45 protein-coding genes, 7 tRNA genes and 1 pseudogene (1 of these 53 cut by a window edge) are annotated in these 57671 nt (G+C 22.9%); 21 read left to right on the top strand and 32 right to left on the bottom strand.

What is annotated here, in order from left to right:
- The first annotated feature begins 217 nt into the window (after nt 1–217).
- The gene (locus tag MCAN360_RS02885; RefSeq protein ID WP_045434329.1) at nt 218–1765 is read left to right on the top strand and encodes a variable surface lipoprotein; all 1548 of its coding nucleotides are present in this window, start codon (nt 218–220) and stop codon (nt 1763–1765) included.
- 519 nt (nt 1766–2284) lie between these two features.
- Here the strand turns inward: MCAN360_RS02885 and MCAN360_RS05800 are convergent.
- From MCAN360_RS05800 to MCAN360_RS05785, 6 genes and pseudogenes are all read right to left on the bottom strand, one after another.
- Nucleotides 2285–3293 (bottom strand): annotated as a pseudogene (locus tag MCAN360_RS05800) (IS30 family transposase).
- A gap of 179 nt (nt 3294–3472) precedes the next feature.
- The gene (locus MCAN360_RS02875) at nt 3473–3778 is read right to left on the bottom strand and encodes a hypothetical protein (protein ID WP_045434326.1); all 306 of its coding nucleotides are present in this window, start codon (nt 3776–3778) and stop codon (nt 3473–3475) included.
- Nucleotides 3771–5468, bottom strand: a complete 1698-nt coding sequence (locus MCAN360_RS05795; protein ID WP_045434323.1) for a hypothetical protein — start codon at nt 5466–5468, stop codon at nt 3771–3773. The genes MCAN360_RS02875 and MCAN360_RS05795 overlap by 8 nt, the downstream gene beginning before the upstream one ends.
- Nucleotides 5446–6174 carry a PHP domain-containing protein gene (locus tag MCAN360_RS02865; protein WP_045434320.1) on the bottom strand — a complete coding sequence of 243 codons (729 nt, stop codon included), beginning with the start codon at nt 6172–6174 and terminating at the stop codon, nt 5446–5448. Before MCAN360_RS02865 ends, MCAN360_RS05795 begins: the two co-directional genes overlap by 23 nt.
- Nucleotides 6175–6225: 51 nt before the next feature.
- Nucleotides 6226–7236, bottom strand: a complete 1011-nt coding sequence (locus tag MCAN360_RS05790; protein ID WP_045434318.1) for an HxHSH motif-containing lipoprotein — start codon at nt 7234–7236, stop codon at nt 6226–6228.
- Between the two features lie 17 nt (nt 7237–7253).
- Nucleotides 7254–9113, bottom strand: a complete 1860-nt coding sequence (locus MCAN360_RS05785; protein WP_045434315.1) for an MAG3240 family lipoprotein — start codon at nt 9111–9113, stop codon at nt 7254–7256.
- Nucleotides 9114–9232: 119 nt separating this feature from the next.
- Between MCAN360_RS05785 and MCAN360_RS05780 the strand changes: the two genes are divergently transcribed.
- The 4 genes from MCAN360_RS05780 to MCAN360_RS02835 all read left to right on the top strand — a co-directional run bounded on the left by MCAN360_RS05780 (nt 9233) and on the right by MCAN360_RS02835 (nt 13691).
- Complete coding sequence (locus MCAN360_RS05780) at nt 9233–10180, top strand: ZIP family metal transporter (protein ID WP_045434311.1); 948 nt, start codon at nt 9233–9235, stop codon at nt 10178–10180.
- Between the two features lie 23 nt (nt 10181–10203).
- On the top strand, nt 10204–12540 hold the full coding sequence (locus MCAN360_RS05775) for an OppA family ABC transporter substrate-binding lipoprotein (RefSeq protein ID WP_045434308.1): 2337 nt from the start codon (nt 10204–10206) through the stop codon (nt 12538–12540).
- Nucleotides 12527–13003 carry a hypothetical protein gene (locus tag MCAN360_RS05770; protein WP_045434305.1) on the top strand — a complete coding sequence of 159 codons (477 nt, stop codon included), beginning with the start codon at nt 12527–12529 and terminating at the stop codon, nt 13001–13003. Before MCAN360_RS05775 ends, MCAN360_RS05770 begins: the two co-directional genes overlap by 14 nt.
- Before the next feature lie 100 nt (nt 13004–13103).
- The gene (locus MCAN360_RS02835) at nt 13104–13691 is read left to right on the top strand and encodes a hypothetical protein (RefSeq protein WP_045434302.1); all 588 of its coding nucleotides are present in this window, start codon (nt 13104–13106) and stop codon (nt 13689–13691) included.
- Between the two features lie 61 nt (nt 13692–13752).
- Here MCAN360_RS02835 and MCAN360_RS05765 read toward each other — a convergent pair whose 3' ends face one another.
- Both MCAN360_RS05765 and MCAN360_RS02825 read right to left on the bottom strand, forming a co-directional pair.
- Entirely contained in the window at nt 13753–14802 is a 1050-nt protein-coding gene (locus tag MCAN360_RS05765; RefSeq protein WP_045434301.1) for a helix-turn-helix domain-containing protein, read from the bottom strand.
- A 19-nt stretch (nt 14803–14821) separates the two neighbouring features.
- A complete protein-coding gene (locus tag MCAN360_RS02825) occupies nt 14822–15223 on the bottom strand; it encodes a cytidine deaminase (protein WP_045434299.1) in 402 nt (133 codons plus the stop codon).
- A 189-nt stretch (nt 15224–15412) separates the two neighbouring features.
- Between MCAN360_RS02825 and rpsP the strand changes: the two genes are divergently transcribed.
- The 3 genes from rpsP to rplS are packed head-to-tail and all read left to right on the top strand — an operon-like array spanning nt 15413 to nt 16699.
- Nucleotides 15413–15673, top strand: a complete 261-nt coding sequence (gene rpsP / locus MCAN360_RS02820) for a 30S ribosomal protein S16 (RefSeq protein ID WP_045434297.1) — start codon at nt 15413–15415, stop codon at nt 15671–15673.
- Nucleotides 15674–15675: 2 nt separating this feature from the next.
- On the top strand, nt 15676–16356 hold the full coding sequence (gene trmD, locus MCAN360_RS02815) for a tRNA (guanosine(37)-N1)-methyltransferase TrmD (RefSeq protein WP_045434294.1): 681 nt from the start codon (nt 15676–15678) through the stop codon (nt 16354–16356).
- Nucleotides 16346–16699: a 50S ribosomal protein L19 gene (gene rplS / locus MCAN360_RS02810; protein WP_045434290.1), complete on the top strand. Its 354-nt coding sequence runs from the start codon at nt 16346–16348 to the stop codon at nt 16697–16699. Before trmD ends, rplS begins: the two co-directional genes overlap by 11 nt.
- Before the next feature lie 53 nt (nt 16700–16752).
- On the opposite strand, the gene MCAN360_RS02805 is transcribed toward rplS, so the two are convergent.
- Together MCAN360_RS02805 and tyrS are read right to left on the bottom strand one after the other, a co-directional pair.
- Nucleotides 16753–17820 carry an alanine/ornithine racemase family PLP-dependent enzyme gene (locus tag MCAN360_RS02805; protein WP_045434287.1) on the bottom strand — a complete coding sequence of 356 codons (1068 nt, stop codon included), beginning with the start codon at nt 17818–17820 and terminating at the stop codon, nt 16753–16755.
- Between the two features lie 34 nt (nt 17821–17854).
- Nucleotides 17855–19111 carry a tyrosine--tRNA ligase gene (tyrS, locus tag MCAN360_RS02800; protein WP_045434286.1) on the bottom strand — a complete coding sequence of 419 codons (1257 nt, stop codon included), beginning with the start codon at nt 19109–19111 and terminating at the stop codon, nt 17855–17857.
- Between the two features lie 224 nt (nt 19112–19335).
- On the opposite strand from tyrS, the gene MCAN360_RS02795 reads away from it, so the two are divergent.
- The 8 genes from MCAN360_RS02795 (at nt 19336) to MCAN360_RS05740 (ending at nt 30870) form a co-directional block, all read left to right on the top strand.
- A complete protein-coding gene (locus MCAN360_RS02795; protein ID WP_045434284.1) occupies nt 19336–20217 on the top strand; it encodes a DegV family protein in 882 nt (293 codons plus the stop codon).
- Between the two features lie 166 nt (nt 20218–20383).
- Complete coding sequence (locus MCAN360_RS02790; RefSeq protein ID WP_045434282.1) at nt 20384–22594, top strand: putative immunoglobulin-blocking virulence protein; 2211 nt, start codon at nt 20384–20386, stop codon at nt 22592–22594.
- A gap of 20 nt (nt 22595–22614) precedes the next feature.
- Nucleotides 22615–25434, top strand: coding sequence for an Ig-specific serine endopeptidase MIP (mip, locus tag MCAN360_RS05760; protein WP_045434280.1), 2820 nt, complete (start codon nt 22615–22617; stop codon nt 25432–25434).
- Nucleotides 25434–26900 carry an MSC_0624 family F1-like ATPase-associated membrane protein gene (locus MCAN360_RS05755; RefSeq protein ID WP_045434277.1) on the top strand — a complete coding sequence of 489 codons (1467 nt, stop codon included), beginning with the start codon at nt 25434–25436 and terminating at the stop codon, nt 26898–26900. The genes mip and MCAN360_RS05755 overlap by 1 nt, the downstream gene beginning before the upstream one ends.
- Nucleotides 26900–27409, top strand: coding sequence for an MSC_0623 family F1-like ATPase-associated protein (locus MCAN360_RS05750; protein WP_045434274.1), 510 nt, complete (start codon nt 26900–26902; stop codon nt 27407–27409). Before MCAN360_RS05755 ends, MCAN360_RS05750 begins: the two co-directional genes overlap by 1 nt.
- Before the next feature lie 2 nt (nt 27410–27411).
- Nucleotides 27412–28305, top strand: a complete 894-nt coding sequence (locus MCAN360_RS05745) for an MSC_0622 family F1-like ATPase gamma subunit (protein ID WP_045434272.1) — start codon at nt 27412–27414, stop codon at nt 28303–28305.
- Nucleotides 28305–28784 carry an MSC_0621 family F1-like ATPase epsilon subunit gene (locus MCAN360_RS02765; RefSeq protein WP_045434269.1) on the top strand — a complete coding sequence of 160 codons (480 nt, stop codon included), beginning with the start codon at nt 28305–28307 and terminating at the stop codon, nt 28782–28784. The genes MCAN360_RS05745 and MCAN360_RS02765 overlap by 1 nt, the downstream gene beginning before the upstream one ends.
- Nucleotides 28768–30870, top strand: coding sequence for an MSC_0620 family F1-like ATPase-associated subunit (locus MCAN360_RS05740; protein ID WP_045434267.1), 2103 nt, complete (start codon nt 28768–28770; stop codon nt 30868–30870). The genes MCAN360_RS02765 and MCAN360_RS05740 overlap by 17 nt, the downstream gene beginning before the upstream one ends.
- Before the next feature lie 908 nt (nt 30871–31778).
- Here the strand turns inward: MCAN360_RS05740 and MCAN360_RS02755 are convergent.
- From MCAN360_RS02755 to MCAN360_RS05725, 5 genes are read right to left on the bottom strand one after another with little or no spacing between them, the layout of a single operon-like run.
- Nucleotides 31779–33875 (bottom strand): transglutaminase domain-containing protein, encoded by a 2097-nt coding sequence (locus MCAN360_RS02755; RefSeq protein WP_045434265.1) that lies wholly within the window; start codon nt 33873–33875, stop codon nt 31779–31781.
- A gap of 23 nt (nt 33876–33898) precedes the next feature.
- Nucleotides 33899–34744, bottom strand: a complete 846-nt coding sequence (locus MCAN360_RS02750) for a deoxyribonuclease IV (RefSeq protein ID WP_045434262.1) — start codon at nt 34742–34744, stop codon at nt 33899–33901.
- A 23-nt stretch (nt 34745–34767) separates the two neighbouring features.
- A complete protein-coding gene (locus MCAN360_RS05735) occupies nt 34768–36291 on the bottom strand; it encodes an RNA polymerase sigma factor (RefSeq protein ID WP_173402252.1) in 1524 nt (507 codons plus the stop codon).
- Between the two features lie 3 nt (nt 36292–36294).
- On the bottom strand, nt 36295–38214 hold the full coding sequence (dnaG, locus tag MCAN360_RS05730; protein ID WP_045434257.1) for a DNA primase: 1920 nt from the start codon (nt 38212–38214) through the stop codon (nt 36295–36297).
- A gap of 15 nt (nt 38215–38229) precedes the next feature.
- Nucleotides 38230–39603: a glycine--tRNA ligase gene (locus MCAN360_RS05725; RefSeq protein WP_045434255.1), complete on the bottom strand. Its 1374-nt coding sequence runs from the start codon at nt 39601–39603 to the stop codon at nt 38230–38232.
- Nucleotides 39604–39955: 352 nt separating this feature from the next.
- Here MCAN360_RS05725 and ffh point away from each other — a divergent pair, with 352 nt between their 5' ends.
- Nucleotides 39956–41281 carry a signal recognition particle protein gene (gene ffh, locus MCAN360_RS02730; RefSeq protein ID WP_045434253.1) on the top strand — a complete coding sequence of 442 codons (1326 nt, stop codon included), beginning with the start codon at nt 39956–39958 and terminating at the stop codon, nt 41279–41281.
- Nucleotides 41282–41309: 28 nt separating this feature from the next.
- On the opposite strand, the gene MCAN360_RS05720 is transcribed toward ffh, so the two are convergent.
- From MCAN360_RS05720 to MCAN360_RS02670, 12 genes are all read right to left on the bottom strand, one after another.
- Nucleotides 41310–43457, bottom strand: a complete 2148-nt coding sequence (locus MCAN360_RS05720) for an SGNH/GDSL hydrolase family protein (RefSeq protein WP_045434251.1) — start codon at nt 43455–43457, stop codon at nt 41310–41312.
- Nucleotides 43458–43461: 4 nt separating this feature from the next.
- Entirely contained in the window at nt 43462–44280 is an 819-nt protein-coding gene (gene ylqF / locus MCAN360_RS05715; protein ID WP_245391246.1) for a ribosome biogenesis GTPase YlqF, read from the bottom strand.
- 28 nt (nt 44281–44308) lie between these two features.
- A complete protein-coding gene (locus MCAN360_RS05710; RefSeq protein WP_045434247.1) occupies nt 44309–44839 on the bottom strand; it encodes a tRNA (cytidine(34)-2'-O)-methyltransferase in 531 nt (176 codons plus the stop codon).
- A gap of 119 nt (nt 44840–44958) precedes the next feature.
- Nucleotides 44959–45225 carry a 30S ribosomal protein S15 gene (gene rpsO, locus MCAN360_RS02710; RefSeq protein ID WP_045434245.1) on the bottom strand — a complete coding sequence of 89 codons (267 nt, stop codon included), beginning with the start codon at nt 45223–45225 and terminating at the stop codon, nt 44959–44961.
- A gap of 144 nt (nt 45226–45369) precedes the next feature.
- Nucleotides 45370–45446: transfer RNA gene (locus tag MCAN360_RS02705), tRNA-Ile, on the bottom strand.
- A 46-nt stretch (nt 45447–45492) separates the two neighbouring features.
- Complete coding sequence (gene rpsI, locus MCAN360_RS02700; protein WP_045434242.1) at nt 45493–45891, bottom strand: 30S ribosomal protein S9; 399 nt, start codon at nt 45889–45891, stop codon at nt 45493–45495.
- The gene (gene rplM / locus MCAN360_RS02695; protein ID WP_045434239.1) at nt 45891–46325 is read right to left on the bottom strand and encodes a 50S ribosomal protein L13; all 435 of its coding nucleotides are present in this window, start codon (nt 46323–46325) and stop codon (nt 45891–45893) included. Before rplM ends, rpsI begins: the two co-directional genes overlap by 1 nt.
- Nucleotides 46326–46444: 119 nt before the next feature.
- Nucleotides 46445–47107, bottom strand: a complete 663-nt coding sequence (locus tag MCAN360_RS02690) for a 16S rRNA (uracil(1498)-N(3))-methyltransferase (RefSeq protein WP_045434236.1) — start codon at nt 47105–47107, stop codon at nt 46445–46447.
- 95 nt (nt 47108–47202) lie between these two features.
- Nucleotides 47203–48342 (bottom strand): cell division protein FtsZ, encoded by a 1140-nt coding sequence (ftsZ, locus tag MCAN360_RS02685; protein ID WP_045434431.1) that lies wholly within the window; start codon nt 48340–48342, stop codon nt 47203–47205.
- Between the two features lie 22 nt (nt 48343–48364).
- On the bottom strand, nt 48365–49435 hold the full coding sequence (locus MCAN360_RS05705; RefSeq protein ID WP_045434233.1) for a hypothetical protein: 1071 nt from the start codon (nt 49433–49435) through the stop codon (nt 48365–48367).
- A 6-nt stretch (nt 49436–49441) separates the two neighbouring features.
- Nucleotides 49442–50356 (bottom strand): 16S rRNA (cytosine(1402)-N(4))-methyltransferase RsmH, encoded by a 915-nt coding sequence (gene rsmH, locus MCAN360_RS05700; RefSeq protein ID WP_045434230.1) that lies wholly within the window; start codon nt 50354–50356, stop codon nt 49442–49444.
- Nucleotides 50350–50790 (bottom strand): division/cell wall cluster transcriptional repressor MraZ, encoded by a 441-nt coding sequence (locus MCAN360_RS02670; protein WP_045434227.1) that lies wholly within the window; start codon nt 50788–50790, stop codon nt 50350–50352. The genes rsmH and MCAN360_RS02670 overlap by 7 nt, the downstream gene beginning before the upstream one ends.
- 146 nt (nt 50791–50936) lie before the next feature.
- On the opposite strand from MCAN360_RS02670, the gene MCAN360_RS02665 reads away from it, so the two are divergent.
- The 4 genes from MCAN360_RS02665 (at nt 50937) to MCAN360_RS02650 (ending at nt 51357) form a co-directional block, all read left to right on the top strand.
- Nucleotides 50937–51012, top strand: a tRNA-Thr gene (locus MCAN360_RS02665).
- 112 nt (nt 51013–51124) lie between these two features.
- Nucleotides 51125–51199, top strand: a tRNA-Asn gene (locus MCAN360_RS02660).
- Nucleotides 51200–51203: 4 nt separating this feature from the next.
- Nucleotides 51204–51279, top strand: a tRNA-Glu gene (locus tag MCAN360_RS02655).
- 2 nt (nt 51280–51281) lie between these two features.
- Nucleotides 51282–51357, top strand: a tRNA-Val gene (locus MCAN360_RS02650).
- 246 nt (nt 51358–51603) lie between these two features.
- Here the strand turns inward: MCAN360_RS02650 and MCAN360_RS02645 are convergent.
- The 5 genes from MCAN360_RS02645 to MCAN360_RS05690 form a co-directional block, all read right to left on the bottom strand.
- Nucleotides 51604–51688 (bottom strand) — tRNA-Leu (locus tag MCAN360_RS02645).
- 3 nt (nt 51689–51691) lie between these two features.
- Nucleotides 51692–51767 (bottom strand) — tRNA-Thr (locus MCAN360_RS02640).
- A gap of 141 nt (nt 51768–51908) precedes the next feature.
- On the bottom strand, nt 51909–52928 hold the full coding sequence (locus tag MCAN360_RS02635) for an ABC transporter ATP-binding protein (protein WP_045434224.1): 1020 nt from the start codon (nt 52926–52928) through the stop codon (nt 51909–51911).
- Between the two features lie 2 nt (nt 52929–52930).
- A complete protein-coding gene (locus MCAN360_RS05695) occupies nt 52931–54946 on the bottom strand; it encodes an ABC transporter permease (protein WP_148310078.1) in 2016 nt (671 codons plus the stop codon).
- A 375-nt stretch (nt 54947–55321) separates the two neighbouring features.
- Nucleotides 55322–57671 carry the 3' portion of a hypothetical protein gene (locus MCAN360_RS05690; RefSeq protein WP_045434218.1) on the bottom strand. It continues 7220 nt past the right edge of the window, so 2350 of the gene's 9570 nt are visible here — the last part of the coding sequence; its start codon lies beyond the right edge, outside the window; its stop codon occupies nt 55322–55324.

Genomic DNA, 57671 nt, shown 5'->3' with positions numbered 1-57671 from the left:
TTTTTAGAATTTTTTTAACTATTTAGCTTTATATTTATGAGTTTAAAAGATAACTTTTTTTCTACTTTTAGAGAAATAAAAAAATGTAATTATTTTGAATTTTGACACTAGTTTTTGCCAATTTGCTAAATTCAAAAAAAAAAAAAAAAAGAATAAAATTATTTTATAAAAAATAAAAATTTGAAAATTAAATAAATTAGTAGAAGAAGGAAAAAAGATGAAAAAACTTAAAAAAATTTTATTAACTTTTGGTTTTTTAGCTCCTTTAACCACATTGCCAATAATATCAGCGGCTTGTGATAATAAAAAAGAAGAAAATTCAAAAGATATAAATGAAGAAATTAACAAAATAAAAAAAGAATATGAAGATTTACAGAAAAAAACTAATTCATTAATTTCTTCAACATCAGAAAAAGAAAAAAAGAAAAAAGATTTACAAAAACTTTTAGATGAAGCTTCTAAAAAAATTACAGATTTAGAAAAAGAAATAAATAATAAAAAACTAGAAGAATTAAAGAAACTTAATAATCAATACTTAGGTTTAGCAGATGCTCTTAAAGATGGTTTTGCTGAATATCCAGAACTAGGTGAAGATAAAGAAGATGGTTCATTTAATGACTTTGAAGAAAATTTTGAAGAAATTTCTGATGATAACGAGTTTGAAAGATTAGAAGAAGAAATTTCAGATTTAGAAAAAAAATATCAAGATTATATTAATGTTTTAAAAAAATTCAATGATGACGCATATATAAAAATTGAACAAAAATATGAAAATCTAGATGTTAATAAAATTACAATTAAAAAGTTCCATAGTGAATTAACTAAAATTTTAATTGAATTAGAAAAAATTAAAAAAGAAAAAATAAATAAATTAAATAGCAAAGTTGAAGCTGATATTCAAAGACAAGATAAAGAAAAGGAAGCTAAGGAACAAGCAAAAAAAGCCGGTGAAGCTAAAAAAAGAGAAGATATTATTTTAGCTGATCAAGCACAAAAAGATGAATTTAATGAAGCGAAAAAAATTGCTGCTAAAATAAAAAAAGAAAATGAATACAATAAAACTCTAGAAGAAACTAAAAATTACTTAAAAAATATTGAAAAAAAATATACAACTATAAAAGAAAATTTAAATTCTAAAATTATAGAAGCTGAAGGTAAAATAAAAACTGAAGAATCAAAAAATGAAGAAAATTACACAGTAGCTAAACAAATATTAGAAGATGCTATAAAAGAAGCTGAAAATCAAAAAAATATTCAAATACAAAAAGAAAAAGATGAAAAAGCAAGACGATTACAAGAACAAATTAATAAAAGTGAAGAAGAATTAAAAAGAAAACAAGATGCTAAAGAAGCACAAGAACAAGCTAAAAAAGACGCTGAAGCTAAAGAAAAAGAAGAATTAAAAAATATTCAAAAGCAAACTCAAAATGAAGTAGAAAATCTAAAGAATAATACAAAATATAAAGCCTTAAAAGAAGAAGTATCTGAATTTATAAAAACATTAGAAGAAAAATCAGAATTTTCTCATATTAAAACTGAATTAGAAAGAGTTATTAATACAGAAAACAATGATTTAAAACAAAAAATTAAAGAAATTGAAGAAAAAATTCATGAAGCCAAAATAGAGGTAAAACTTCCTGAAACAATTCAAAATTTTTCAGTTAAAGAATTTAGATGGGATCCCGGTGATCAAATTTATTTAAACATTACAGGAGATACTGAAATTCACAAATTTCTTGAAAATAAAAAAATAAAGCAGGAATAATTTTTATTGATTCAAAAAAAAGTAAAGAATTTATTAGAGAAAATTTAAATAATCATAAAGGATTTTACCTAGAAAAAGAAAATGGTAACAATAAAAATCAATTAGAAATATTTATCCTTCTTAATATGTTAGGAAAAAATAGAAGTGATTATAGAGATTACAAAATTGACACTATTAAAATTTTCAATGGGGATAAAGAATATAATGTAAATTTAAATGGTAAAACATTAGTTATATAATTTTAATAATTAAAAGTAGGTCATTTAAACTAAGAAATAAAAGTTAACATCATATAATGTTAACTCCTAAAAAGTAAATCCAAGTGCAACACTAGTTGCTTGGCTTTTTTTATTTTATTATTTTTTTCTAAAATTATTTATATTTTATTTTGAAAGCCCCTTTTGAAAGGGGTTTGGGGTTAGAAGTCCTCTTGATAAGAGGGTTCGGTAGTAGAAATTTAACATATAACAAAACTAAAATACCTCTTTGCAAAAGAGGTTAAAATTTTGTTCACTTTAATTATCAAACAAAACCATAATAGTTAGCATTTATAAATAATTCGTTTGCTGATTTTCAATTTAAAATTTCACGAGGCATATTATTTATTTTTTTAGTAATTTCATCTAACATTTCTTGTGTTATTTGATTAAAATCAAATCCTTTTTTATATTCTCTTCTAATAAGACCATTTCAATGCTCATTAGACCCTCGTTGAAATGATGCATATGGCTCGGCTTTATATATTTTTGTATTAAGTCATTTTCCCAATATTCCTATTTTTTCAAACTCAATACCATTATCAACAGTTATTGATTTTACAATCAATTCATTATCTTCAATAAGTTTTTTTATTGTAGCATTTACTTTCATTGAATTTTTGCTTTGTATTAAAATAGCAAAACCAACTCTTGTTTTTCTTTCAGTAAAAGTTAAAATATTGTTATAACCCGTAGCTCTTTTACCAATAATTAGATCAGCTTCTCAATGTCCGAATTCTTCACGGCGGTCAATTGACTTGGGTCTTGTTCAAATAGGGAAAACAAAATCTGCTGATTTAACAAGTCTTTTTATAACACTTCCTGTTCTTTTACCACCTTTTTTATAGTATGAACGTAATAAATTAGATCTTTTAATATTTCATTTATTGCTTTTTATTCAATTGAATATAGTTTTTAAACAAGGAATTTTAATTTTAAAATTATCTTTTATATATTTATGAGTTAGTTTTACTCCATAAAATTTTTTATCAAATTTTTTTTGAAATATTTCACAAAATTTACTGTATTTACTATTCAAAAATTTAAAATAGTATTTATGATAATGACGCCGTTGAGCTTTAATATTTGCATAAATATGGCGAATAATTACCATATTTATCTAAATTTCGTTTAATTTCTCTACTTATTGTTGAAGGGCTCTTTTGTAATATTTCTGCAATCTTTCTTAAAGACAAATTTATCTCTAAATAATTTGAAATTGCTTCTCTATCACTTTTTGTTATGTGCGTATATTTTTTAGTATAATTCATATGAAGTTCCTGACCGTTATGGAGCTTTTTTCTTTTTTAAAAATAAAAAATAATAATTAAAAAAGTTCAAGCTGCACACAACTAAATTTTACTTTATTTGTGTTGCACTTGAACTTACAATGTAGCAAAGTTAACATCATATAATGTTAACTTTTTTTGTTCGTGTTTATTGTGCTTTTTTATTTAGTCTGATTATATTTGCTAACAAAGGTATTAAATAGTTCAATAATAAATGAAATGGTTTTACCTGTATTTTCATTTTTTTGTATTTCTTTTTTAGCATTTTCGCTAACTATAACTGGGTCTAAATTTTCATCTGAATCTTTGACTAAATTAATTAAAAACTTATTAATCGATTCTTTATTCCATCCTTCAGGATTTTCAAAATCAATATTAATTTGATTTTCTTTTCTTCCTTTTTTTGATCCGTCATATATAATAATTTGTTTGCCATCTTTAGTTTCTTCAAAATCTATATTAATCATTTGCTTTTCCTTTTAATTCATTAATTTTTTTTGTATATATTTTATCTCTTTTATGTAATGCTTCTAGACCACCTTCTAAAAATTGAGATTGCGGTATTTCTTTGCCATCGATAAGAGTATTGATTGAAAATTTCTTATTGATATCATCGTTAAAAATATCAGATATAATTGCATTCCCTTCTAATAAAGTCCCTATATTAGCGTTATGAGTAACAATAAATATTTGAGCTCCTTTTTTAACATGTTCTTGAATTTTTGGAAGTAAAATTTTATAAATTGTCATATTATCTAAATTATCTTCAATTTGGTCTAGTAATAAATAATTTGATTTTTCTTTATCACTTAATGTCTCTAATGCATGCGTAATTCCAAATAATGTTTTTTGTCCGGTTGAAAGCGTTTTATATTCTTTTTCACCTGCATAAATTTTAATTTTTTCCTTAATTAAACTTTTAATAACTTTTCTAAATTCAGAATCTACATCTTTTCCGCTATCTTTATAATTAATTAAAAAATCTGAAATATTAGTAGATTTATTTGATGAACCTAAAAATTTATTAAATATCATTTTTTTCTCTTCTTCATCAAGTTTAAAATTTTCTAGGCGATAACTTATAGAGCTATTTTTAAGATCGAGCGAGATTTGATCTCCTCAATTAATATTAATATCATTAACTAAAATGCTTTGATGAATATTTTTTATTTTTTTGATTATTTCAGCAAATTCTATAAAATAATCTTTCATTTTTTTAAATTGTTGAGCATCATTTTTTATTGAATTTAGTTTTTGTGTATACGATTGCTTATTCTCTGTAAATGCTAAATAAAAACAGGAAATAGTATTTTTTATTTTTTTTAAATCTTCTTTTTTAATATCTTTTAATATTGAAAGAAATTCATTATTTTTATTCTTAATATGATTAATAATTTCATGAACATTTTCAATCTTTTTATTAGAAATTTGAAATAAATCATTATCTAAAATTAAATTTTCATATAAGCTTTCAAGTTCTATATTATCTTGACTAATTTTGCTTTCTATATTTTCAATCTTAGTAATAATTCTCTCTATTTTTCTATTTTCTTCTTTAGAGTCGTATTTAATATCAAAAATATCTAGGTCTTTTTTTTCTAAAATACCAAAAAAATTATTTTTAAAAATTACTTGTCAAGATATTGGAGTATGTACAACTGATAAGTATTTATTATATTTTTCATATAAATCGAAAAAAACTTTAAATTCATTTTTTTTATTAATAGTTTTATCAATAATATTAGTAAAATTATCAATATTTTTTTCTTTTTGTTTTTCAACATACTCTGAAGAATCTAACGAATTTTTACGTTTATCATTTTGACTTATAAAACTTGGAAAATCATTTTGAATTATTTCATAAGCTTTTTCTAATGTATTTTCTTTAGTTTCTTTATCAAAAATTGAACCAAAATCATCATATTTATATTCTGTGCCGTCAATAGTTACCGAATCAATCAAAATCTTTTCGCTGTCTTTTAATCAATTAAACCCGTCTTTAAACATTTTTTTATTTAATATAGCTTCAGCGATAATTCTTAAAAGTGTACTTTTACCTTTACCTTTTTCACCAACTATTATATTTACTTTATTTGATAAATCTAAAATAAAAGTTTTTTGATTAAGGTAATTTTTAAATTTTATTGAATTTATCATTTTTTCTCCTTGAGTAAATTTCTTTAATTTCAACTAAATTATTTTTAATATTTTGTTTAATTTCTTCATATGTTAAACAATTAGCGTCCTTTATTTGCAAATAAGTTCAAAACTTTGAATGTTCTGGATATTTTTTTCATGTATGGGTATCACTAAAAAAAAGTTTAGGTAAATTAGGTAAATATTTAAGAATTTTTTTATTGTTAGAACTATTAGGATTAGTTGTATCAAGACCATCTATTTGGCTTTCTTTAATATCTTCATATGCCATATTATCTTGAGCTTTTCCTGAATGAGGAAAAACCATAAAATCAAAATTATTTTTTTCAAAAATTTCGACTGCTTCTGAATATGTATATTTTTTATTCGAAAACCAAAAATATTTTTTTGTTATATTTTCTAACAAGAGAAGATCATTATTAGGATTAAAAACAAATATAGCTTGACCTTTTTTATTATCAAATCGCTTTAAATTTACTTCAATTCCTGGCAAAATTAAAATATTCATTTCATATTTTTTGATAATTTCAATTCTTTTTAAATACGAAGCATAATAAAAACAATCATGATCAACAAATGATGTAACTCTTACTTTATTTTCTTTTAATTTTACGAGCATTTCATCATCGCTATTTTTACTAATATTGCTTCCGGTTTTAGAAGAATCAATAGAATGCACATGTAAATCTATCTTAATATATTCCATTTTTTCCTTTTATTTTTTTTTAAATTAAAGCACATTTTTTTATAAATGATGTTATTTAAGATTGATATTGTTTTCAATTCCTTCAGATTTAGAAATTTCTAAAAGTATTTTTTTAATCTCATCTAAATATAATTTTGATTGAATTTGGAAATCTTTATTTAATAAATTATTTTTTTCATTAAATTCCATTTTATTTTCAAAAATATTAATAATAAAATCAAAATCTGCTTCGTAATTTTTTTGTCCAATATTATCAATCACATTTTCTTTCATGATTAAAAAATCATGTTTAAATTCATTTAATTTATCTTTTTGTAAAACAATATTTTTTAAAAGTGTATGTCATAGACCCATTTCAAACATCAAATTAACAATTGCGTGAGAATGACTGTGAGAATTTTTATCACTTTCAATATTTATTTTATTTAAATTTTCAATTTTAGAGATATTTTCTTCGCTGTATAAATTATTTTTTAAAAATCCTCAAGAATCTAAAATTGCTTTTTGCAACATGCCAATATTTATATCAATACCGCTCAATCTTTTATCAATTATTTCGATAAATTTAATAAATTGTTGATTATCAAAAACTAAATTAACATCATTTAAGACTGCGTCTGCATCTTGAAATATCAGTTTATATTTATCAAGTAATAATGATAATTCAGGTCTTTTATTCGAATCTTCATTTAATCATTTATCAAAAAAATGTTTTATTTGTTCAGAATTTTCCTTTTTACCCTGATCAATTATTAAAGATTGAACTTTTTCCCTAAATGAGTCTATTTTTCTTATTATTCAATAATAATCCTTACGGAAATTACGGTAAGTTTCTTTAATTGAAATAAAAAGTTTTAATATTTTGTTCAAATAAATATCTTTAATCTTTTTAGTTTGATCGTTTTTTAAATTTATTTCAATATCTTTTTTAATGTTTAAATTACTTTCAGTAAATGATAAATTTTCGTTATCATTTGGATAATTAACACATGAAATAACAATTAAGGGATTAAAAATACTGACAGAAGGTAAAATAAACTTTAATAAATTATTTTTTTTCATTATTTTTTACTCCTTGTTTAGTTTCTTTTAAATTCAATTAAAGTAAAATTATTTTTATCTAGATTTTTATCATAACCCTTAAAATAATTTCAATATAATTTAGCAGTTGCTACATTTTTTTCATTACTTGATTTGAAATTAAAATCAAGAGGATTTTCGAAACCTATAAAATTAAGTTCAAAATATAATCTGCCTAATTTATTTTTTTCAGAATTTAAATTTATGTCAATTCTTTTTATTCCACTTAAAGTTATTCCTTTTTTATTTTCTAAAGCATAAGCTAATAAATAATTGTTAATATATGAATTTAAAACTTTTATTTGGTATGAATCATTATTCAAATATGAAGGATCAAATTTTTGTCTACTATCATTATTTCAATAATTAAATAATGAATTCATCTTATTAGAAGCATTATTTAATCCTTGCATAAATGCGGAATTTATATCATTAGTTACAAAATCTTCTAGTTTTATCCCTTCTGGAATTCCTTTATTAGCTAATTTAAAAGAATAAATATCATTAAAATCAAGATTTTTAGGTGCTTTATTTTTAAAAATTAAACCCTTTAAACGATGTCCGTGGTCATCAAAATTAGAACTTAATCATACATAATCTTTAGTAGTTTTATCTTTCTTAAATACTCTTACAATTGCTTTAAATACTTGATTTGTGTCAAAATAATCGGTAAATTCAAAATCAATTATTCTATATTCTAAATCTTCATTTTTTTTATAATCAGGAATATTAATTGTAAATATTTCGTTTTTAAAAGTATTAAATAAATACATTAAACCTTTAGCATTTCAATAATCCACAGATAATGACGATTTTACAAAATGATTTATATTATCTATAATTGTTAAATAATGTTTGCCATCCATTCTTAAAAGTGGATTTTCAATATAATCTGTAAAAAGTGGATATTTTTCTTTCAAACCTTGAAGACCAACACCGAATTTACCATTTGTTGCGTAATTTCTAAATCCATTTAAATAATAAGTTTTATTCTTATTTTTTTCATTTAATATATCTTTATCATTTCAATTTTTAATACTCTTTATTTTAAATTTAATATATTCATCTTTTAAACTATATGACCGTTTAATTTCAGTATTTTGCCAATCTATTTCAATTGATTTAACATTAACATTAAATTTATTTAAATAAAGTTTTAAAATTGACTCAAAGATTTTTCTTTGTTTTTTATGTTCTGGTGATAAAAATGATTTTGCTTGAATATATTGTGGTTGAATTCAATCTGAAAATAAGGTTCTTTTTTTATTGCTATTAACTAAATAGGTTCTTTTCATAATTGAATAATTATTTTCAATATCTTGATTTAAACGAAAAATAATTGTTTGCAAATCTTCAAAATATGGATCCTTTATACGACTAAAATCCTTATTATAAATAGTTGAAAGAATTGTAAATCATTGATCATTAAAAGTACCAGCAGAATCTACATCATCGAATGAATATTGATTTAAAAAATTATTTATATCACTACTTTCTTTTGAATCAAAAATCCGGATATTGGCATTATCCGTATAAAATTGTTTTCAATTGTTTCTTACAGGAAAATCAGGCTGATACTCAATTCATTGATCTTTTTTAAGTAAAAATAATTTACTATTTTCTATTTTTACTGAATCAAAATTATGTTTTTTGTTGTTTTCGAAATAATAAAAAATTTTAAAATCATTTTCAATTGAAGCTATTTGGCTTAAAGTTAATCTATTTAAAAATATTCTCGATATTTTTTCTATATCCAAATAAACATCTTTTTTATTTTGATTAAAACAACTAACTGTAATTGCTGGGAGACCAATAATTGAAGCTGAAAATAAAATCCCAAATAATTGCTTTTTACTCATATATAATAAGATTTTATCATTTTTTTTTAAATTATAGTTATAAAATTATTGTATAATTAGTGAGTTTTAAAGCGTAACTAGGAATTTTATTAATGAATTAATAGGAAGGTATTAAAGATATGATAATTAATGATGAAATTATAAGTAATATTTACCTTAACTTGTTTGTTAACACGATTTTTTATACTTTAATATTAATGATATTCCCTGTTATTCTTTTAGCAATATTATCATTAATTAAAATAAAAAAAGAAACAAATAATAATAACTCATTAATTTATATGTATTCATTTTCCACAGGAATGTTTTTAATGATTGGTGCTTTTGGATTTTTAAGAGAAGGATATAATATAGCACAAATTTTCACGCACGACCCAAGTACTGGAATTTCAAAAGAAATATATAGAATGCTTGTAATTGTCGGCATCGTTGGAATTAGTTCATTAGTTGGCTTTAGTTTAGTAATAGGTGGTAAATATTTATTTATTAAAAAATCCAAAATTGATTTACATAGTGAGCACCATAACCACGATCATTCAGATCATTTAGTTTCTTTTAAGGATATTGATAATCCAAAAGCTGCATGACTAGCAATATTAATGCTTTTAAGTCATAGAATTATTGATGGTCTTTTTATAGGTTATTCAATAAGTAGAATAATTTTAACAAAAAATACATTTTCAAGTTCTTTAATTTTATTAATAACATTTACAATTCACATGATTTTTGAAATGATTATTGTTTATTTTAGACAAATTCAGTATGGAGAAAAAAAGAAAAAAGCTATTCTATATAATTTTCTTACTTTTCTTTTAATAATTCCATTTATATTAATTGGAGCATTTACAGGTGTTGCCTTAAGTCAAAATTCACTTCAATGAATTCAATCTGGTCTTTTAATAATGGGGGGATCAATTATTATTTTTACAGCGGTATTTGAATTAATACCTGAGTTTATTCATATAAAAAACAAGGATACTAAAACTCTATATAAAACATTAATTATTTTTAGTTTATCAATAGTTTTAACAATTATGATTTTAAGTTTTCACACTCATATTCGTTAAAATTCAATAAAGGAGGTTAAAAAGTGAAAAAAAAGTTATTGTTTTTAAGTCAAGCAATCTTATTTACTCCATTGTTTGCTATATCATGTTCGAAAAACAACTTTAACACTGATAAATTTCATTTTATTGAAAAAAATAATTTTGCCAATGATTATGGTGATTTTTCCTATTTAAAAGATAATCATATTTCAAAAAATATTAATAAAATAAATCTGGCAACCTCAGCTAAACTAATAAGGGTTCAAGCGAGTCAACAGCCTTTAATAGATTTCAGAGATAATATAGTTTTAAATCCTTCTGAACTATCATATAAATTCGAATGAGCGAATAAAATAACTGTTGAAAATAAGGATAAAACATTTATTTTTACAAATGATAACACCGATTTTGTTAACTATAATGAAAAAAAAGAAAATAATAAAAATCAATTTTTTCCAAAAAAAGATAAAGGTAATGGTTTTGATAATCCTTATTTATTTGTTCCTTCAAGTAATGAAAATTCAATTAATCACAAAGACTTTCAAAAAAGTTTATTAGTAGCAAAATCAATCACTTTTTCTATGAATGAGCAAAAAAATGTTTGAATTGATTATTACGGAAATCTAACTAATAAAAATAATTTAATAAATATAAAATCATTTAAGCTGGGCTTATTAGCAAAAATGCTTAGAAATAAAAATTTTAGAGAAGAATTTGCCAAAAAAAATAATATAAGTTTGGATAAATATAGAGAAATTCATTTAAAAATAGATGGTTTTGATTTATATAATTACCTAAAGAATTTAAAAATAGATGTTGAAAAATTACTTGATTTTAACTCAGACAATTTAGTATTAAAGACGGTTGATAATTCATATACAGACTTAAACTTAATTTTTCAAAATTTATTTATTATTAAAAATTATTTCGATGCAATACCATACGAAATTATAAAAAACCAATTTGATATAATTAATAAGAATTTAAATTGGTTTTTTAACTACGGTAAAGATTATAAAAATAGATTTTTTGCTTCATCATACTACATACAAAATTTAAATAATAAAAAAACTGTTCTTAAATTAAACCCTTTTTATAAAAAAAACAATGAACAAAATTTAAGGCAAATTACTATTGAATATAATCTTCTTCCTATTTCTTATAATACTTTTTCTCTTCAATCTGTAAATGCATTTAAACAAAATATAATTTCTAAAATTAATTATGAAAATCTTAATATTAATGAAAAAGAGCATATATTAAAAGAATTTAATAAATATAATTTTTCATACCAAAAAAATTACAACAGATTTAAATTAAGAAATAATTTAATAATAAATACAAACCCTAAATTAAACAGTCCATATATGAACTTAAATTTCTTAAAGATTTTTTATGGACTAAATAAAAAGAATGAATTTAAACTTACAAAAAACAACTTAATTTTTCAATCACTTTTTAATAATTTAATTAATCAATATTCAATAATAAATGATAGTGAGGATGTTTGATTATCACAAGCACCTGAAAATCTAGTAATAAAAGCAAAAAATGACGTTTTAAACATTAATGAATTAAAGGATTCTTTTAATCAAATATCTAAACCTATAATTTTGGATATAAATAATAAAAAATTTAATAATACCTTTCAATTTCAAAATCAAAATAAATTATTGAATCCAAAAATTATTTCTAATGAAGAAAAAATTAAATCTTTTTGATTTAAAAAAATAAAAGAAAATTTAGTAAAATTGATTGATGAATTTTATTTAAATCAAAATAATTCAGAAGATATTTTTGTTAATATTCCTATTTTTAATACATTTAATAACCAGTTTATTAACGAAAAAATAAATTTAATTAAACAAACCTTAAATTCAATTCACAATAAACTAAAAATCCAAATAACACTGATTGATAATTACGAAAAGTACAACGATTTTTTTAAATTAAATAAATCTATATACAAAGAAATTAAATTTAATTTATTTGAAGGAAATACAATTGAATATCTTAAGAATCAAATATTAAATAAAGATATTAATCTAGATTTTTATAGCAAATTTATATTTTTAAATAAAAATTTTTATAAAAATATTTATCCACAACTTATTAAAATTCAAGAATTTAATCATATAAATAAGTTAAATTTAGTTAATTTAGAATTATTTTTATCTAATTTAACAGTAGAAGATCAACTTAGCTTAATAAATGAAATTAACAATTTAATTAGTTATACAATTTCATTCAATAATTCAGTAAATATTAGTAGTTTTTCAAAAATTGTCTTTCAAAAACATTTTATTAAACCTTTATCATGAAATAACCTAAATTATTTTCAAGATATTAAAGTAATAGGAGGAGAAAATGAAAATCAATAAATTTAAAAAAGTATTATTCTTTTCATCTTTATTTTTATCTCCAGCAATACCATTAGTTTCTATTTCTTGTTCATTTGGTCAACAAGAAGATTATAAACAAAAAAAATATCAGGTTCAACTTCTTAGTTCAAATCAAATTCAATTTATAAAAAATCAATTCAAATTTACTTTAAAAAATAATATAGATTATAATAATGATAAAATAGATGATATTTGAAACAAATATATCAAAAGGTCAAAAAAAGGCTCAAATGAAATAGATTTAATTTTAAACTGAGATTCTGAATTTAAAAGACTTTTTAATTTTGAATATCACAAATTAAATGGCTTTGGATCTGAACATAAATATATATTTGAACTTACTAAAGAAGGTATGACACCAACTATTAAATATAAAATTATTTGTGTGGATAGAAATAATCAATTAGAAGGTGAAGGACTGGTAAAACTAGAAATTGATTAATTTTATAATTTTATTAAAATTTAAATATACACATATATCTTATAATTATAGATAAATTTATTATTACAAAATGCAATAGCATAAGGGGTATAATTTAAATATGAAAAAACAAAAATTATTTTTTTTATTTCCTATTTCGGTATTAACGTTACCAGTTTTTGCAATTTCTTGCAACATTAATGCTAAACAATCATCACCAAAAATTAATTTACAAAACAAAGAAGAATCACCAATTTACAATATAAATAAACCTGCTTATGAGATAAAACTTTTGTCAAGTTCACAAATAGCAGAAGTCAAAGATTCATTTTCATTTTCTCTTACCGAAGAAGGAAAAAAACTTTATAATTCAAATCCATCAGAAATTGAAAAAATATTAAAACGAATTCGTAAAAAAAGTTATCCACGTGATACAAATCCAAAAATATCACTTAAAGTATTCTCATTAGATGATTCATTTGAAGAAGTTAAAAAAGATAATGATTTTAAAAAATATTTTATTTTTCAAAGTCCAACAAGTGAAACATTTAAATATTTAAATGGTCATAAATTAGAATTCGAATTAATCCCTTCTGATCCTAATAAGAAAACTCCTGCTATTAAATATGCAATTCGTTGTCCAGATAAAATTTATAATGGTGTAATGTCAGTCGAGGATTCAGGTTTTATTTATTTAGATCAAATATAATTATTTTTTAAAAACTCGTTGCTTTTTTAAGGCAACGAGTTTATTTTTTATAATTTAAATTCTAAAATGAAACCTTTTCGTATTTTAAAAAAACGTGTTTAATATTTTCGCAGCTATCGCCTTTTCTATCTTGGTGTTTTACATTCTCACATTTAGAAAATGCTGATATACCATCGTCAATTCCTTGGTATTCTAACGATAATTCTTTTTTTATTTTATTGTATGCTTCTATATAAATAGAATCAATTTCTTTCTCGGTTTTATTAACATTAAAACAATGAGTTACTTCATGAAGAATATAATTAAAAATAAAAGCCTCACAATTATAAATATCAGAAACAAAAATTAATCTTCTTGCTCCTTTTTTAAAAGTTATTGCTGCAATATCACTTTTTTCAATAAAAGGCATCGTAATTAGAACAATTCCTTTTGTTAACAAATAATTTTCTAATTTAAATATTTTTTGTTTAAAATCTTTTGAATTATCACAAATTATTTTAACAACTTTTTTATAAACAATATCAAATGTGTTTTTTCTAAAAACACCAATTTTTTTATCTTCAATACTTTTTAGCAAAGAGAGTTCACAAAATCTTATTCAAACTTTACTATTTGGCGATGAATAAACACTTTCATCAGCTAAAGCATTTTCTTTTAAATAGTCATTATAATTATTTAAATTTGCTACACCATAAAACTTATTCATCATCATAAGTTTTTTACCAACTGGCATATCATGAGATAATTTAATATTACTAATAAGAGGCAAATAAGGATTCTGAATTATAAATTCTTCACCGAAATCAATAAGTAATTTTTGAATATCTTGAGATTCAACTCTTTCACGATTTGCAAAAATAGAATAAACCTCTGATAGCGTTCCTAATTCAAGGTTAAAAACATTTTCTAATCCCTCAAGAATAGAAATGCTTAAATTAACATTTGTCTTACTATTTATAATTATGTAAACATATTGAGTGCTCAAACCTAATCTTTGGGCTAATTCTTTTTGTGAAATTGAATATTTATTTAAATAATAAGCAATTTCTTCACCAAAATTTTTTCCATGTAATTTAATGTGTTTTAAATCACATATATGTTCTGAAACCATTTAAAATCCTTATATTTTATTATTTACTTGCAACAATATCTTCGTCTTTAACCCCGCCTGGCAATAATTCATCCATTGTAAAAACCAACTCAGTTTTTAAATCTGTTGAATGTAAAATAATCTTAGCTTTTGGTTCTAAAAATTGAATCATAACTTGCCGACATGCCCCACAGGGATACAAAACCTTATTTAAATTACTAATAATGTGTAACTCCTTAAAACTTCCTACTTTAGCTCCCTTAACAACAGAACTAAACAAAGCAGATCTTTCAGCACAAAGCCCACTAGGATAGGCAGCATTTTCACAATTAACACCATAATATTCATTTCCTAATTCATCAATCGCCAAAGCAGCAACCTGAACTTTTGAAAATGGTGCATAGGAATATTTTAATTTTTCTCTTAATAATTCTTTTTTCATAGTTATATTTTACCATTTTGTAAATTCTAAAAAGATGAAATTATTAAAATAAATATTTTAATATTTCCAAAAAATAAAAAAATAATGAAAAAGTGTAAAGTATTTTTACTTAACAGATTTTTTTTATGCTACAATTATCTTATTAATTAAAAAATATAAGTTAATTTCAGAAATTAAGAAAGGAAAAATATGGTTAAATTAAGATTAAAAAGAACCGGAAAAAAATTCCATGCAACATATAAAGTTGTAGCATCAGATGCTAGAGCTCCACGTGATGGAAAATTCATTGATGAATTAGGTCATTATGATCCTCATACAAAACAATTAGTTCTAAATGAAGAACTAACAACATTATATTTAAACAATGGTGCTAAGCCAACAGAAACAGTAAGAACTCTTTTAAAAAGAAATGATTTCTACAAAAACTACATTGCTAATAAAAATAAATAATTATGAAAATAAACATACTCACACTATTTCCTAAATATTTTGAAGCTTTTAAAAGTTATAGCATTATTGCAAAAGCAATTAAATTAGGTCATCTTGAATTAAATATTATCGACTTCAGAAATTTTTCAAAAGAAAAAAGAAATAAAGTTGACGATACTATTTATGGCGGTGGCGACGGAATGCTTTTACAAGTAGAACCTATTGATTTAGCTTTAGAAACATTGCCTAATAGCTATAAAATCTTAGTTAGTCCACAAGGAAAAAAATTTAACCAAAATAAGGCACATGAATTAGCAAAACTAAACGAAATAACTCTTGTGTGTGGCCATTATGAAGGTTTTGATGAACGCGTTTTAAATTTTGTGGATGAAGAATTATCAATTGGCGATTTTATTTTAACTGGTGGTGAAATTCCAGCAATGGTTATTTCAGAAGCAATAGCAAGATTGGTTCCTGGTGTTTTAAGAAAAGGTAGTCATCAAAATGAAAGTTTTGAAAATGATGGTTTACTTGATTTTCCGCAATACACAAAACCAGCTGTATATAAAGGTTTAAAAGTTCCAGAAGTTTTACTTTCAGGGAATCATAAATTAATAAAAAAATGACGTGAGGAAAATGCTTATTTAAAAACATTAAAAAATCGTAAAGATATAATCGAAAGGATTGAAAAAAATGAGAAGTAAATTATTAGAACTTGTAGAAAAAGAACAAATAAGAACTGACTTACCACAAATAAGAGAAGGTTACAATGTTAGAGTTCACGTTAGAATTAAAGAAGGCGATAAAGAAAGAATTCAAGCTTTTGAAGGTTTAGTTATTGCCTCATATGGTGAAGGAATTAATAAATCAATTACTGTTAGAAAAGACTCATATGGCGTTGGTGTAGAACGTATATTTAAAATTAACTCTCCTTTAATTTCAAACATTGAAGTTGTTAGAAAGAATAAAGTTAGAAGAGCTAAACTTTACTACATGAGAGGTCTTAAAGGTAAAAGCGCTAGATTGAAAGAAATCAAAAGAAAATAATTATAATTTATATTTTTTAAAAAAGTGCCTAATTTTAAGCACTTTTTTTATTATTATTTTTCAAACTCTTTTTCTACATATTTTGAATTAAACAAATAAAGTAAGCTACCTCAATCTAAATTAAATTTAATAATATCACCAACTTTATATTCATTTTTACTATCTTGAGCATTTATAATTAAATGATCTGACGATCCACCTAAAATTTTTAGATTTTTATCGTAAGGAATCATGGCATCAAACATAGTATCAAGTTTACCGATTCCTAAAATTAATCTTTTTATGTCACCTATATCTTCAAAATAAGGAACATGTCCAAAAGCATCAATTCCGCATAATCCAAGTGGCATTGAAGATTTATAGTCAACCTCAATAACTTCAGCTTCACACCTAAAAACATCACGATACATGCCGGGTATGGTTTTACGATACATATCTTCAGTACCAAAAATCATAGCAAAACCCATTCTTAAAAAATTAATTTCTTTAGGCATTCTATTTTCTCAAACTAAATGTAAATTAAGTGAATTTCCACCAGACATATGAATTAATTTTATATTTAAGTTATTTTCAATTTCATGTTGCAATTTAACTAATAGTGACATAGATTCATCAGAAGGTATTCTTGCTCCATAACATCCAAAATTGCAACCTAAACCAATTAATTTAACGCCACGAAGTTTACTAATTTCTTTAGCTATATCTAAAGTTTCTTCTGGTAAACAACCTTCTCTTCTATCGCCTAAATCAACCATCAAAATAATTTCGTGAGGTTTTAGGTTCTTATTTATAACATAATCGCTAATTTTTCTTATTACTTCAATATCACCGTTTAATGATGAATGACATAACTCGAGCATTCTTGGAATTTCAGAAATCATTGGAATTCTTAAAAGCTGTTTATGTCCTGGAACATCTTTATAAATTTCAAAATTTTCTAATCTTGAATCACCAAAACATTTAATTCCAGCTTCATAATAAAGTTCTGCCATTCTCCGATTGCCACAAAAACCTTTTGTAACTGCTAAAACTTCAATATTATTTTTAGCGCATATTTCTATTGCTTTTTTTACATTATTTTTAAACTTAGTTTCATTAATAATAATTTTAGGAAAACTCATATTTTAATCCCTGCTTAGATATATAAATTAATTTTTAATTTAAATTATTTTGTATTTTTTTATTAATTAAGATATAAAAATCTTTCTTCCCTTTTTTTAAAATTGCATATTTGTTATTATATTTTTTAAAACTAGTAATTTCATTTTCATCAGAAATAATTACATTATCAATTGCAAATGATTTTTTTTGTAAAAACTCCCTTGTTTCTCGATTCGAGGAAGTAATTTTATTTTCTTTTATAAAATCAATAAATTTATCTTCTGGATTAATATAAATAGTTTTTATTGAATTTTTAATCATTTCGATATCACTTATTGTTAAATCTTTTTTAGATTTTGAGAAAAGGATATCACTAATTTTTTGTGCTTGTTTGGCATATTTAATTCCATGAATGTTTTCAACAACTGAAAAAGCAAGTTTTTTTTGAGCAATTCTTTTATTTTTTTCTTTATTATGTTCTTTCATAATATTTTTAATTTCAGATAATGAAATAAATGTTAAGGTTTTTAGATACTCTTCTACTTTTGAATCTGCTTGATTTAATAAAAATTGATACAAATCATAAGGTGACGTCATTTTCTTATCTATTCACAATGATCCTCCGCCAGTTGATTTTCCAAATTTATTTCCATTTTCATCAGTTATTAAATTAATTGTTAAGGCAACAGCATCTGCATTTTCACCATGAATTTTTCTTATAAATTCCAATCCTGTTGTAATATTACCCCATTGATCTGAGCCACCTGCTTGTATCTTAATATTATGTTTTTCATATAACATTTTGAAATCTCAACCTTGAATTAATTGATAACTAAATTCAGTAAATGTTAAACCTGTTTTAAGTCTTGTTGAAATACTTTCTTTTTCTAATAAATAATTGACATTAATTAATTTTCCAATTTCAGAAAGAAATTTAACTAAACTCATATCTTTATAAAATTGGTAGTTATCAATAACTGTTAAACCAAATTTTTTTAATTGTTTTTTAATTGAATTTTTATTATTCTTTAATGTTTCTTTATCAAGAAATTTTCTTTCAGAATTACGAAAACTAGGATCACCTATCATTCCAGTTATCCCACCTAAAATAGCATAAACTTTATAACCTTCTTTTTTAAAGCGTAACAAAGTAGCAATTTGCAAATAATTTCCTAAATGCAAACTTTTAGCTGTCGGATCAAATCCAATATAAATTCCACAATCTTTGGGCAATGATAAAAACTTTTCTTTATTTGAAATATTATTAAGAATCATTCTTTCTTTTAATTCATCAATAAAATTTGCTGACATATTTTTTCCTTATTTTTTACAATTTATTTAATACTCAAATTATTAATATATTAAATTAAATTATACAAAAAAATGAATTTTTAACGTTTAATTTTAATTACTATAAAATATAAATACGTTTATAAAAACTTAGTAAAAAAAGATAAAAATTTATTTTTACCACTATATAATTTTATGTACAAATTATTTTTAAATTTTATTAAAAAATAGATTGGAGATAAATTATGAAAATTAAAATTATAGTTGATTCTTCTTCTGGTTTAACAGAAAAAGAAGCAAATGAATTAGGATGAGATTTTATTCCATTACAATGTGAAATTGAAGGAAAAAATTATCAAATTGGTAAAGAAATTTTTATTGAAGATTTCGCTAAAATGTGAAGAGATAATAAAAAAATTAATGCTTCTACTTCAGCTTCATCACCAGGCACTAACAGCTTAATTGTTGAAAAATATTTAGAAGATTATGATAAAGTTTTAATTTATCCAATATCACAATTTTTATCTTCTGAAATGTCGTTTTTAAAAACACAATTTCAAGATAATAAAAATGTTCATATTGTTGAATCAAAAAAAATATCATACCTAATAGTAAGGGATCTATTAATTTTTGAAGATTTAATAAAAAAGGGTCACAAATTTGAAGAAGCTATTGAGGTTTTTGAACAAAATAATGAAAAATTAATTTTAATTCCGCAATATAATGATGCTTTAGTAAAAGGTGGTAGACTATCAAAACCTGCCGCTGCTATTGCAAAACTTTTAAAAATAGTTCCGTTAATAGCTTTTAATAAGGGAATTTTAGAAAAAGAAGGAATTGGAAGAGTTTTTAGTAAATCATTAGAAAAAGTTGTGTCAGATATGTGACAAAATAATAAAAATGATTTAGAAAATAAAAAATTAATCGTTTTATCAGCTGAAAACGAAATTATTGATGATTTAATATATAAATTTAAAAATATTACTGAAAATAAAATTTCTATATATAAATTTAGAGCACCGCTTGATGTTTCAATTCATACAGGAATTGGTGCTATTTGTGTTTCAATTGCGGTTGTAAAACCAGAAATAGAAGAAAAATTCTTTTCATTAGCAAAAAAAGTATAACAAGCTAAAAATAATGTATAAAAAGTTAACATTGCAAAGTGTTAGCTTTTTTATATTGCTTTACTTTTATTTTAAATCATATTTTATATTATCATATATATATATATATAAATTTGGTATAATAGGTTAGTTTAAAAGTTAATAACTATTTTTTGTGAGGTGATTAATGTTTTTTCAAAGAAAAAAAAGAATTAAAATTGTTGCTTTATCATTATCTGGTGCTATTTTAGCATCGGTAGCTCTTGGATCAATTTTATTTTCATATAATCAAAAGAATTTAAATGGATTTAAATACAATAATCATTTCGGAGAAAAATCTGATATTTTTCATAAAGGTAATCCTGATACAGAAAAAGCAATAAATTCAATTACAGATCGTAATTTAAAGGAAATTAAAAAACCAATTATAATCAAGCCAAAACCGGAACCAAAAATTGAAATAGAACCGATTCTTATTCCGCATAATCCTAAAACAATAGAAAAAGAAAAAAAACTTATTGAGAAAAAACCTGATGTTCAAAATAATCAAACTTCAAACACAATAAAAACCACTATTACTTTATTTGGTAAAAAAATCGAGGCTGAAGTTACACCTCCTCCGACTAGAGAATTAGATAAACGAGATATTGAAGCAAAAATCACTAATGTTAAACCATATATAAGACATATTGTTGGAGATATTAAAAATATAAAAGTAACTGAAGAACTAAAAAATGCTTTAGTTAACAATTTAGTAAACAAAGAAGCACATGGCTTAAAAAATTTTTATTCTAGTTTTAGAGCTGATCTTTTAAAAGAAAAAACTCACGATTTTGATCCTGAAAAACATATTCAAAATAATTTTGATGCTTGACAAAAAATAGTTCAAAAATTCCAAAAATTATTAGATAGTAACAATGTCATTAAATTTTTATTACCCGATGCTGCTGCTATATATCCAACAAAACAATTCACAAGTCAAAATTTAAAATATGCTTGATTAATTAGTAATCTTGATTATTCAAAATTTAATAAATTATCAAAAGGTGCATTGCAACAATTAAAGCAAGGCTTTACTGCAACTGCAGAGGAATCATATATTAATGAAAATGGAGAATTAGACTCTTATACCTATGAACCAGCACCTGGGTATAATAAAGTTACAACTTCACAAGAAAGAGAAAATAAGAAACGTCGTGCAATCCCAATAAAAGGATATTATGGACGAACTCCGGATCAAATTAGTAATGGAGAATATCCGGGTTGAAAAAAAGAAAATGTAACACAATCACAAGAATTTAAGGAATTTGGTATTAAAACAACAGATGGAATAAATATCACTAGACTAACTAACCAAAACCCTGAAGAAGGGGAATTAAAAAAAGCAACAATAGTAGAAATTGATGCAGCTAATTTTCAAGGTTATGAAAAAACTAAGAAATTAATTGAAAATCTTACTGCTAAAGGTATTGAGATAACATCATACCGTATTAAAAATATGGGTAAAAAAGATGTAAATCAAAAATTTAAAGAAATATTATCAGCATTACCTCAAAAATTAGGTCAACTTGAACTATTTTTTGATCATCGAGCAACAAATACAGCTTCATTAATTGCTCTTGAAAATAAAAATATTAAAGAAGTTGGTCTATATACACTAGGAAATTCACTTTTAGATGATTGGAGCATTAATCCTTTAGCACTTAGAAATGTTGAATGAGTTAACACAATCGACTATAATGTAAGCAAGGAAAACAAACCTGGTTCTGATATTGCAACAAGAATTACTTTTAACACGTTAGCTTTTGAAGAAAGTGATATTTTAAAAAATGAATCCGACATTTATAAAAGAATAAATGAAGGATTAAGAATGGCTTATTACACAAGAAATAACGAAGGTATTTTTGAAGGTAATTTCGGACCAGGACTACACCCAGATAATAACGAAGGAAATAATAGTTATCCAACTCGACTTGATTTTTCAAGAGCTCCTTCAATAAGATCATTAAAAGGTCTAAAATTTTATGATTATATAAAGCCTTCAAATAAACCAAGAAAATTAAAAAATCTAAAATTATTTAATGATAAAAATTATTTTGAAATAAGTGGAGATGAGCTTGATAAATCACAATTCGAAGATGTTATGGCTATAAATGAACCTCCTTTTTCACAACCTCCTACAAAGATTGAATTTAGCAACGGTTCTGATACAGATACAATTCGTATTACTGGAGTTTCTTCTTTAACCAATAAGGCTTTATCCAATTTAAGTGTTCTAAGAAATCTTTCAAAAATATCATCGCCAATTCAAATTAGCCCTGAAGCAAAAGAATTAAGACAGCAATTAATAAATAATGGCTATGAAGTTACTGACATAAATGATGAAACATTTAACTAAAAATAATTTAAGGAAAAACTATGTCTAAAAACAAAAATAAAAAGATATTTAATTTTTTATTAGCAACAAATACTTTAGGATTCATTCCTTTAATTATTGTCTCTTGCGAAAATGAACTTAGTAAAGAAAAGTCATTCTTAGAAAAAAATAAAAAATATTTAAGTACATTATTAAATGAAATAAAAAATGAAAATAAAAACGGATATAAAAGTAAAGATTATATCGAAGCACAAAATAAATTAAATGATTTAGAAAAGCTGATTATCAATGATCAAACTGACATTAATGATTTAAGAAAAAATAACTTTTTATTAAAACAACTAATTGAAAAAGCTACTAAAGAATTAAATAATTACAAAATAATTAATGAAACAAACAATAACAAACCACAGATTGATCCTTCATTAATATATTCAGAACAACAATTTGAAGATGATTTTAAAAAATTGATAGATGTTGAAAATAATGATATTGAAAAAAATTTCAATTTAATTTTTACTACTTCATTCGGAGCTTCTAATAAAAAAGATATTTTTCCAACACAATTAAGAAATCAATTTTCAACAATATCAATACAAGCAAAACAAGATGAATATAACAAAAAAATTGAATTTAAAGTTATTGATGTAATTATAGAAAACAATGCAAATATTACTGGCGAGGCTAAAATTAATTTATTTTTTAGAAATAAAGCAACTAACAAAACAAAAAACCATATTTTTAAAATTTATGGTCTTAACAAAAATAACTTTAATATCGATAATGAAGGAAATAAACCCGATACTCAAACATCAAATAAAATCTCAAATTCACAATTAAAAAATTATTTACAACATAATCAAAAAACAAGATTTAATATTGATAATGAAAAATATATTAAATCATTAAAATCTAATTTAGAATTTAAAGGAATAAAAGATCTTTCTTCTCTTAGACCTAGTCTAAAAATTACTAATGAGCAAAAGGAAAAATTTAATAAATTATCTTCTTTTCTAAATCAGGATAATTTTGATAATTCAGCATATAAAGGTTTTAGTCTACCTAGTTATAAAGAAAATGGGGAACTAAATGGATTAAATATATATGAAGATGATTTACAAAAAATGCCAACCGATATTGATACATTAGATTTAAATAAAAATAGTATTCCAGAAAGAGAAATTGGACTTGCTAGAAAAATTGTAAATGATCAATATCTAAAAATTGCAAAACAAACCTTTTCATTAGGCTTGACAAATTACAAAACTTATCAAAAAGATATTGAAGAAAATAAAAAATTAATTGAATTTTGAAAAGATCCAATAAATAATAAAAAATTTAATCAATTAATTGAAGACAAAATTGAAGAGCTAAAAAAAGATAAAGATAAGCTTGAAAAATATTGAGAAGAAAAAATTGCTAAAAATACAGATACTCATCTAACTGATTCTTTAAAATCTCAAAAAAATGCAATTTTAAAACAATATGATGATTCAATTAATCATTATAAAATTAGAAAACCTTCTGATGAGATTGAATTTCTTGAAAAGCAGATTGCAGAGTGAACAAAAAAAGCTCAAACCAAACACGAATTTATAACAGAATCAGGAACAATGTGAATTTTAGACTTTCAAATAAACAACAAAGGTTATCCGACTAAATGATATTTTGGAACTAATGCACATGTCGCACGAGCAATTTCTAAAAATTTAGTTGGCTTTTCAATTACTAAAATCAATAATGATATTAATGTTGGACAAAATTTTAGAATTTCAGAATTAGATGATAATATTACAAAATTTGTATTTGAAAAAACCGATGCAATAAAAACATTTTTTGTTGCAACTGATTATCTAAAAACTAGTCCTAAAGATTTTTTAACTAAAGAACAAGCTAAAAAATATAATGACGTTGAAGAATTTGCTGACTTTGCAGTTGTTGAAATTGACTTTGAAAAAATCGGTGATAACTGACATGCAATTTCAAATGATCAACCAAAAACTAATGATTTTAAATTAATTCCTAACTTTAATTTAGCAAAAGAAATAACAAATGATTATGCTAATAAACAAGATATTCATATTAAGTTTAGATCTAAATCTTACTTATATGATTATAAATCTATTGACTTTACGCCAAAAATAACAAAAGGGAAATTACTAGAAAATCTTGATAATCTATATGCAGTTGGATGACCAGGATCAATAACTGATTTTTATTTGGAACCTGAAAAAGATTATGATCAAATAAATAGAGCTAAATTAGGATATTCATATAGTTTATGAACAAATACTGACTCAAAATATTATAATGCTAGAATTACACAGAATGAAAGTTGACCGTCTTCATTTAAAAAAGAAGATTTAGACCGTGGCAATTTTCTATCATATCAAATTGGATATCGTTCATTTTTAAATAAACCAGGAATTCTTGATTCATTTATTGTAACTCCATTAATTGGTAATACTTTATATACTCAAGATAACAAAAGATATTTTAATATGTTTTTAGGTTATATGCCAAGACGTTGAGCTCCAACCGGCGGATCATCTGGATCATCAATAAGAAATCAAAATAATGAACTAGTTTCAATATATCATGCAACAAATTCAACCGCAAGAGTTGGAATTTCAATAGCTTTTAGATCAGAAGGTTTTGACTATCAAGGATTATACGGAAAATATAATTTACCACAATATGATTTAATTTATGGTGGCGGAGAAAATCAAAAAAAATCTTATAGAGAAGCTTTAATTCAAGCATACCCAAAATTAGAAAGAACAAATTTATTTAAAAATGGATTAAAATTAGAAAATATTCCTGAACAATTTAAATTTAAAAAAAAGGAGGGTAATCAGTAATGCAAAATAAAAATATTTATGAAAAAAGAATCTATGATGATTTTGAATCTATGGAAAATAACAAAAAAAGAAATTCAATTGTATCAATATTAAAAACAATTTTAATAACTTTTTTTGTTGTTTCGTCAGCACTAATATTATTCTTTTCACCACTAACAATTTTTTCTAAAAAATTATTTCCAAATGAAAATATTGCTTGATTTTTAGTATTTTCAAACCTAGCATTTGAAAGAATTAATTATTTGGCATTATTTAGGACTTTTTTATTGCTAATTATTTTTATTTACACAATTAGCAAGAACTTTTCGAATATATTTACTCATAAAGAATCAACCAAAAAATATATCCCTTGATTTATTACATATTTACTTTTTTCATTAACATCTTTAATACTTTTATTTACATTTTTTAAGCACCAAACATTAGATTACTATTATTTATCATTTATTTCAATATTTTTATTATTCATTGATATTGCATATGCTGTTTATACATACAAATTAAAAAGAAAAACTAACCCTTTAGTTTATAAAAATAGCAAAGCGACAATTGTATCAATAATTTCAAGAATTATCTTGGTTGCGACATTTATTACTATTTTATCTATTTGAATATTTTCAGTGCAAGACAAAAATAAATATGACTTTTTAAACAATAACTATGTGCACCAATTTTTTATAAATATATTTACACAAAAAGATAGTAAATATTTGATTTATATTATTTTATTCTTTGTTTTTATAACAATCGTTATCTTCGGAATTAATATTGAAAAAATATTACTATTAGCTTCAAAACAATATCCTAAAAATGAAATAAGAGAAAAAATAATTTTACATATTGCTTTTAGCTTTACTTCAATAATTTGATTTATTAGAGCCTTATTTTATAAAAATTCATCTGATGTTATAGAAGCTGAAAAACCTTCACAAAATTATCTATATTTAATAACTATTGCTTTTATTACATTGCTTTTTGTTTCGTATTTATTAATTTCATTTATAAAAAAATTGAAAATAAAAGGTCTTTTACTAAATAATATTTTTACAAGTTTTACCCTTTTATTAATTTGAATTTCAACAACAATAGTTAGTTTAAAAAATAACGAAACACTGATAACTAATTTAACAATTTTATTTGCTTCTTTATATAGCATAATCATTATTATGATTTACAAATTAAAAACATCAAATGAACCAATTTATGTCTCAATTTTTCTAAAATTATTAATTACTTTAACAACTACAACAATAGTTATTAATGGATTAAATTCCCTACTTCTATCATATAATAATCAAGCTTTCTATAACATTCGCTCTTCATTATCATTAAATCAAATATTCATAATTTCAACACTTGCTATATATGCAATATTTGCATTTACAATATTAATTAATTTTATTGTTACTATAAGCAGTATCACAAGAAAACATTCTTTCTTAAATACTAATAAGGGTGGTAAATAATGAATAAAAATAAAATTCAAAACAATTTTTTAAAAGATGCTAATAAGAAAATTAAAACAATTAATGAAGACTTTCAGAAAATTAAAGAAAATAAAAATTTTATTTCATTTGATAAACTTTTATGAACAATACTTTTAAAAAGTTTAACAACATTTAAAAATCAAGACATTAATAAAATTTTATTTTTATTAAAAGAAGCTATTAAAAATAAATTTGATATTGTTTTTGATAATTTTACGATTAGTTTTGTTTTATCGAATTATTTAAATAACTTATTTTTAATTCCAACTATTTTAGAAAAATCATCTTCCAATTTTGAATCAATCAATTTAAAATCTGATTCGAAATTATTTAAAATAGATATTACAAAATTTCTTAATAATGAATTAAATTATTTATTAGAAAAGCAATATTTTATTGAAATTCTAAATGATTTAATTATTAAGAAAAATTCTGAAGAAAATAAGATTGAAATATATTACAACGAATCAAATATAACAGGGTGATAAAAATGCATTTAAAAAAATTTGAAGAAAAATTACAAAATCTTGAAAATATTTTAACTAAAGTTAATAACTCAAAAAATATTCTTTTAATTGATATTATGAAATTAACTAAAAAATTAAAATTTAATATTTCAAATGCATTACTAAATATAAATCTTATTAATACAATTAAAAATAAATATGCTATTAAAAATAAATTAATTAACAATGGAAAAAACAAAAAATCTAAAAAAAATTATAAAAGAAAAGCAACATTGTGAATATATCTAACTGAGAAACAAAAATATTCAACGGATTCATACTCTAGATATGAAAAAAAATTGCTAGAAAATGTCAATCAAAACAAAGATGATTTTATTGTTATCGGTCAACGTGCTAATGATTTTTGTCACCAAAATAATTTTAATGTCATCAAATCATTTAATGAAGATGAAAAACAATCTAAAAATTTGCCTTGAATTCTTAGCCAATTAGTAAAAATATTACATATCGATAATAATTATGAAGAAGTTAATTTTGTTTTAAATACCAATAAAAACTACAATAGTTATTTTACAATTTTACCTATTGATAGTTTTGATGTAAATAAACTTGTCAATGTTGAAGAAAATAGTGATCAAATTCTTGATATTTCAAATTTTAAAATTTACCCCGGAATTGAAGAATTTGTTGACAATGAAATAAATATATTTTTAGAAAATGCAATTTATTCATTATTAATTGAATCATCATTTTACAATGCTAAAAATGACTTAGTTACAACTAATAAAATTATTAATCAAATTGAAGATGAAATGATTAAAATCAAGAAAAAAATAATTAGAACAAAGCGCGAAAACGAAATTGAAGAAATTATTTTATTAACTAGAGCAAATGAGGGATTTGGAGGTATTAAATAATGAGTACTAACGCAAATCAAACATTTAAAATACAAATAAATTTTCTTGATAATAAAACAAAAATTATAAGAAATGGATTACTTTTTATCAATGTTGACGACGAAGATCAATGGGTTTTAGCTGATAGCAACGCTATTATGGCGTATGAAAATACAGTTATAAAAATTAAAGATCTAGATGAAGAAAAAGAATTTTATTTATTTTTAATAAATACAAATATTATTATTAATCAAAAAAATATAAATATTAATACTTTTAATAAAATGGAAATTTTTAAACAAAATAATAAAACAGTTGATAATAAAAATAAAATAAGAGAAGTTTTAAATAATATAAGTTACTTTAATTCATTACAAAAAATAGGATTAAATCTTGATCAATTTATGCAATTAAAATTACTAAACCAAGAGTTATATTTATTAAAAATACAACAAAATTTAAAACTAGCAAAAGAGATTAAATATGAAAACAAAAAATAAATTTTTATCTTTAGGTTTAATAACTCCAAGTTTAATAATTCCTTTTTCTTTAATGTCAGCAAGCCATTATTATAAATTAGAAAATAGCGACGAAAATAACACAAATAAAAAAAATAATGAAACTCCAAAAAATGCAAGTGATTTTGATGATTTTAAAGAACTTTCAAAAAAATTAATTGAAAAATCAGTTACAACAACTATTGACTATACTATTAAATTTTTAGATAATGAAAAAGCTAAGTTACTAAAAGATTTAGACAAAGATTTTAAAAATAATATTGAAAAATTAATTTATATTCAAGTATTAAAAAAACATTTAGAAGATAATAAAGAAAATTTAAAAACTAATCACTCAAATGCAAATGGTTTTACAATTGTTTTCCCTTATTTAATGTCTTTAAATAAAAAATATAATATAGGAAAAATTGAATATAATAAAGAAACATTTAATGATGTTAAAATCGGACAAGATTCAAAAACTAACTATGAAGAACAAGTAAAACCAAACGGAAAAATTGCAAAAAATAGTGAAGAAATTAACACTATTTCAAAATCAAAATTAGAGAAACTAATTAAAGATTATTTTGGGTCTTTAACAGAAGAATTACCAAAAATGTTATACGATGAAAAAGATGTTCCTAAAATTAATGAAGATATAAAAATTAATATTGGTAGTTGAAAAGATGATAAAAACACAATTCATGGTTTTAATTATTCTCATCCAAAAAATTTCAAATCTTGAGAAGAATATATAACCTCAAAATTACATAAAAAATTCTTAGTATTTGATCTTGATTTTAACAAAAACTTTACACTAGAAGAAGAAAAAGAAAAGAAAAAAGATGAACCAATAAATAAACCTGAATTAATACCTGGAGAAAAACCAAAAATAGAAGATATCAATACCGAAGAACAAATTCAAGCCATTCCTTCGTTGACTCCTCATGTTTCTTCAATGTACAGTATAGAGAGCGCATTAAATTTAAAAATTAATTTTGATGCAGGTAGCGAAGAAGAAAAAAATAAAATGTTTTTCTTTGATAATCCTATTAATACAAGATATTCATATACAGTTACTGCACTAGATAATAAAGATGATGAAACATTAATCGCAACTGTAAAAATTACCGACAGAGTTGATACTAAAAAATCACGTTCATATAAGATAGAACTAAAAATTGATACATCTTTAGAAAGGCAAGATTGAAACTTTGTATATGAAAAAATAATCAATGCTAATAAAGAATTATTTTCAAAAATATTTTATGCTTTAAACATAGATAATAAAATTGATTATTCAAAATTAAGAAACTCAATATTACGTGATGCCTTATATAATATGATAGCGACTGCAAGTTCTGTTTTACAACTTGAAAAATATAATAATAAGTCAAAAGAAATAATTGCTTCAACGGTTCAAAGTTACACAAAAAATAGATATGATGAGATAAATTTAAATAAAAATATTAAAAATTCTGAATATTTACTTTTAACTAGCCTGTTTTCTTCAAAAATAAATGACTTTGATTATTTTTATAGCCTTACAAATGCTTTAAAAGATTCCTTAATTAGATTTAAAGAAATTATTAAAATTAATAAAGATTTTATTACTAATAATTTTAATGAAAACGGGTTTGACATCAATTTAATAAATCAATACTACAATTATATAAATATGCAAATTTCAAGATTAATAGCTTCAACAGGTTCAAGAACCATTAATATTTTTTCTTGATATGATTCATACATAAAATCAATTAAACAAATTATGGATAATTTTTCAACATTATCAATATTGATTGATAATAAGAAAATAATTGAAAAAAAAGATAAAGAACAATACGAAGCTGCTTATTTTGAAGCTGAATCACAAATTGACAATAACAATAAAATTAATAAAAAAACATTAAACATAGTTGGAATTAGCTTGTTATCATTATCATCAATTTTCTTGCTTACTTCATTAATTTTTATCATAGTTAAGAAAAAACAAATAAAAAATATAAAAATAAGTAAACTTTTTGCTTTTTCAATTACAATAATTTTTACAATTTTAATCGCTTCAATAATTATTATTTTGATATAAATAAAATACGCTTAACTTATAATTAGTTCAAAAGTTGCGTTATATAAATTATAAAAACTTTTCGAGTTTATTTTGCAACAATAAGTATTGTAATCAAATAAAGAATAATTTACATAAATTTGAAAATGATAGTTATTTTAAAATTTATTAGCCAACAATTTGATATCTGATTATTATTACATATATTAAGGAATAATTAAACTTAAAAACTTTTAAGCATTGATTTATTCTATAGAAAAAGACAAAGTTCTCCATACCAGTATTTGTGTATGTAAGAATTGTTGAATATATAATGGACCACTCAACAATTTGTTTTATATTGCTTGTAATACCAAAACTTATAATATGTAGTGAACAAATTTTATTTTGATTATGACATTGTAAATAAAATAACAGAGTGAAAACTAATAAGCATCTTATCAAAATTAAGAGAAAGAATTGATATTAACTAAGAATCAAAGCAAATTATTAGTATACAAAAAGAAGATTCTAATGTCATTTCAGATATATGGTCAAAATATGATATTATTAAAAAAATGTAATTAAAAATAACGAAAACGCCTTAAAAATAGAGGTTTTCGTTATTTTTTATCTTATAAAACTAGGAAACTCAGGATTTTTAATTCATATAGCTGATCATTGATTTTATTATAGTATTTTTAGATGTTCCTAATTATAAAGTAATTATTCATTTTTATTAATTTCATTTTATAAATACACAATTAATTCAGGTTTTTCAATTTTAATTTTTTCTAATTCTTTTGTTAAATTTTAATTTCATCTGTTTGTTTTTATTTTTGATAAATAAAGAAATTAATTTAGTTTAACATATTTATTTAAAACTTATAAAAATAAAAAACATTTTTCTTTTTTATTTTAAGTAAGAAAAAATAGTTTTTATTGTATTTTTATTTTTCTATATTGTATTTATTATCTTCAAGAAACTTTATAACATTATTATTCGTTTGATTAGCCAACTTAATTTTAAATTTATTTCTATCAATATCTCTAAATGCATTAATATCTATTGATTCTAATGTTGAAGGTAATTGCACTAATTTAAGGTTTGGTAAATAATTTAAAAAACCTGCTGGTATTTCTTTAATTCCTTCTGGAATTATAATTTCAGATATATTATCATTAAATGAAAAATTATTTTCTTTTGGAATAATTTTAGAATAGATAGTTACAACTGGATGTATTTTTTTAGGAACATAAATTATAGATGTTAAATTATTATTATATAAAATACCACCATAACTTGCATATCAATAATTACCAGGTTCGACGTTAACTTTTTCTAAATTATCAGAATTTAATGAAGATTTTCAATCTTCTATAGTTTTGGTTTCTTTTGGTAAAACAAACTCTTTATTTTTGTATTTTTTTGGAACTACTAGTAGAGTTTTTAAATCTTTTGTATATAAAACGCCATCTTTTGAAGCAAATTTTTTATTTTTTGGACTTACTTCAAATTTTTCGACATCATGTGTTCCACCTTGATAATCTATTCTTTCTATAAATTCCCCAACATAAAGATTTTTTATTGTTTTTAAAGCGTCTTGTGAAATACCTGTAATTTTATTATTTTTTTCAGTAAATACTTCTTTATGTTTTGCATCGTTAGACATAAATTTATAAACAGAAAAACCACGATTATATTCATACATAACATTATCAACAGTAATTTGGGCACCACTGCTCTCAATTTTTGTAGTTATATGATAATCTGAAAATTTTTTAATAGTTGGTCTGAAATTTTCTTCCCCACCTCATGTTGGATCCGAATGAAAAAATTCATTTTTTTCTTCATCAAATACTAAATTTCATTGGTGTGCTCCATATTTTGATCAACCGATTACAGTAACATTTTTCACATTTATTGAATCCAACATCGCTTTATATAAATTACTATATCCACCACAAACAGCTGTTTTTATCTCAATAGCCTTAACTGGATCAATAGCGGCAGTTGTAGTACCATTTGCAGCATATTTTAAATTTTTATGAATTCAATCATAAATTAATCTTATTTTTTTAATTGTTTTTGTTTCATTGCCAATAATTTTTTTAGTAAACTCTTTAATCTTATCTTTTGAGTTTTGTTGATTTGGATGATGATAATAATCTTTAATATCATCAAGTTTTACTAAACTTATAAAATATTTTGCTTCCTCATTAATAAAGTTATTTTTATTTTCATTTTTAAAAAAATCATTAGAAAAAATTTCTTCTTGTTTAATACCTTGTTTAATTTCTAAATCATTTTCATTTATTGTTATATCTTGAGTTTTTTTATAATTATTTTTAACTTCTTTAAAAACTTTTTCCAATTTATTTTTTTGATCTAAAAATAATGTATCTTCAGAATTATATTGTTTTGTTGCTAAATTATATGTTGTCTCATTGAGAACATTATTCAATAAATCTCTTTGAATTTCAAATTTTAATTCTTTTAGTTCATTTTTAGAAAACGAAATAACTTCTTTTTCTAATTTTTGATATTCATTTTTAAAATCACTTGAATCCGACTCTAATTTTTCATTTGATTTATTTTGTTTTTTATCATTCAAACTCTTAGCATTTAAAAAAATATTATCAATATCACTATTTTTTTCAATAGAAATAATTTTATTTTTAAAATCATTTTTTTCATTTAAATCTAAATAAGACATAGATGAAAAAATTAAATCTATTTTTTGTTTCTTAATATCATTTAAGTTGCTAATTAAACTAACTATTTTATTAATCTGATCTGGAGAATTTGAATTTATAATTAATTTTATAGTTTCATCTTTTTGTTTTTCAGAGATAAATGATAAAGAAGAAATTTTAACTTTATTCTCTTCTTTTGATTCTTTTAATAAATCATTTTGAGAATCTTGATTATTATCTTTTTTAATAATATTATTTGGTTCCGATGAACTATTATAATTACATGATGACAAAATTACAGTAGATGAAGTTAAGCTTAAAAGCAAAAAACCAATAATTTTCTTTTTCATATTTACTCCTTTTACTTAAATTTTTATATCAATGGGTAATTTTGTTTTTCTAATAATAACTCAATTTCTTCTTTATAAATTGGCTTATTATTAACATATGGAGTTTCTAAAATAATTGGGACATTGTCAAAATCAGCATCAAAAACAAATTTTTTGAGTGTTTCTAAGCCTATATATCCTCTTCCGATATTGGCATGTCTATCTTTTTTAGAACCTAAAGGATTTAAGGAATCATTTAAATGAATAACTTTAATATATTTTAAAAAATCGTTATCTTTTAAATATTTTTTAAATGCATCATAATCTTTTATATTGTAGCCTCCATCTCATATGTGACAAGTATCTAGACAAATTGCAATTCTATCTGAATTAATTTCTTTTATTATTTCTTTTAAAATTTCAAAATTATTGCAATAATTACTTCCATTTCCTGCCATAGTTTCAAGAGCAATAGTAACATCTTTAGTTCTTGATAAAATTTCTTTTAGAGATCTAATTAAACATTCCTTTGCTTCAAAAATTGTATATGTAGTACGTGAACCTGGATGTAAAACTAAATATTTAGCATTTATATAATTCATCCTCTCGATTTCTTGAATTAAAAAATCAACTGCAAATTTTGATTTTGAAGGGTTCGAAGGGTTAACAATATATGGGGCATGAACAATAATATCTTCACTTTTTATTTTTTTAGAAAATCTTGTATTGTATAAATTTAATTGATATTTTTCTTTTTCGACTCTTAAAGTAGTTTGTGGAGCACCAAGATATATCATCATACAATTAGCTCCATTTTCAATTGACTCTAATGATGCATCAACTAAATAATTAGGTTTAGAAAATGAAATGTGGCTACCAATTTTAATCATACTTTCCTCTAAATAAAAAATTATTAGTCAATATTATAACTTTCATTAATATAAAATTCTTTCAATTTTTTACGTTTTTGTGGATGCTTTAATTTACGTAATACTTTTGTTTCAATTTGACGCACTTTTTCTTTGCTAATACCTAACTCCTTAGATAATTCATCCAGTGAATGAGGTCGATACGATTCACCATTCGGATCTGAAACTCCGAATCTTTTTCTAATCAATAAACGATCAGATTCATCTGGCAATGAATTAATCATCTCATTCAATATAACGCTCAATTCTTCTTGCGAAGCAAAATTGGTTGGACTCATTACACTCTCATCTTTAACAAAATCAGAAAAACTAGAATTTTCTTCCTTACCAATATTTTTATCTAATGAAATAGGATCAATATTTATTTTTCTTATATATCTAACTTTTTCAGCGGTAAAATCACCACCAATTTTTTTAGCTATTTCATCATCAGTTGCAGGATATCCTTGTTCTTGTTGTAATTCTCTTTCAATTTTTAAAACCTTGTTAATAGTTTCAACCATATGAACCGGTACTCTAACAGTTCTCGCTTGATCAGCAACAGCTCTTGTAATAGCTTGTCTTATTCATCAAGTTGCATATGTTGAAAATTTATAACCGGTTTTGTAATCATATTTCGAAACAGCTTTCATAATTCCTGAATTTCCTTCTGAAATTAAATCAATAAAACTTAAACCACGATTTTTATATTTTTTAGCATTATTGATAACTAATCTTAAATTTCTTTTAACGAGTAAATCACGCGCTTTTTTATATTTATACATATTATTAGCTTCTTTAGCATTTTCCATTTTTTCAGCTAATTCTCTTTCTTCTTTAGCGGTTAAAAGCTTACCGTATTTACCAATTCATCTCATATATCATTTAACAATATCATTAGTTTCTGTTAAACGGTTCGAAAGATTATTGTTTTCAGAATTTTTTCTTAATGATCCTATTTTAATTTCTTCACTATCAAAGTTTTTTAATAATTTTGATGCCCCAAAATCATCATGAGATTTTTTAGTTGTTCTTCATTCTAAATCAGCATATTCTTCATATTCATCAATGTCATAAAGATCGTATTCGTCTTCTTCATCAAAATCTCCACCAATATTATTTGAAATATATTCGTCATCTTCACTATATGTTTCTTCTTCTTTTGAGTTTGTATGATCACTTCTTACCATTGAACTATCATCAAATTCAGAATCGATGTCGATATCTTCATTTTCTATTTCTTCAATATCAATATCTTTTAATGCTGCTTCATTGAATTGTTCATCTGCAATAAAATCATTATCGCCTTCATCAACATTGTTTGAAATTAATTTTTTTTCAAATAACTTAGCTAAAAGTAAATCTGACTCCTCTTCATCTACAAAAAGTCTTTTCTTATCAATAATATTAAAAATTTCTTCTTGAGAAAAAAATTTTTTTGAAGTATCTTTTTTTTGGATTTTTTTTATTTCTTGTTCTATTATCCTTACTATTTGATCTATTGATTTTTCTAAATCTTTGGTTTCCATGATTTACTCTCCTTTGGTATTTGTTATTATTTTTTTAATTCTTATTCTTTTTTTATCAATTAATTGTTCAACTTTTTGCATTAAAAGATCAAAGTTATTAATTTTTGGGTTTATAAACTCGTCTTTACTAATATTTAAAATTTCTTCTTTAAATAAATTGTATTTATCTTTAAATAAAGAATTTTTAGTATTTTTTATATCTTGATCAATTATTTGTTCTAAGTTATCAAATGTAATTAAATTGCCTTCTTTAGTTTTTTTAATAATATATGATGTTATTTCACGCAAAGTTTGACCAGTATTATTTAGTGCTAGCATGTGAAAGTTTTCATTATAAAATTCTTTAGCAAAAAATGGATTTGCTAGTATTGAAATAAAAATTTCTTTAATTAAATTATACTGTGGGCTAATTTGTTTTTGAAAGTCAACTTTTTTACTGTTATTTTTTTTATTTTGTATATTTAGATTAACGTAGTTAAATTGTTCATTAAAATTAATATTTTCATTTGTATTAGGATTTAAATCAACAAAAAATTTATCAATTTCTAGCTCGTTTTTAATGTTTGAATTTTTTATTTCATAATTATTACCTTTTAATAAAATTTTTGTTTTAAAAGATAAATCAGAAGGAAAATTAGGCTTTGCATATTGATTAAAATATGAATTAAATAATTTTGAAGATAAAATATTCTCACTTACAACTCTTTCTTCTAAAATTATTCTTAATTGCTCATTTAAATAATAAATATATTCAAAAATTTTTTTATATTCTTCAAACTTATTTAATTCAGAAATTTTTAGGTTAGTAATTTTTTTAATTCAATTATATAAATATTGGACTATATCTATTTTTTGATTACACAACTTTCTTAAAGTTTCGCCATTATCTAAATTAAATAATTCATCGGGGTCTTTATTTAAATTATTAATAACAAAATTTACTTTTATATTATATTTATCTGAATAATATAAAATTATTTTTAAATTTTTTAAAGTTGCATTAATGCCTGCTTCATCTGAGTCGAAAAATAAGGTTATAGCTTTGTTGCTTAGTTCTTTTAAGTGATTTATCGATAAGGACGTGCCCATAATTGCAACACTATTTTTAATGCCAGCCTTATATAAAGCTATACAATCAAATTGACCCTCAACTAAATAAACCTCATTTTTATTAATAATTTCATCTTTTGCATGAAAATAATTAAACATTACTTCATTTTTTTTAAAAACTATTGTTTCGCCACTATTTAAATATTTTGGATTGTGCAAGTCTGTTATATCGCGTCCCGAAAAAGCGACAATATTTCCATTTTTATCTTTAATTGGAAAAATTAGGCGATCATTAAAAAAATTCTTATTTTCTAAATTTGATATTAATGATGAATTAAAAATAGCGAAATTATCAAATTTTTGTTCAACTAGTTTTTGATAAATTAATTTATTCTTAGAAGCAAAACCTATTTCAAATTCTTTTATAATTTCCTTAGATAAATGTCTTTTTTCTAAAAATTTACTTAACTCGTCGTTTTTTTCAAAAATAATCTGATATCTAAAAAAATCTAGTGCGGCTTGATTTATTTCAAATATTTTTAAATTTTCTTCATTTTTTGGATTATTAGCTAAAAAATTATCAAATTGGCTAACATCTAAATTTTGTTTATTAGCTAACATTTTTAAAGCTTCTAACGAATTTAAATTTTCTTGAAATTCAACAAATTTAAGAACATTTCCACTCTTACCACAACCAAAGCATTTAAAAATTTGTTTTTCAGCACTAACAATAAATGATGGTGTTTTTTCACCATGAAATGGACAACATGCCTTATAATTTTTACCTTGTTTAGTTAAATTAACATACTGACCTATTATACTAATAATGTCGCTATTCGAAATAACAAATTCTCATATATTTTCTTTTTTCATTTATCCCCAAATTCATTATTTTGAACCTTTAAAATATTTTTCAATATCATTTATTGAAATTCTATCTTGTTCCATTGTATCACGGTTTCTTATCGTAACTGTTTGATTATCAAATGTATCAAAATCAACGGTAATACAAAAAGGTGTTCCAATTGCATCTTGACGACGATATCTTTTTCCAATCGATCCACTTTCATCATAACTAATTCTTAAATTTGTATTGTTTAAAAGATTATCAAATATTTTTTTAGCTTCATTTGATTGTTTTTTCATTAAAGGTAAAACAGCAATTTGATATGGTGAAATTGTCTTATCTAATTTTAAAACTACTCTTTCATCATTTTCATTAATTTTTTCAACCTCATAAGCATCTATTAATAATGCAAAGAGCAATCTATCTAAACCTATAGATGGTTCAATAACAAAAGGAATAATTTTTGTTCCATCATCTTTCAAATATTCCAATGATTCACCTGAAAATTTCATATGCTGACTTAAATCATAATTCCCTCTATTTGCAATACCAAGCAGCTCTCCTCAGCCAAAAGGAAATAGATATTCAATATCACTTGTCCCTTTTGAATAATGGCTAAGTTCTTCTTTTTCATGAGGTCTAATGCGAATATTATCCACTTTTAGTCCTAATTTTAAAACTAAATTTTTGCACTTTTCTATTCAATATTTATAAAAATAATCGCTGTCTTTTTCTTCACAAAAAAATTCAAGTTCCATTTGTTCAAATTCTCTAGTTCTAAAAATAAAATCTCTTGGAGTAATTTCATTTCTAAAACTTTTACCTATTTGACCTATCCCAAAAGGAAGTTTAGCTCTTGAAGTTCTTGTTAAATTTTTAAAATTAACAAAAATACCTTGTGCAGTTTCAGGTCTTAAAAACGTCTCTGATGAATTATTATCAATTGCTCCCATTTGAGTTTTAAACATCAAATTAAATGGTTTGATAATACCTCAATCAGTATCTGAATTGTCATATTTTTTAACTTTTTGTTTAATTATTGTTTCTAAGTCTTCAAAACTACATTTTTCAACATTCACTTCAGGAAATAAATCCTTAACAATATGATCTGCTCTATATCTTTTGTTATTAATTTTATTTTCAATTAAAAAATCTGAAAAATTATCAATATGTCCACTTGCTTTCCAAACATTTTTATTCATAATTATTTTTGAATCTATTTGATAATTTTTTTCTTTTCTAATAAAATCATCAAACCAAATGTTCTTTATTTGTGACATCATTGCAGTCGCTAACGGACCATAATCTCATGTATTAACAACACCACCATAAATTTCTGAATTTTGATAAACAAAACCTTGATTTTTTAAGTGTGCAATAACATCTTGGATATTTTTCGAACTACTTTTTCGCATCTTTTACCTCTATTTTAATATATTGTAAAACAATATATAAATTGTAGCACAACTTAAAAAAATTTAATTATAGAGAGATTAATTTTTAGATGAAAATCAAATTAATATCGCTATTTTCTATAAAAATATTCAAAATATTACTGATAATTTTTCAATTTTATTTTTTTAACTTTAATTTTTATTTAACCTAAAAATCTAAATCGAGTTTTCAACTTAGTTTAAGATAAAAAAATAATAATTATGTCATTTTCTTTATAAAAAAATAATCAAAAAAATAATTTTAAATTTTTAAAAACGTCTATAAAGATATATTATTTTTATATATTATTTTTTAATAATATATAATAGGTATATGTTAGATTTTATACAAAAAAGAATTCAAAAATCAATCGATAAAATTAATAAAAAATTATCAATTAACGAAGAAGATATTTTAGAAATTTTACGTGAAGTAAAATTGGCGTTATTGGAGGCTGACGTTAATTTAGAAGTTGTCAAATCATTTATTAAACAAGTAAAAGAAAAAGCTCTTAATAGCCAAATTATAGGTAAATTAAATCAACAGCAAACCGTTTTAAAAATTTTTAAAGATGAATTAACGAGCATTTTGGGAAATAATACAATTGAAATTGAGCCTAAATCTTTTCCAACTAAAATTATGATGGTTGGTTTACAAGGATCAGGTAAAACTACAACCTCTGCAAAATTAGCTGTTTATTTTAAAAAGAAAAATACTTTTAAAAAACCATTGCTTGTTGGAGATGATATTTATCGTCCAGCAGCCAGGGATCAACTAGAACAATTAGCTAAACAAACTCAAACGGATTTTTATACAAAAAAAGAAAACAATGCATTATTAATTGCTGAGAATTCAATAAAAGAAGCACAACAACATGAAAACGATTTAGTAATAATTGATACTGCAGGGCGTTTGGCTATTGATGAAGAGTTAATGAATGAACTAAAAGAAATAAAGAAAAAAATTAAACCTGATTATATATTTTTAGTTGTAGATTCAATGAGCGGTCAGGACGTTATAAACACAGCTAAAAAATTCCATGAAGAATTACAACTTAGTGGAACAATAATTACAAAACTAGATTCTGATGCAAGAGGTGGTGCGGCACTAAGCATTACCCATCTATTGCAAATCCCAATTGCTTTTATAGGGGTTAGTGAAAAAATATCAGGTTTAGAATTATTTTACCCTGATAGAATGGCTGATAGAATTTTAGGAATGGGTGATGTTCTATCATTAATTGAAAAAGCTTCAGAAGAAGTTGATGAAAAATTAATGAAAAAAATCGGATATAAAATGCTAAGTGGAAAATTCGATTTAAATGATTTGATGAACTCTTTATCGCAAATTAAAAAACTAGGTAAAATGAAATCAATTTTAAAATTAATTCCCGGCATGGCAGATAAAGTAAGTGATGAAAAAATTGATGAAGCTGAAAACAAATTTAAAATCTATACTTATTTAATTAATTCAATGACAGAATTAGAAAAGAAAAATCCTAAACTTTTGAAAAATAATTCAAGAAAAGAAAGAATAATTAAAGGGTCTGGAAGATCGGCAAGAGAATACAATATGCTCGTTAATGATTTCGAAAGAATGTCAAAACAAATGAAAGAAATGTCTTCAAATCCACAAATAAAAAATGGTATTTTAGGATAAAAAAATGCAGCTTAATTTAAGTTGCATTTTATATTTTATATTTTGAAATTATTTGTTTAATTTTTAATAAATTTTTAACCAATTTTAAACTGATTATAAAAAACCTATTAAATGAAATTAAATAGCGTTTCTTAAAAAATTTATATTTCTTAATTTTTTTAAGAAAAAATAAATTATATATTGATATATTTTTTAAATTATCAAGAAACTTAACAAAAATATTATTTAAATATTCAGTATTATTCTTGCAAATATTCAAAATTTCTGAAATAGAATTCTTTATTATTTTATAATCCTTAGATTCAATTTCTAACCTTAGCAATCCTTTAATAGATTGAGTAAAAAAATCAATGGTTTTTTCGATTTTTTCATCATTCGTTAGTTCGCCTAACATCTTATCAAAAAGTAAAAGAAGATTATATTTATTTTTAATTATAAATTTATTCCATAATTGATCAAAATTATCTAATTTAACATAAATATCCGAATAATTAATCAATGATTCAATAAAGAAATCAAGAAATTCCTTAAAAGAATTTAACGATGATAAATAAGATTTTATTTGTTCAAATTTCTTATTATTTTTAAAGTTAAATAAATAATTAAGTAAATCGGTATTCAAACTTTCTTTTATAAAAATTTCAAATATTTCTTTTATTTCTTTTTTAGATTCATTAATTAATCCAGAGCTAAAAAAGTATTTCAAAACATCATAAACCATGTTTTGTTCAGTTTTTAAAATTTTACTTAATTCATTTTTTACTAATTCATAATTAATTTCCTTATTCTCAAGCAAGTTTTTATGCATTAAAACTTTTTCTAAACTATAAAGAATATTATCTATTTTTCTATCTTTTAATAAAATTAAAACTGCTTCTTTTGATCTTTGTTCGTTGCTTAAAAAAATATTTATTTTTTTAAAAAAATCATATTTCTGATAAATTTCTGAAAATTTTTCAGAAATAATTTTTTTAGAAATATTACTAATCGGAAATTTCCCATATCTAATAACAAGAGATAAAAAATCAGTAATTTTTATATCAAAAGATAAATGACCTGAATTTTTAATTTCGTTTTCATCTGAAAGATAAATATTCTCGTTTTTATTTTTCCCATATACTTCATTAAATAAATCAATATTATTTGAAGACTTATTAATTGAAATGTAACTTTTTAAATCTCTTGTTCAAAATTCTTGGTTTAATATGTAATTATTAATAAAAGTAATATTATTAAAATCAAATTGCAAATTCTTTTTATTAATAAATAGTTTGGTATAAATATCCATTCCAATTTTTTTGTAACCTTTTTCATTGGGATAAATAGAAAAAATATTTTCAAAAAGATACTTTTTATTTTCAGATCAGTATTTATCATCATGAATATCAATAAAATCAATTGATGTAGATTTTGCAGCATTAAGAATTAATAAATTAAGGGTATTTTCTAAATATAAATATAAGTCAAATTTATTAGTTTCAAATTTATTTAAAAATGTATTAATAATATTCTTTAGATTTAAAAAAAGTGGCGAGTAATTAGTTAAAATAATTTTTGCATTTTGATTTATTGATTTAATATTAGAAATAAGAGAAATTAATTTTCTTTCGATTTCAATTGAACCTTCTTTAATTTTATTTTTAACTAATAAAATTTGCTTTTCTTTATCTTCGTTTTTTAACTTACGAAGAGATAAAATTTCTTTAAAAGGTAGAATATGAATAAAATCATAAAATCCGGCTGTTAAGGTAATTAAATTTGCTTTTTTAATTGTATTATTAAAAAAAGCAAAATCATTATTATTTATATTTCAATCTTTTAAGAAGTTTGAAAAATAATTTTTAAATGGATTTGATGAAAATCAATCAATAGATTGAATTAAATCAATTTTATTACTTAATTTTTTTAAGGTTTTTTTATCATTAGTGTACAAGGATTGAATAATGTCAAAAGATGCATTGATTATTCCGAAATTATAAAAACTATTTAATTCAAAATCTTTATTTTGTGAAATTAATTTAGCTAAAAAAGAAGGATAACAAAGACCAAAAATTTTATTGTTATCATTTAAAAAACCATTTGTTGAAAAACCTATTTTAGAATTAAATCCGGACACAAAAGCATCCCCTAAGGCAACATAATTTATTTTAATTTTTTGTTTTTTTTCTTCATTCATGTGCTTATTCACTTTCTTCATAAAAATCAAAAATTACATTATTCATATTTTTAAAATAATTAATTAACATATTAATACCTTTTTTAACATCGTAAACATTATTTTTTAAAAGTAAATTGTTATTTTTTGCATATTTATTTAAATTTTCAAAAATTTCTTCTTCAGAAAAAGTTGCATCAAGATTAATTTCATTTAATTTTTGTGGATAATATTTTGACATTAAACGATATAATGCCAAAATAAGTTCATTAATATCAATAGCCTCTTGCCGAATCGATCCGACAATAGCCAATTTAGCTCCTACCTCATCGCTTTCTATTTTAGGCATTAAAAGCCCTGGTGTATCTAACAACATATAATTCTTACAATTTATTCATTGTTCAGACCTAGTAATTCCTGCTATTGCTCCAACTTTTGTTGATTTAGATTTCGCCATTGTATTAATTAATGTTGATTTTCCTACATTTGGAACACCTAAAATCACACACTTTAATGGTGGTGTTAATTTTCCTTTTGCTTCGTTTTTTGCTTTAAATTTTATATATTCTTTATTTAATGCATAATTAATTTTTTTATATCCATCTTTGTTTTTTAAATTTGTGACAATTACTTGTCCTCTTTTTTCATAATTCTTTATAAAAGGTTTTAATAAATTTAAATTTCCTTTATCTGATTTGTTAAAAACAAAAAGTATTGGTTTGTTATTAATTATTTTAAAAATTTCTTCATTAAATGAACTTTTAGGTATTCGCGAATCCATTACAACAATAAATAAATCAAATAATTTTTGTTTTTCTTGTAATAATCTAAACTGTTTAGCCATGTGGCCGGGAAATCAATGAATCATAATATTAATCCTTTTTTAAAATAAAGTCTTTTCCTTTTTGAACCTCGTATAATGATAAATCCTGAAAATTAATTTGGCGACAAATTTCATATAAAACAATTGCAACAGAATTTGCTAAATTCAAACTTCTGCATTCTTCATTCATGGGAATTCTTAAACAATTTGCAATCTTATCTTGCATTATTTTCTTCGGTATTCCTGTGCTTTCTGTCCCAAACATTACTCAAACTTCATTATTTTGTTGCGAAATAATATCCTTAAAATTAATTTCTGCATAATTTTTTAACCCATATCGAGTTATATAATAAATATTTTTACTACCATATTTTAAAAAAAACTTCTCATAACTTTCATGTATTTCGTGTTGAATTTCAGACAAGAAATGACCAGCTGCTTTTCTTTTTAATCAATGAGGGTGTAAATCAAATGCAGTAGGTTTTATAATGTGCAATTTAGCTTTCGTAGCAAAACAAGTTCTAATAATATTAGCGGTATTAGGGCTTATTTCTGGTTGATATAAAACAATATTAATCATAGTAAAATTTTACTATAAAACACAAAAAATAAACCTTATTAAACAACTAGAAATAAAAATAAAACCCAAGCATTTTTGCTTAGGCAATTATATAAATATTAATAAAATAAAATTTAAAACTATTTTCTAATATTTAATGCTTTAATGGTTGATTGATATAGTGAATAATCTTCATTTTTTAAGTGATTTAATAAAGCTTTACGGTGATTAACTTTTGCCATAAAACCACGCATTGAGTGTAAATCCTTTTTATTAACAGCGAAATGTTTTTTTAGAGATTCAATATCTTCAGTTAAAATAGCGATTTGAACAGGCAAGTAACCAGTATCTTTATCATTTCTACCAAATTGTTTAACTAATTCACTTTTTCTTGTTTTTGAAACCATATTTTATCCTTTCAAAACCTAGCAAAAATCTTAATTTTTACCAAGTATTAAATAGCGAATGCAAATAATTTTGTATTCGCAACAATTATACCATAAAAGTTAAATAAAAACACGCTAAAGCGTGTCTTGATCAATTTCTTGAAATGGTGCGAACAAATGGACTTGAACCATCGACCTCACGATTATCAGTCGTGTGCTCTAACCAACTGAGCTATGCTCGCATATGGTATATGGGTGAAAACCCATATAAGTATACCACAAAAAAAATTAACGTTTTGAAAATTGTCTTGCTCTTCTTGCTTTTCTCAAACCGAATTTTTTACGTTCCTTAACACGAGCATCTCTTGTTAAGAAACCAGCATCTTTTAATTTGTTACGATATTCATTATTTGAAGCTTCTAATAAACCTCTAGCAATACCTAATCTAATAGCACCAGCTTGACCAGTTAAACCACCACCATTTACATTTGCAAAAATATCAAATTGATTTGTTGTTTCAGTAACTACAAATGGGCTTAAAGCATCTTTTAATAAAATATCTGAATTTAAATATTGTCTTGCTTCTTTACCATTGATTACAAAATTACCTTTTCCAGGAATTAAATAAACTCTAGCAACAGATGATTTACGACGTCCTAGACCATAATATCTAATTTTATCTGCCATTATTTAACCTCGATTAATGTTGGTTGTTGTGATGCTTGTTTATGTTCTGCATTAGCATAAACATATAAGTTTTTAAATTGTTTACGGCCTAATTTGGTGTGAGGCAACATACCTCTAACTGCTTTTTCTATTAAAGCTTCTGGTTTTTTAGCTCTTAATCCAGCAGCGGTAATTTGTTTTAAACCACCAGGATATCCGGTGTGGTGATAGTAAATTTTCTTTTCATCTTTTTTAGCTGTTAAAAGAACATCTTTTGCATTAATAACAACTACATTGTCGCCCATATCAACATTTGGAGTAAATGTTGGTTTGTTTTTTCCACGAAGGATTGAAGCTACAAGAGTTGAAAGTCTACCTAATGGTACGTTGGCTGCATCGATAATGTATCATTTTTTATCAACTAATTCTTTTCTAATAATTGTTGTTTGACGCATACTTTCCTTTTCTTATTTTATTTTATGATTACTATTTTAGCTTAATAGTAATAACTAAAAATTAATTTTTAAATTGCAATTTTAAATTATGCTTATCAATTATAACAAAAAATTTTATATTAAACAATTTTTGATAGCATATAAATTAAAGCTGTTTCTGCTCGTAAAATAGTTTTAGTTAAACTAACTATTTCTACATTTTTTTCTTTAGTCATTTTTATTTCTTGTTCCGAAAATCCGCCTTCAGGCCCAACTATTAATAAAACATCATCATTTATTTTTTTAAAACTGTTATTTTTTTCATTTTCGTAAGCCAAAATTTTATTTTTAATATTTAAATTAATAATTTCTTCAAAACTTAATGGAGTATTTAAAAAAGGAATTTTATTTCTAAAAGACTGAGATGCTGCTTCTTTAATAATTTTTTCAAATCTTTTAATTTTATTATTTATTAACATATTTGTTTTATCTGTAAACTCAGAAAAAAAAGGAATAATTTTTGTAGCCCCTAATTCAACCGCTTTTTGTAAAGCAATTTCAAAATGGTTTTGCTTAATTAAAGGGATAGCAACTCAAATTTCAAAATTAGATTCATTATTAATATCAATTTTTTCCTTAATAATTGCTTTATTAGGGAATTCAAAATTACATAAATAAAATTCATTTTGATAATTAATATAAAAATTTTGATTTTTTATTCTTATTACTTTTAAATGCTTTATTGTTTCTAAATCCAGTATAAAATAATTATCTTTTTTCTCATCACTAAAAAATTTATACATAATTAAAATATTATATAAAAAAAGAGGCTAAGCCTCTTCTTAAATTTAAATTTTAATCGGATCATATGAATAATAAAATTTCTTACATCATTTTATTAACTATATCTGTTATAAATTAAATTTAAATCGTCATCATTTAAATTTTCACTATCTAAATGATTCTCGGAGTTTTCAAAAGTTAAAGAATTTGTAACTTTTAAAAATTCTCTTGTTTTATAAATTGAATTTTTTAAATCATAATTTTGATCAACTGTTTGAAAATCCTCATCTTGGGTTTCTTCTTTTTTTCCTGTTGCTATAACAGAAACATAAGTTTCACCAAGTTTTTCTGCATCTTCATTCACTGGTTTACCAATACCAAAAATTATATCTATGTCTTGACCTGCAACTTTTCTTAGTTCTTCAATTGCTTTTTCAAAATCATTTATTGAGCTATTTTTTGCAGATGAAAAATAAACTATTGCTTTAGTTACTCCTTTAATACTACTTTGTAAAATAGGACTACTAATTGCATTTTTCATAGCTAATTGTGCTGCATTTTCGCCATTAGCATTTCCGATCCCAATGACAGTTTCACCACAATTTCTTATTAATGTATCTAAATCAGCCAAATCTAAATTAACAAGACCTGGAACAGCGATTATATCAACAACGGTTCTTATAAATTGTTTAACGACATTGTCAGCTATCTTAAAAGCATCACCGTAAGAGACATCACCGTATGATTCTCTTAATTTTTCATTGGAAATAACAATATAAGAATCGACATATTTTTTTAACTCTTCAATACCTTCATTAGCGACTTTGTTTCGCTTTGCGCCTTCAAAACTAAACGGTGTGGTTACAATTGCAATAACTAATGCTTTTTGCTCTTTAGCAATTTTTGCTATTACTGGAGAAGCACCAGTTCCTGTTCCACCCCCCATACCAGCTGTGACAACAACTAAATTAGCATTTTTTAGTTTTTCGCGTATTTCTTGAATAGAATGTTCTGCTGCTTTTTTTCCTACTTCTGGATTAGCACCAGCCCCAATTCCTCTTTTATCACCAAGTTGTAGAGTTAATGATTTATCAAATTTATCAAGTATTTGTTTATCTGTATTTGCAACAATGAATTCTAAACCATCAATTTTTGAATCTAAAATACCTTCAATACTATTATTACCACCGCCGCCAACACCGATTACTTTAATATTAGCGACTGAATTGAAATTTTCAAGTTCTTTTTCTGACATTATTTCTCCTCTTAATATTAATTTAGTTATTTTTATAATTAAAGGAATATTTTTTTTCATCCGGTATTTGTGGATTTACTACAAATAATTCAGATGTAATAGTCATTTCTTTAATAGTATTGTTTTGTAAATTATCAATAAGACCTACAATTCCTAGCATTTGATTGCTAATTGTTAAATTTTTATTTAAATTAAAATGATTTATATTTAAATAAAAACTTTTATCATTTAGAAGAATTTTTTTAAATAAATTAAATTTTGGACAAAGATTAATATTTAAATAATCTTTATCAATTCTTGTTTGATTAGCTATTTTTGTAATTTCATTTTCAACTAAAATTAAGTATTTTCTTATAATTAAATCAAGTTTTATACTATCCCCTGCATGCAAGTTCAAAGATCATAAATTTAATTTAATTAAAGCTTGAGAGTAATTTATTTTTAAAACATTTGCAATATTATTAACTAAATAATCTATACCTAAATTAGTTTCTTTAGTAATTATATTAATATTATTTTTTGATATTTCTATTTTCAAGCTTTGGTTATCTAAATTAATAAAGGTAGCTACTCCATTATTATTTTTTTTACCAATAGAAACATTTTTTAAAAAATCATAATCATATATTCTTAAAACATTTAGGTTATTTTTTTTAAATAAGTTAAAAATATTTTTGGCCATATCTCAATCTATCATACTTAAATTAATAAGCTGTTTTTTATTATCTTTAAAAATAAACGAATAATCAAATAAGTAAAGATTAATCTTTTTTTGCTCTAAATATAATTTTTCAGCTAACTTAATATCATCTAAATTATTTTTCTGTAAATCTTTCGAAATTGTTTTATTATAAATTTTTAAATTTGATGATTGTTGAATAATAACAATAACATCATAAATTTGACATTTTGTTATTCTGTATAATTCGCTTTTAGTTTCTTTAATAAAGTTATCTATCTGAAATAGGTTAAAAAAAGTATTTTTTATTGAATTTTTATAAATCAAAATATTTCCATAAGCTTTTTTTTCAATTGCTTCTATGGAAAAACTATTATTTTCAAATTTATAAGCTACAATAATACTTTTTTTCATATATTTTTAACCTAATTTTGTAATAATTCTTAATTTCGCACTATGAGATCTTTTATTATTTTCTAGTTCATTTTTAGATGGAAAAATAATTTTTTGTTTTCAATTATTTTTTGTTTGAACTGGAAGTTTATTTAATTTCGGATCTTTTCAGTTAAGATTTTGAAAAAATTTTTTTACTTTTGCATCTTCTTTACTATGAAAAGTAATAATTACTAATTTACCATTATGATTTAATAAGTTTTCTATTTGACTTAATAAATCATCTAGCGCATTTAGCTCATCATTTACTGCTATTCTTATTGCTTGAAAAATTGCTTTTGATGGGTTTTTTTGTCTTATTATTTTTGCTGGTAAAGCTTTTTTAATAACATCATTTAATTCAAAAGAAGTTTTTATAGGTCGATTATTTATGATTGATTTCGCAACTAATTTAGATAGCTTTACATCACCGTATTCATAAAGTATTTGTGCTATTTTATCTTCTTCTCAATTATTTATTATTGAATAAGCATCTAACGTGGATTCTAAATCCATTCTCATATCTAATTTAGTATTTTTAGAATAAGAAAATCCTCTTTCGATTTGATCAAGTTGTGGACTAGAAACTCCTAAATCAGCTAAAATTCCATCTACTTTTGTTATATTTAATTTATCAAGTTCATTTTTTAAAAATCTAAAATCATTTTTAATTAAAAAATAAGAATTGCTAATTGCATTTAGTTTAGGTTTTGATTCTTCAATTGCTTGTTTATCTTTATCAAAACAAATTAAACTTCCTGAACCATTTTCTTTTATTTTTTTGAGAATTTCAACACTATGTCCCGCTCTACCTAAAGTTAAATCTACATAAATTCCATTTGGTTTTATATCTAAAGATTCAATAACTTCATTTAATAAAACCGGAATATGCTTTTCTATAATTTAACCCCTTGTTCAAAAAGTTTTTGAGCTAGGTCATCGATGTTTGTTTCGTTTTCAAAATAATTTTCTTTTATGTCATAGATTTCTTTGGCAAATAATTCGCAAATATTTCCAGAACCTATGAAGACAACATCTTTTTTGATAGTGGCTTTTGAGGCTAAATGCTTAGGAATAATAACACGATTTAATTTATCAGGGCTAACTAATTCAGTGTTAGCAAAAATAAATCTACTTAATTCTCTTAAATCTTTATTAAGTGAATTATTATCCTCTAACTTAGATTTCAATTTTTCAAATTCTTTTTTATCTCTAAGAATTAGTTGTTTATCAAATCCAATAGTAATAAAAAACTCATTACCTAATTCCAATAATATTTTTGGTGGAATGACAATACGATTTTTATCATCTAAGCTTCGTTCATATTTACCATACATTTCCACTTCCTCCCACTATCAACCATATTCTAACATTTTTATTAACTTATTTGTAAAAATAGCTATTTTTTTATATAAAAAAACTCTTAAGGATTAAAAAAATAAAATTTATAAAAAAATAAAATTTTGTATAAAATTAATTACATGCTGGTTTAGCTCAGTTGGCAGAGCAACTGATTCGTAATCAGTGGGTCAGGGGTTCAAATCCTCTAACCAGCACCAAACGTTGATTAATTGAGGCAGTCGGCTGAAATTTAATAAAATCTAGAAAAAAATATTTTTTTAAAATTATTATTTTTTTTAGGTATAATTATTAAGCATTTAATAATTGAGTGCCGACTTAGCTCAGCGGTAGAGCAGCTGGCTGTTAACCAGTTGGTCGTTGGTTCAATCCCAATAGTCGGCGCCATTATGGCCCTATGGTGAAGTGGTTAACACATATGGTTTTCATCCATACATGCGTGGGTTCGAGTCCCGCTAGGGTCACCATTGGAGAATTAGCTCAGTTGGGAGAGCATCGCCCTTACAAGGCGAGGGTCGTGGGTTCGAGCCCCTCATTCTCCACCATTTGTAAACTTATTAAAATGCACCTTTAATGCCAATATGGCATTTTTTTTTAAAAAAAAATTTAATAGTAAATACTTTAAATATAAGATTTACTTTATAAAAATAAATTTAAATTAAAATCAGTACAAATTACAAATTAATAAATTTATTTTAATATTTAAGTTACTTTTTTATTAATTAAACTTGTATTAAAATATAATAAATTAAAAAAATGAAGACTTGAGTCTTCATTACAAATAAATGATATGGTACGCGAGGAGGGACTTGAACCCTCACGCCGCAAAGCATTAGTGCCTAAAACTAACGTGTCTGCCAATTTCACCACTCGCGCAAATGGTGCCGTTTATAGGACTTGAACCTACGACCTACTGATTACAAGTCAGTTGCTCTGCCAACTGAGCTAAAACGGCTTGTTTTTAATGCTATATAATTATATATAATTTTTTTAATTTTTAAAATAATTTTTCTTAATTTAATAATTAAAAATTAAAAAACATGACATTATACTATTTACCACGAATATAATGTCATGTTTTTTTATATAAAATAATTTATTTTTTTTCAAAATATAAACTGTTTAAAGAATATACATTAGCTTTTAATTCATAGATTTCTAAAGATAATCTTGTAATTTCTTTTATTAACTTTTGTTTAGTTAAAGGATCTTTTAGATCGCAAAATAGTTCATTATTATCTAATTTATAATTAATATTATTATCTTTTAAAAACTTTTCAATTAAATAAGCATTGTTTGAAAATGTTATTTTTGTATTTAATTCTGCATTACGAATTTTATCCTTAACAAGGCCTGAATCTAGTAATTTACCATTTGATAAAACTGTATAACTGTCAATATATTTTTCTAATTCATCCAGAATGTGACTAGATATTAAAATAGTAATTCCTTCTTTTTGTAATTTTTTAATATTATCAAAAAAAACAATTCTTGCACTTGGATCTAAATTGGCTGCTGGTTCATCTAAAATAAGAATTTCAGGATCGTTTAATAAAGCTTGCATAAGAGAAATACTTTTCTTTTGCCCCGAAGACATGAAAGCTGGACTTTTATCAAAATCGCTAATATTAAAACCAAATTTGTTAATTAAATCTTCGATTTTTGATTTAATTTTCTCTTTTGGAATTTTAGATATTTCAGCAAAAGAATACAAATATTCTTTAGCTGATAATGTTGTAGGAAAAATTGAAATTTCAGGAATATACCCTATTTTACTTTTAACAATTGCATTATTTGAATCAATGCCATTTATGTAAATTTTTCCAATAAAACTTGGATAAAATCCTAAAATAGAACGAATTGTCGTTGTTTTTCCTGCACCATTATTTCCTATAAAACCATGAAATTGTCCTTTTTTAACATCGAAACTTAAATCATCTACTGCTTTTTTATATGTTTGAAATTTTGTTTTAAAAATTACTGATAAATGTTGTATAGATATTGCTACATCATCACAAGGTTTGTTAAATGATTTGTTTTTTGCATCAAAAAACATTTGTTTATTTTCAGATCATTTTTTTAAAAATGATTTTTTTGTTTTAAAAATTTTTTTCATAATTAATTAAAGTTCTTTCTTTTAAATACTATGCAACCTAAACAAATTAATACTAAACCTATTAAAATAACTGAAGGAATACCAATATACATTTCAATATAGTTAGATCTTTTAAATTCAATTATATTATCATTTAATTTAATTAAACGAACAAAGTTGTTTAAATATCCTTTACCGTAATTAGAAAACTCTTTTGCTCCCTTTGATAAATAAGGAATAATATTATCAACATTGATTATTGTTTTAAATTCACCATTTTCATTAGTTTCTGAAATTAATTTAAAAATATTAACTGTTCACACCAAGGAACTTATAAGCTCAATTAGTTTTGTTTTTTGAACATTAATATATGCATTAAGTTTTGATTTTTGAATATCTGATAATTTACTTTCATCAAATCTAGCTTTTAATGATTCGTCGATTAGTTTATTTATTGATTTTGAATATTTAGCTAATAAAAAATATGGAATTTCTTTTATAAAAGAGTGTAATTTTAAATAAGTCTTTTTAAGATCAGGATTTTTTTCATCTTTTGATTTATCTAATATTTTGTCTTTTATAGCGTTAAATTGAGTTCTATCTTCTAATAATCTATATTTTGTTAATTGAGTTAGAATGTTAATAATTTCAAATATTACAACTGCATCAACAGTTTGAGTAACTTTTTCGCCTTTTTTGTTATATCCAGTTATTTCTTCACTTAAATCTGATTTATCAATAAACTTATTAATATTTTTATAGCTTTCATCACTTATTATTTTTTCAATAGTTGTTTCATTAAACTTTTTAAATTCATCAAAATTTATTTTTTGAATATCCTTTAATCCAAAATTAAAGAACGATTTTTCACCATAAATTGATCAATCAAAAATACTTTTAAATTCATCTAAGTTGTAACTTAATCCTAAAAGATCATATTGTGGTTTAGAATTTGATGTTAATTTATTTTTTGAAACTGTTTTAATTAATATTTGTTTTGAAAGATCTAGATCATATTTTTTTTCAAAATATTGTAGAGTATTTTTATCTAAATTGCCATTATCATCAAAAATTTTAAAATATTTTTCTTTAGATAATTTTTTATTATAATCTACCGCGATTGAAATATTTTGTAAACTTTTATCATAAGCTGTATAGACAGGGAAAAAATATTCACGTAAATTTAGTCAAAACATTTTTGAATAAAATGATTTTGAAATCTTATCAACTTCTTCGGTTATTGAATATTTAACTTTAGGATTAAATTCTTCAGCAAAAGGGTTAAAAGATAATTTTTCTTTATTATTTAAATAATCAGTTAAAACTTTATTTTCAACCAATCAATTATCTTGAGTTAAGTATCTTTTATTTATATTAGTTAGAGCTTGGTTTGATTTACCTTCAATAATCGAATTTCGAGGAATTAAAATTAAAGGTCTGTTAGCTGCTTTTAATGATGTTTGAATTACATCTGTTCGTTGCGATGTTTTAACAAATCCCATAACACAACTTCCTAAAAAAGGAACAACAGCAACTAAAACTTGGAAAACTTTAGCACTTACAAAATTATGTACCAATGCTCCTAAACTAACACAAAATATAGAGCATAATATAGTTGCACCAAAAAATGATAATGCTGAATAAAACGCTCTTTGAGCATCATGTGGAACTATTAATTGACTAATAAAAAAATTTATACTTAATATAAAAACTGAAAACAGTGATCCAATTAAGCTTGCAAATACATTAGCAAAATAAATTTGTGATCTTTTTATTGGTTTCGAATAAAGTATATATTCAATCCCTTCTCTTTTATAACGATAAAAAAACGTTTGTGTTACAAACGAACATAAAACAAAAGAAGCAAACTCACAAAATGTTGCGGCAATTTCAATATATTGATTACTATCAAGTAAATTCTTATTCCCCAATCAAGCCACTGTAGCTTTTATACAAGCAACAAGGAGTATATAAAATCCTCCAATTACAAAAGGTGTAATATAAGAACTTCATAACCTAAAATATACTTTTAATTGCATTTTAAAAAAACCTAGCATAATACAAATCCTTAATATTTTAAATTTTTAAATAACTAAAAAATAAAAGTAATTTAATTTAAATTTTTTAAAACAAATTTAAATGTAATATTAGATACTATTTTTTGTTATTATTATTTTTTTTATTATATTTATTATATTATATTTGTAATTAAATTTTATTATGTTATTATTAGTAAAAAATTAATAAAATTGTAGTTTGTTAAAATTTACGTTTTTTTTATAACAAGCCAAAAAAGTTTTTTTAAATTTATTTGGTCTAACTTTTTTAAGTTCATTATATTAAAAACTAGAACATTTTATTTAATTAATTTGTAGTAAAAAAATATGTAGCATTGTTAACTACATATTTTTAATTTATTTTGTAATTTTTAGATATACTGTTCTAACTTCTTGATTTAAGTCATTTCTATAAATAGTAATTTTTACTATTTTAGCTTCTTTATTTACATTATTTTGAGCAAATTTTATATTTCCTAAATCTTCTATTGTGTAGTAATAATTAATTTGTGATTTTAAATCAACACTTATTTCCTTAAAATCTAAATTTTCTAATGTTTTATTACCCTTTAAAATTAAATGATTAAATTGGAATTTTTTGTTTATTTCTTCATCTTGAATTTTTCATTCTACAATTTCGTGAGTTGCAGGATTATTAGGGGTATTTTTAAATAAAACACGAAGATTTTTTGGTAAATCACTTTCGGGATTAATATTATTTAATTTATTAAGATCATCAATATTAACTTTTTTTGCTTCTTTTTGAACTTCGCCAAGTTCAAATTCTGAAAATCCAATAATATTAGTTCAATTATCATTTCCATTAATTGTTCTTGTTGAAGCTTTTCATGTTACTTGAATATATTTTGCTTCAACTGGTTTAAATTTAATATTAAAGTATATAATGTATTCCATATTATCTGGTTTAATTTTTAAATCCTCGTCTGATATTTCTGATTTTTTTTGTGGAAGATTATAATTTTCAGATAATATACCCTTATTTTTAAGGTTTTGATCTACAACAAATAAGTCTTCTGTATATTTAACAGTTTGATCTTCTACATCATGCCATTTTTTACCGTCTTTTGAATATCTAATAGTAAATGAATGAGGTCATTTATATTCCCCTCATGGCATATGTTCATTTGGTGATCCCATACCTCCTGAACGAACTCATAAATCTATTTTTCCATAATTTTTTATTTCTTCATTAGAAGTTAACGTTATTTTATTATCATCTTGAGGTTTTCCTCAATAATTTCAATTATCCCAGCGTGATACGTGATTTTTATTTCCATCAACTAAATTATCTAATGGATACGATGAAGGATTAAATTTAATAGAGTAATCTTTTTTAATACTTAAATTATTTTTTCCTGCCACTTGATTGTAACTAATTGAATCATAACTTTTATTAATTCCAATTAACTCTAAAAATTCATAATCATCTTTAAATGAAGCAGAATTTTTAAGTGGTTTTTCTAATCTTATTTCGGTTTTTCCTTCTTTAACTTTTTCGTCAAAACCAATATCCTGTCATTGATTATTGACTTTCATTTTGTATTTTTCATTTTTATTTAAGGCTGGCAACACACTTAAAATAGTTCTGCCTGTTCCAACTATGCCATAATATCTACCTTGTCTTAGATTTGACTTTTTATTTTTGTTAGTATTTATTTCTAATAAATTTAAGTTATTGTAATCAATAATAAAACCAAATTTTTCAATTGAAAGTTGTTTTTTAAATTCTTGTTCTAAAGTTTTTATTTTAGAAACTTCATTTAATTCTTCTTTATCAAGAATAATATTTTCGTTGTTAAATAAATCTTTTTGAGCATGATTTGAAGAATTTTTTAATAAGTCTGCATATTTTTTAGTTTCTTTATAAGCGTTGTTTAGTTTTGAATACTCTTCTTTAAGTTCAGCAATCAAAATTTCTATATCTGAAATATTTTTTAATTTTGAATTATTATTTAGAATATTTTCTGATTTTTGTCTCACTGAATTATTAATTGGTAACTTTTGGATTTCTGAATTAAGATCACTATATTTTTGATTAATTGATGAGTATTCATCACTTAAAGATTTTATTTTTTCTTCTGTATTAACCTTATCGTGTACTCAGGTGGATTCTAAAATTGATTTTCTATTATTGATATAAGTCAATGAAGGTAATATTTTTTCAAATTCTTCAAATTTAGTTGATATTTTATTTAAATTTTCTTCAAACTTAACTAAATCTTCACCAATTTTCCCTTCCAAATCATTATTAAATTGGCTTTGTGATGCAAAAGGCATTTTTTTAATTTTTTGTAAAATTTCTTTCTTTTTATTTTCTAATGCCTTAATTGCATCTTCTTTTCTAGAATTTATAACATTAACATCATCTAATGAATCGAAAGAATTCAATAATTCATCTTTTTTAGAATTTCATAATTTATTAATATGAGTTATAGCTTGTGCTTTTGCTTCTGCGATTGCATCATTATAAATTATTTTATCTTTAACTCTTTTCTTTAATTCATTGAACTGTGAGACTGTAGAAAATGTTGCTAGTTCACTTTTAAAATTAGTTTTTTGATTTTCAATTTGAAGTTTATTAATTTCATCTAAAACTTGATTTTTCGCTAATTCTTGAATTTCTTTCTCAAGTTGATCCAATTCTTTGTATGTATTTAAACTAGTTAATTTTTGTTCTAAGTTATTT

This window comes from Metamycoplasma canadense, assembly GCF_000828855.1.
Lineage (GTDB): Bacteria > Bacillota_I > Bacilli_A > Mycoplasmatales > Metamycoplasmataceae > Metamycoplasma > Metamycoplasma canadense.
Note: the sequence above shows the minus strand (reverse complement) of the source record. Positions and strands in the feature narration are given on the sequence as shown.